Origin of the sequence: Martinezella lusitana (assembly GCF_016901135.1) — a bacterium.
In the GTDB taxonomy this organism is placed as follows: Bacteria; Pseudomonadota; Alphaproteobacteria; order Rhizobiales; family Rhizobiaceae; genus Rhizobium; species Rhizobium lusitanum_D.
Window position 1 is genome coordinate 1 of sequence record NZ_JAFEVL010000051.1, and the last position, 56,834, is coordinate 56,834.

Sequence of the window (56,834 nt, forward strand, 5' to 3'; positions counted from 1 at the left end):
CCAATCACCATCGCCAACTGCGAGCAGCAGCCTTGGATACTTGGCACCAAATCGCACGTCTTCACACCGCATGAACCAAAGCCTCACTCCCAGAACTTGTTTTCAGAGCGTTAAGTTTACAGTGCCCTCCACATTGCCTTCTTGATGGCGTCGCCATAATCACCGCCGGCCGTGGTAATAGTCACGTCCTGGGCAAACGCCGGAATGGCTGCGACTAGCGCGATCGTCGCGACGGAATTACGGATAAAGTGCATCATTGACTTATCTCCCTGAGTTCACCTCTGAATGACGACTCTTGACGGAACCGCTTCTTAGATCGTCCGTTAAAGTCTGAACCTTAACGTTAAAGTTCGAACCTTAACGTTAAGATGCCTTATAAGGAAACTGTGTCAAGCGTTTTGTTTTTCAGTTGACGTCTTGCTTGCCATAATCGAAACGCCGACTTACAACGTGCGAAATCAGAATGATCGGAGGCTGATATGACGACGAAGGGACGGCCAAACCTTCGAAGGCTAGCAGACGAACTTGGCCTCTCCATGACCACGGTGTCGCGGGCGCTCAGGGATCGGTCAGATGTTCATCCCGACACGATCAGGCGCGTGAAGGCCGCGGCGGACGCGGCCGGGTACGTGCCCAATCTGCATGGGCGGGCACTTCGTACCGGCTTGACTCGTAACCTGACGGCGATCCTGCCGATGGAGACGAGGGACTACCTATCCGACATCATCAAGCTTCCCTTGATTGAGGGAATGACGCTGGCGGCGAGGGAACTCGGCTACAGCCTGACCATCTTTTCGACCACCCCTGAGGAGAGTCCTCAGGAGAACCTCGACACGGTTCTCCATTCCGGCGCCGCCGACGGAGTGGTCATTACTCGCATGCTGGCGGAGGATCCCCGAATCCCCTTCTTGCTAAAGCGGCGCGTTCCGTTCATCGCGTTCGGCCGCAGCAATATCGACCGAGACTTCGCCTATATCGACATCGACAATGAACGCATCGCTTGTGAAGCGACGTCTCTCCTAATCGAGCGAGGGCGCCACCGCATCGCGCTGCAGTTGCTAACCCGAGAGGATCAGCACAGCGCCATGCGATTGGCGGGCTATCGTGCCGCGATCGAAGATCACGGGCTAACCCTCGACCCCGACCTGATTGGGCACGAGGATTTTACTATGGGGGCCAGCGAGATGTGGATCGAGCGACTGCTCGATAGCGCCGATCCCCCGACCGGGCTCGTCTGCGCCAACGAATTGGGGTTGCTGGGGACGCTCAGCGCCTTGCGCAAGCGCGGGATCGCGCCCGGTCGAGACTTTAGCATCGCGACCCGCGACAATACGCGGATTGCTCGCTATCTCTCCACGCCGCTCGTGACGCACTCAGTGGACATGGTCAGTGTCGGCCGCGCCTTGGTCGAGGGGCTCGTCCGCCAGATCGAGCATCCCCATGATCCGCTGACACAGGAAGTTTTCACGGGTGAAATGTCTGTAATCGGAGACGAATGATTAGTGGGTTACGGGTTCGTTTCCCTTCAAGACCTTTGGTATCTCGTTTGGACCTCTCACGCCCTACCGGGTCTAGGTGTTGGACCGTAAATATCTGTGCCACCCGTTAGACTTGACCCACAGCGCTGCGTTGCCGTCCGTTCCGATGATCTGGGCCGCTCTTCGAAGCAAATTTCCTCTCTGCCCAACAAATAATTACGAAAATCGGGGAGTGAGGTGCGCGCTGCCCTAAAGGACGCCCTCGATTTCCGTCACCTCGACGGTGACCTCCATGGACAGGAACGCATCCGCTCTGCCCGTGTAGCTTCCCGAAACGGAAACGGCATGCGCGATATCGCGGGTCACGGCCACCGGGATCAGGTTGGCACCGCCCAAGTTAACTTGAAACGGAAGAGAAATTGCCCGATCAGCGTTTATCTGTTCGCGACCATTGCAGGACGGCAAGCTGTCGACCGCGCAAGCGCCTGAGCGGAGCGCTCCATGGAAATTGTAGAGCCCTAAACAAGTAGGCTGGGTGTCGAGTCGGTTGTTCATCAGGCTTTTTCGGGTGACCCCAGTCAGCAATGCAAGATCGTCATCGTTGGGCCGAATTATTTCACGAGCCGTGGCTCGCCGACATCCGCCAAGGTCTTGTCAAAGCCGGCCGCCTCCAGAGCTTTGACGATGGCTCCGTCCTCGCGTTGAAGGACGATGCTGCTATCGATTGCCACACCGAGACTGTCGTTTCCTTTGGTATAAGCCGGTTTGCGGGGGGTAGAACAGAAGCCTGGATGCGGTCGTCGGATTGCGCCTTGTTTGTTACGATCCCTTTACATCCGCCTGAATTCCTCTGAATGTAGGTGCCGGCATTATAGCCGTTGACAGCGACATCGATACGGCCAACCTGCAGATCCTGCGCCATCGCGACGGCGGTGGGATAGAGCTTGAGATGCGCGCCGAGCAATTTTTGCAGGTCTGGAACCCAGAAGTAGCCCGTCACGGTGCCGACGTTCTTCCCGACCAGCGCGTCAATAGTATCGACACCGTCCTTTGAATAAAGGCCCATGAAGTCGAGATAGATTGGCGCCGACATATTGAGCACGGCAGCACGCTTCGCGGTTCGGTTCCAACTGCCGATCGCCACATCGGCCTTGCCAGACACAACCGCCTGGATCGTTGCGGCCGGATCCGTCACCAACGTTACGACTTCGAGGCAGTTTTCCGAGGCCACACGCATTAAGATCTTAGGGTCAATGCCGCTGAAGGTGCCGTCGGCAGAGGTGATCGTGAACGGCGGATAGTCATAGGCTGCGACTGTCAGCTTGCCTTTTTCGACGGTTTGCACCGTGCCGCTGCATTCGGCGGCTGAGGCCTGGCAAAGCTACCCGCTAGGAACATGGTTGTGGCAAGGAAGAAGGATTTCATCGTCTAAACTCTGACTTGGGGAGAAGGAAGGAAACTATGCGATGTGACGGCTGAGCCGCCTTTCCAATCCGCCGACAGCAAGGGTCGCTGGAATGCAGATTGCGGCGTAGAGGATGGCCGCCAGCCCAAGAATGGACATGTACTCGAAGGTCGACGTGCCAATCATGTAGGCCTGAGACAGCAACTCCGGCAGCGCGATCGTGAAGCATAGGGATGTCGCCTGAAGCATGGTCGTGGCAAATCCGAGCAAGGCGGGCAGCGCGATGCGCATTCCCTGCGGAATGATCACATACCGCAGGCCGTCGAGGTAGGAGAAGCCAACCGCGATGGCGGCTTCCTTTTGGCCATGCGGAACGGCCTGCAGGCCGGCACGAATGATTTCGCTGGTGTATGCGCTCGTCGTCCGGGCAAGCGCAAGGCTGGCAGCCGTGAACGAGGACAGGCTCAATCCCGCAGAGGGAAGACCAAAATAGGCAAACTGCAGAAGAATGAGAGCGGGGGCTCCGCGGCCGATTTCGACGCAAGCAAGCGACAGCCACTGTATCGCCCAGGACCTCGACTGGACCCCCAACGCAAAGCTGAGGCCAAGCGGCAAACCGATGAGCAGCGCGACAGCTGTCACTTCGAGGCTAACAAATAAGCCATCGATCATCGCGGGCAGGTTTTCCAACCAGAATTGAAGCAGATCGCTCATCACGCCACCTTTGCTCTGACGACGTCGTCGACGTAGCGCGATAGTCCCGCAATCGGCAGGCTGATCGCGATATAGACAAGTCCTGCGAAGGCAAAGACTTCGAGGCCTTCTTGTTCTTGGAGACGTTCATCACGAGTCCAAACCATTTGTTGTCGTCGGAATGTCGAAGGACCGCGTAGTGGGGAAAATTTTTAAAAGGGTAGTCCGGTTTCACCCTCAACTCTTTTTGCGCGTACTCGAAGATTTCTGAACGATTGACCATTACCGAGATCCTATTTCAAATTCGTGTTTCTGCTTCAAGAGACGAAAGGCCCGGTCAGTTAACGCAAGCCGAGGATTTGTTTCTCGCCATCGCGCGAACGAGTGAGCAGCCTAGCCGACTGTTTCCTAGTTTAGCAAAAGGGGCCAGTTATTCTTGTTTCTGAGACCGCCTCCTCAAAATCCCGATCGGGTCCTACTGGAACTATACCGCTTGGGTTGAGATTTGCATGGCTACCGTAGTAGTGCCCCTTTATGTGGTGAAAATCTACCGTCGGGAGAACGTCTGGATGCTGGTATAGTTTGCGCGTGTAGGCCCACAGAGCAGGGTAGTCGGCAAGTGCGCGCACGTTGCATTTGAAGTGCCCAAAATAAACGGGATCAAAGCGCAGCAAGGTGGGCAGCAGTCGGATGTCGGCCTCGGTGAGCTGGCCGCCAACGAGATAAGGGGCCGTTTCAAGCCGCGCTTCCAGCCAATCGAGTGTGCCAAAGACGGCCGCTACTTCGCGTTCGTAGGCTTCTTGAGTGCTGGCAAAGCCACTTTTGTACACACCGTTATTCAGGTGGTCGTAGACACGGTCGTTAATTGCGTCGATTTCGTCACGCAAGCCAATAGGGTAGTAATCCCCCTCACGGGCACCGAGATGATCGAATGCCGAATTGAACATGCGGATGATCTCGGAGGATTCGTTCGAGACGATTTTTCGTTCCTCTTTATCCCAGAGAACAGGAACAGTGACCCGCGAGGTACAAGTTGGGTCAGCAAGCGTGTAAAGCTCGTGAAGCTTCGTAACACCGTTTACATTATCGGGGACAACGCCAGGGCCAGGTTCGAATGTCCAACCGTTCTCGAGCATAAGCCAATGGACGACCGATACGCCAATCAAATCGCCCAGACCCTTGAGGTTGCGCATGATCAGTGTGCGATGTGCCCAAGGGCAGGCGAGCGACACGTAGAGATGATAGCGTCCCGGCTCAGCCTTAAAGCTCCGCTCACCTTGAGCGGACACTCCGTCAGGGGTAATTCGATTTCGGAAAATCGACGGTCGGCGTTTGAACGTCCCTTCGTCAACTTTGGCATTGGAGATATCTTCGGCCAAAGTGGCCTCTTGCCAAAGGCCATTGATAAGTTCGCCCACAATTTTACTCCTTTGCGCTCACCGCATGTCGGACCAACGGTGCAACCGTGGTGCCAAGCAATTCGATCGAACGCCGCATCGCTTCTATCTCGAGTGCTGCGGTGCTCATCTGGAAAGTTATGCGGGATAGTCCGCTCAACGCCGAGCTAGCAGCCAACATCTTGGCGGCTACCGTCTGCGGACTTCCTATCAGGAAGGCGCCCTTGGGGCCGCACATCGTCTCGAATTGAGCCCGCGACGGCGGCGGCCAGCCTCGCTCCTTCGCGCCTGCTGTAAACATCTGGAACCAACCCGGAAAAAAGGCCTCTTTGGCTGCTTCGTCGGTTTCTGCCACAAAACCCATAGCATGAATGCCGACCCTCTGTTTTTCGGGCAGGTGTCCGGCGACCTGCCATGCACGCCTGTAGAGATCCACAAGAGGCCGGAAGCGCTCGAAACTCCCGCCGATGATCGCCACCATCAGGGGCATACCGAGGGTCCCAGCGCGAGCGAAGGATTCAGGCGTCCCGCCGACGCCAAGCCACACCGGCAGTCGATCCTGATGCGGGCGCGGATAAACACGCTGGCCATTCAGCGACGGGCGGAAACGTCCCTGCCACGTGATATGGGGCGCTTCGTTGAGCTTCAAAAGCAGATCGAGCTTCTCCACAAACAAGGCGTCGTAATCACGAAGATCGTAGCCGAACAACGGATAGGCTTCGATGAACGAGCCCCGCCCAACCACCAATTCTGCACGACCCCTTGATATAAGATCCAGCGTTGCGAAGTCCTGGAAAACACGCACTGGATCCGCCGCGCTGATAACGGCGACGGCGCTCGTCAGCCTAATGGCTTTCGTTCGAGCCGCCGCTGCGGCCAGTATGACTGCCGGCGACGAGTCCAGTGCATTCTCGCGATGGTGTTCTCCCATGCCAAAGACATCAAGGCCGACCTTGTCTGCCAGTTCCACCTCGGCAAGCACGCCTTCCATACGGTCGACGGCAGACTGCAGACGACCCGTACCCGGCTCCGGCGCGAGCATGGCAAAACTATCAATTCCGATTTCCAATGCCTCTCCCTTTCTTAGATAACGAGTGCTTCCGCGGTCGTTACGAATTTGGCGAATAGCCTTGTGAAGGCTCGGGCCAGCCAAGAGACTGGCCCATCTTCGTTGTGTGGCATCCAGCGAGTGTGAGCGAGATCAAGATGAGAATGATAAATTGTGCCATCAGAATCTCCAGTTCGGTGTAGCCGTGGTGCCGCGCATCATCAGGCAGGGGCGATAGAGCTACAGCGGCAGCCGGTCGGTGCTCTAACTTACCTCAAGGCGTTCAAAAGCCCGACGAATCTGCTGCGGTTAAGCCATGTGACAGTCGCCGTGACGACCAGCAGGACGATTGCGGGAACGGGACTGCCGCCGATGATGAAAATATGCGTCAGGATCGCGCACACCATCGTGGCCGAAAGCAGCAATGCTCCAAATGCCGCGGTGGCCGAAATCAGCAAAGCGATACCGCCGCTGACTTCAACAATGCCTGTGAGGATTCGGAACCACTGACCCGCCCCGATCTGGTCGAAGATTGCCACCACCATTGGAACGCCGGCAAGCTTCGCGCCGCCAGCAGCGAGGAAGGCAGCTGCCGCGAGTATACGGAGCGTCCAGGAGATAATGGTGACAGTTTTGCTTGGTGCGACTTGGGCTGATGCGGAATGCAGGGGCATGAGTAAACCTCTGATGTTTGTGTGCGCCACGGGAGCCAGTTTTCGTAACTTTATCGGCTCTGGCTATTATTGGACGACATTCGGTTTCAATGACTGGAGATCATAAATGCCATACGTTCCATTCATCTGAGTAGCCGTTAATTCCAGTCATTATCCATCGGAAAAATAGATATGTCGTCTTCGAACGTTACTGCTGAAGAAATCGAAAGCCAGATCTGTGATTTAGGCGATGCTTCCTAGGCTGGGGTCAGGTGGTCTGCTGCTTAAGCTGCATGTTCTCGCGGTACAGGCCGAGATGCCGATTGAAGATACCGCTAGCAAAATCCTGGAAGGTCGGCAGCGTCTCGATATCGATGCCCGCACCCTCAGCGAACCAGGCGATGATGTCGTCGGATTCCGCCATATACTGGCCAGGTGTTAGTTCGACGGTAGGAAAGCCGACCTTGGGCAAATACACGGCGAGCTTCTCTTTGACATGACGCAATTCGTCGCTATCGCTTTTGACCAACAGGATGTCGACCTGATCTATCAGTTTCGCCTCAAGCAGGAACAAACGGAGCTTCATGCAGAAAGGGCAGCCATGCAGCAGATAGACGGAGGGTTTGAACACGGTGTCGCTCATAACAAAGGCCTTTCATTGAGATTGTATCACGCCGGTCGAGATCGAACGCCAGCGTGGCGATAATGGGAAAAACATGCGTGAAGGTTTCGACAGCGATGTGGAAAACGCGGCGCAACGACCGCGTGCGTCTTACCGCCTTATGGAATGCGATTGGTCCACGAGGCGATCCATTCTCCTGCGCTGCTGAAATCACCTTCCGGTGGTCGATCCGGCCCCCGCGGGCCAGATTCCCAACCGCCATTAAGTCGACCGTGGTGATCAGCGGGTGAAATCTGCGACGATCTTGCCGGGCGCGTGACCCGTGCGACTGCGCTCGATGGCCGCCGGCAGATCATCGAGCGCGACCACTTCGCCGACTGTCGATTGCAAAGAGCCGGCGGCGACCTGCTGAACAATAGCAGCCAGACGTAAGGTGTCGGGCTTGTTTGATAAAAAGACCCCGCGGCGACCCTCTGGTGCGCGCGACACCACATCTGGAGCCGCGATGCTCAGCAACAGGCCGTCAGGGGACAAAACCGGCCAGCACTGGTCCAAGGCCTTACCGCCAACCGTGTCGACGACGAAGTCGATCTGGCCTGTAAGGTGCCCCAGGGTTTGATTACGATAATCTATGACCTCGTCGGCACCCAGCGCCCGTACGTGCTGAAGGCTCGTGGTCGAGGCCGTGGCATAGACGAACGCTCCGGCTGCCTTGGCGAACTGAACGGCAAAGCCGCCCACGCCACCGGCCGCGCCCTGGATCAACACCCGCCGTCCAGACAGGTCGAAACCCGCGGCCTGAATAACGTGCCAGGCTGTCATGGAGGCCACCGGGATAGCCGCAGCCTGGACGTCAGTCAGGGCCTCTGGGGTATGGACCAGTTTCCCGGCATCGATGACAATGTGGTCGGCGTAGGCTCCGACACCACCAAGGGCTTCCAAAACCCGATCTCCAGGCCTCACGTTCGTGACGCCGGGGCCGGTCCGAAGCACCACGCCGGCTATCTCAATGCCAAGCGTCGCTGGTAGCACCAGCTTGAAGCGCTCGCGGAGGTGGCCTTCACGGATTTTCCAGTCAATGCCGTTTACAGCGGCAGCCTTGACCGACACTAGGACCTCGCCTGGGCCCCGCTCGGGCGCGGATACGCTGTCGACTGTCAGGAATTCTGGGCCGCCGTAGGCTTGAAGACGTAAGGCCCGGCCGGTGGCAAGCGGTCCAGATGTGGAATTGGTGTTCTTATCAACCGAATGGCTCATGGGGATCTCCTTCTGGGCTTGGAAGGTATGCGTCTAGAATACCGGCCACAAGTCGTCGAGATGAGACAGTCCGTCTCACTGGAGAGACGGCATAGCTGCGCTTCCTTGTCTCGGCTCCTTGTTTTTGAGATTGGAACGGTCGGTCGGAAAGGACGTCTCTAGGGATTTGAAACCGAGACACTAACGGAATTTCATACCATTTGTCGTCCATCGGAAATTATGTAACGACTGCGCAATATATATCTGAATCCCATATGGAGATGTTTTTGATATGCTAACCGGCTTTTCGTTCGAGCAAGTCGGTACTTTCATTGAGACTGTCGACGAAGGCAGCTTTTCTGCAGCGGCGCGAAAGCTTGGACGCGCTCAATCCGCCGTCAGCGAATTGGTGCGCACCTTTGAAATCCAGCTCGGTGTTGAACTGTTTGACCGCAGCGGCCGGTATCCGCAGTTGACAGCAGCCGGCGAAACGCTGTTGGCAAACGCTCGTGAGATCCTTGCCAAGGTGGAAGCTTTCAGATCACAGGCAAAGGGCATGGCGGTGGGCCTGGAGCCCGAACTCTCGGTCGTCATTGATGTATTCTTCCCGATCGACGTGATTGCTGAAATCGCGAAAGAATTTCGGCAGCAATTTCCAACCGTGCCGCTGCGGCTGTTCGTCGAGGCACTTGGTGGTACCGTCCAGCCAATCCTCGACAAACGAGCAAATCTTGGGATTGTGGGTACGCTGCCGCTGATGCCTCCTGGCATCACTACGGAGCAGCTTGGAGGCATCATGTTTCAGGTCGTTGCGTCCGTAGATCATCCCCTGGCTGCAATCAAAAGATTGATTTCCAAAAGCGAACTCGGCCACCACGTTCAACTCGTCCTCACCGACCGTACGGAACTGTCCAAAGGGCGGGAGTTTGGCGTGATGTCGCCGCATACATGGCGGCTCGCAGATCTATTCGCCAAGCATAGTTTCTTGGTCCATGGCCTCGGATGGGGCGGTATGCCGGCCCATGCCGTCAAGGCTGATATTGAGGGCGGTCGCCTCGCCGAATTGTTCGTAGAGGACGTGCCTGCAGGGGGCCTAAAACTGCCGATGTCTGTTGCCTATCGATCGGACGATCCGCCCGGACCGGCAGGAAGATGGTTGATTGAACGTTTGATGACCTGTTCTCTTGATAGATCCCTTTAGAGCGCTACCAGATTGAAACAATCTGATGAACGATTGAGGTCAGCGGGAAAGGTCACCCCCGTTTCCGCAGCGCGTCCCGTTATGTCAGTTTTCAGCAGGCGTAATTATCGTTCAAGCGTTTTGGCCTGAATGCGCCTCCGCCCATCATCTACCGATATAGGCGGCAAGTTCGTCAGGTGTTCCATTTGGAAAAGCGTGTTTCAGAAAATCCAGGAATGCAGAGACACGCGCGCTGAGTAATCGGCGAGATGGATATAACGTCCACAAAGCGATTTCAGGACCGTCAATCTCACCCCATTGCACCAGCGTGCCGTCAGCCAAGTCGTGGGCCACCAGTGAAATGGGAAGGCGTCCTGCACCCACGCCGGCCCGCACCGCATCCCGAACCATGATAAGCGTTGACAGGGTGAGGACAGGTTCGATCTTGATCGTTGACCGGCCAGAGGGGGTCTTCACGTGCCATGTTTGCCATTCGCCAGCCCCACGAGCAACACCAGGGGCGGCGAGCTCACTGGTCGGGCGAGGAAGGTCAGGGCTTGCCACAACAACAAGCCGGTCGTGGAGAAACGCGCGTCCGACCAGACTTTCGTCGGGATCTGGATTGACCCGGATGACCAGATCGTAGCCTTCCTCAATCATGTCCACAGTCCGATCTTCAGTCGTGACCTCCAGCCTCACCTCCGGATATTTGAGGGCAAAGCCCGCGGCGATCCTTCCCATTGCGGTCTGGGAAAAATGCAAGGGTGCGCTGATCCGCAATCTTCCCTTGGGGTTGTGGCCCCCCGAAGCAATCGCCGAAGCCGTCTCGTCCAGTTCGGCGAGCAACCTACCTGTCCGCTCGTTTAGCGCTCGTCCTTCTTCGGTGAGCTTGAGGTTCCGCGCACCTCGTTCAAACAGCCGGAGGTCGAGGCTGCTTTCCAACTCCGCGACACGCCGAGACAGTGTTGCCTTCGGCCTACCGGTCGCTCTTGAGGCTTTGCCGAAACCACCGTGGCGAGCGACAATATTGAAATCGGCGAGAGCAAGAAGATCCATGTGTGTTCCACCTATGAGACGCCGCGTCTAAAATATCTGTCTATTGGACTGTCAGTGAACCATACATATTGGGCCTGTCAACCAACCCAGCAGGAGAAACCTCATGACTATTCTCGTTACCGGTGCCACAGGCAATATTGGGAGCCAAGTCGTTGAACACCTCGTCAGGCGCGGCGCTGACGTGCGTGCTCTCGCCCGGGATCCATCGAAAGCCACCTTCCCGGACGGTGTATCCGTCGTGCAAGGCGACTTTCTCGATGTCGATTCGCTGCGCAACGCCATGTCCGGCGTTTCCACTCTGTTCCTTTTGAACGCAGTAGTACCGGATGAATTCACTCAAGCTTTAATCGCGCTCAACGTCGCGCGATCGGCTGGCATCGAACGGATCGTCTATCTCTCTGTAATCCACGCCGACGTCTACGTGAATGTGCCGCATTTCGCGGGAAAATTCAGCGTCGAGCGAATGATCGAGCAGATGGATTTCAAGGCCACGATATTGCGTCCGGCCTACTTCATGCAGAACGATCTGATGGTCAAAGACGTCATTGCCGGCTACGGCGCCTACACAATGCCGATCGGCGCCAAGGGCCTCGCCATGGTCGACGTTCGTGATATCGCCGAGATCGCCGCCCTTGAGCTGCTGCGCCGTGAAAACGCTTCAGAGCCGCTTGCAATCAACCGAATCAACCTCGTCGGCCCAGAGGTTCTGACCGGAACGGATATTGCCACCATCTGGTCGGATGTGCTTGCCCGCCCGATCAACTACGGCGGCGACAACACAGAAGGCTTCGAGCAGAATCTGAAGCAGTTCGTGCCCGCCTGGATGGCCTACGACATGCGCCTGATGGGCGAACGCTTCTTGACCGACGGGATGCTGCCTGGGGCCGGCGACGTCGAGCGCCTGACTCAGCTACTTGGTCGCCCACTCCGCCAATATCGCGACTTCGCCTCGGAAACTGTCGCTTCTGCCTAACGGAAGCAACAGCTATCTCGAAAGGACTTCCATCGTGATTTATTCGACCGCTATTGTCCCGGTAAACCCGGAAGGCGAAACGCGGTTGACGCGGGCTCAGGCGTGGAAGGGTCTTGAACTCAAAGCACGCGACGCGCGCTTGTTCCTTGCCCCAGGGCTTTGCACCCGTTGTGAGGTTGTCGAGGAAAGCGCGACCCACTTCGTGCGTGAAGCCACGATCGGAGGCAATGACCTGCGAGAAATCGTAACGCTCGAACATGAGAGCAAAGTCACTTTCTTTCAGGCGGCCGGGCCCCGCGAGGGCGCGATCATCAACGAACTGTTCGAAGATGAAGACGGCGCACTGCAGCTTCGCTTCTATTGCTACATGGGCCTGCGTGGCAAAGAGCCGAATACTCTTGAAGAGCAAGCCCAGCAGACCCGGCTCGCCAGCGAAAACGGCTACAAGGCCGCCCTGCTGGCGACGCTGAAGCGGACCCGCGCACTTGTTGCAGAGGGAAACCTCTGATCATCCTAAATGCAAATCAATAGGGTGGCCCCTGCAGAGGGCCGCCCTGAGAGCGCTGTATAAAATCTTCGAATGGAGAAACCAATGAATTCGCTATTCTCGCCGGCTCGCAAAGGCCGCTACACGCTTTCCAACCGTCTTGTCATGGCGCCTATGACCCGCAGCCGCGCAGCCTTAGACGGCACGCCGGGCGATTTGGCTTCCGTATATTACGCGCAGCGGGCAGGCGTTGGCCTGATCGTAACCGAGGGTACGCAGCCCTCAGATGATGGGCAGGGCTATCTCAGCACCCCCGGCATCTACACGCCTGCACACATCGCTGGCTGGAAGAAGATCACATCAGCCGTGCATGATAAAGGTGGCCACATCTTCATCCAGCTGATGCACGCAGGGCGCATGTCGCATCCTGACAACACGCCGCATCACCGTCCAGGCGTTGCGCCTTCAGCGATCGCGCCAGGGACGGACATGTTCACGGCAATCGGGATGCAGGATATTCCTGTGCCTCGCGCGCTTACCACCGAAGAAGTGCGCAAGACCGTGGCCGATTTCCGCCAAGCAGCCCGCTCAGCCATTGACGCCGGCGCCGACGGCGTCGAGATTCATGGCGCGAACGCTTATCTCGTCCATCAGTTCTTTGCGCCGAGTGCCAACACACGCACGGACGAATATGGCGGCTCTCTGGAAAACCGCGCCCGCTTTGCGATCGAAGTTGCCACGGCGATTGCCGAGGAGATCGGCGCTGACCGGACCTCGATCCGACTGTCTCCCGGCGCGACGATATGGGGGATTGACGAAGGCCCGGAAGGCCCGGATCTCTACCGTTATCTGGTGGCCGAACTCGACAAGCTTGGACTCGCTTATGTGCATATCATGCACCAGGGCAACGAGGTGTTGCTGGCAGATATTCGCAAACTTTGGCACCAATCGCTGATCCTCAACCGCCCGGGTCATCCACGCGATAAGATCGGTTCCGATGTAGCGTCGGGGATAGCCGATTTCGAAGCCTTCGGACAAATGGTCCTTGCCAATCCGGACTTCGTCGCGAGGCTGAAGGCCAATGCAGCAATGAACCTGGCAGACCACAACACGTACTTTGGCGGCGATGCTAAAGGATACATCGATTACCCCTTTATAGAGCAGACATCAGCATCGACCGTCACTTCTTCCGCGACAGCGAAGAAAAAAATCCTGGTCGTCGGCGCCACAGGATTCCTGGGAGCAAAAGTTCTCGGCCAACTGGCGCGTGACAGGACGTTTACTGTTGCTGCGATGTCACGGAAGGGGACGTTGTTGCAAGGATCCCGAGGCTACTGATATCAGGCGACCGCTTTTGGTCGCAGGATCTTTTTGATGCCGCATAAGTTCAATGAAGACAGACGGCACAAGATAGCCAGGCAGAAATTCAAGGTCACGAATTGGTCGGCGTATAATGAAAGCCTGAGACGACGCGGTGATTTGACGGTCTGGGTGAGTGATGAGGCGCTTTCTCAGTGGTCAGCGTCGCGGCGGACGTCGCGTGGTGGCCAGCCGAAATATTCGGACCTGGCAATTACGATGTGTCTGACCCTGCGTGTTGTTTACGATCTGCCTTTGCGCCAAACCCAAGGCCTGATGCGCAGTATCGCGAAGCTGATGAGCGTTGAGATTGCCGTGCCGGATTTCTCCACCCTGTCGCGCCGGGGCAAAGGACTAGCTTTGCCGTCAATCCGGCACCGAACAGCAAGCCGGGCTCCAGTTCACCTTGTGGTCGACAGCACGGGCCTGAAGGAGGCCGGTCGTCAGGTCGGAGAGCAATATGCCGATACGGCCGGATTCACCGATCACCTGTTCGGGACCAGCGGCATGCTCGGATACCGCCTTGTGCTGCGCATCCGCGATTTGCCTTCGAAGCGCCTTTACGTATTCAATCCCGCAGGGACGCCTAAGGATTTGCGCAAACTGGTCGGTGGCAAGATCCGCGAGGAATTGATCATCGCGAACTGGCCCGACCTATTCCGCTGCGCGGCGACCATGGCTTCCGGCAAGATCAAGCCGAGCCAGTTACTCCGCAAGCTTTCCTCCTATCCACGCCAGAACGATCTGGCGGTTGCGCTGCGCGAGGTTGGCCGCGTGGAACGGACACTCTTTATTATAGAATGGATCCTCGACACGGACATGCAGCGGCGTGCCCAGATCGGCCTCAACAAGGGCGAGGCCCACCATGCTCTCAAGAATGCGCTGCGTATCGGTCGCCAGGGTGAAATCCGTGACCGCACCACCGAGGGCCAACATTACCGCATCGCTGGGCTGAACCTGCTCACCGCAATCATCATCTACTGGAACACCCTCCATATCGGCCAAGCGGTTGCCGAACGGAGAAACGAAGGACTTGATGTGCCGCCCGAACTTCTGGCGCATATCTCTCCGCTGGGTTGGGCACATATATTACTGACCGGCGAATATCTCTGGCCCAACGCCGCAAGCGCTTAGAGTGTCATTTCGCCCCCAGCCGGAACCGACCCCTAGAACGGTGATGCGATCGGCTGCCGCCAGCCAGCGTCTCGCCGCGACGACGGCGCGCTGCACATGATCGTGCGGCTTCCAGCCAATCACGACATGGCCCATGAGATGCCGGCGTATTGGCCGGGTGGCGGCACCAGCACCAGCTTGTGTTCGTTGAAAAGGATGTCGTGGAACGTGTCACGGGCATCCATGTTGCCATGGCACGGGGCGATGACGAGCGCCGTCTCATGACATTCGGTCGTCACGCAGCGATCGAGATCGCCGCGGCAATCGTCCAGGAGCAGGCCGTTTCGGCCGGGACTTTCCTGCTTCCAATCCTCGAAAGCCCGCATCACCCGTTCCAGTCGCTCACGCGGCGAGCCTTCGTCGTGCTCCCTCAGCATCTGAAGATCGATCTCCTCGGCGGCATCGAGACGATCGTGACACCTGCCGCGCGGCTGGCGTCCGATCATTTACCTTTGCTGGTCTCCTTCGGATTGGTTGCTGCAGGATCGCGTTTGCCTGCGTAGGAAAGAAGTCTGCACGTCTCAGTCCGCCTCCAGCCGTTGCTCGTTACGTTGCGCCACAAACTCTTCCCGCGCCAGCGCCTGCCGGCTCAGCAACCCGGCATCTTCGAGATTTTCGATATCGGGTAGATCACGCAGCGTCTCCAAACCGAAGGCGGACAGGAAGAACCAGCCATCATTTATATTTGGCCTGGGACCATCGCGCCGCGATTACCCCATGTTCAAGGCGGCCAATCGGCCCGTGCCTGACTCGAATACATAGGTAACAGTTTGTCCCTGAGACAGGAGTGATAACCTCGTGCTTAACGGGTTGTCGATGGTTTGCAGTTTCTGTGTTCCAGGTCGATATATCCGAGATCATAGCGCCTAAAGCTGACAATCGACACATTTGCTTTTTACCCGTCCTTGGCCCAGCGTCGACGGGCGCGCCAGAAGACAGTCGAATCCGCATATCCCAGCGCATCGGCGATCTGCACTTTCTTGAGTTTCGCATCGAGCTGTTTCTGCGCAAGTTCACTGCGGTAAATCTCGATCATTTCTCGTAGTGAGGTTCCGTCTTCCTGCAGACGGCGTTGCAGTGTCCGCGGTGCAAGTCCGAGATCGTCAGCGACAGTGGTGATCGTGATTTTTCCGTAGCCGAGATTGGTTCCGATCAAGGATCGGACGCGGTCACGCAGGGACTGTGGCTCGCCTTGCTTTTCGGCGAGCTCCGCGATGTGGTGCTCGAGAACGGCAACCAAAGCGGAATCCTCGGACCTGTAGGTTCGTTGGGCATCCGCCCGTGTAATGAACAGGCGGTTGCTTGGTTGGCCAAATTTCAGCGGTGCCCTGAAAATCTTTTCAAGAGGAGCTGGGTTGAGTGGCTCAGGATGCTCGAAATGAATCTCTATCGGTCGCCAACTACGCGAAAAGCCGAGCCGAATAAGCTGGCAGCATGCCGAGAGCGTGAATTCGCTGTCCTGGCGTCGTGGCCAGAGTTTAGACGAGGACAGTTGATAGCTCCAAACGTAGTTGTCCTCGACGACTTGAAGCCCGCTCGACGTCGCCCTCTGAATGGCCGAGATGTAGAGTTTGAGACGATTGATGGCATCTAAAATGGTGGGTGAGATCGAAAAGAGAACGCCAGTAGGCCCAAGATCACCCGGCGTGACTTTGGTGCCAAGCAGAGCACCGAGATGAGGGGTGGCGCTTAACTTTGCCGCATCTTCGAACAATGAAACGTAACGAGCGAGTGAAACCATCGCATAAGGATCCGAAATTTGGGAGCGCAGGATACCGTGCCGTGCGAGCAGAGTATCCACGCTTAAACCTGTGTTCTCGATCTGCGCCAGGATAGGCAGGAGCACAGAAGCTCGGATTGTCGCCGCTTCGGACAAAACACCCCTCCAAAGAAGCTTTGCGAAATAATGCCCAAAATGTAGGCATATATGGCGTGGTTTATCGACATTATGGCGTAGTAAGTAATTTCATTTGATCTATGTCAAGCATACATTTCTTAGAATTTATCAAAATAAAAGGGGTTCAACATGACAATAAGCGAAAATGCCAGTCCACCATCCGGCCGCTTGGCGAAGAATTCAGTGGGCGTCATGCACATTGTCTTTTTCGTGGTGGCAGCAGCGGCACCTCTGACGGCGGTGGTCGGCGCGACGCCGCCTGCATTTGCATTTGGCAATGGTGCGGGGGTTCCGGGCGCTTTTGTCCTGGCCGGACTGCTTTATCTGACATTTGCAGTCGGATTTACCGCGATGAGCCGCCATGTCGGCGACGCTGGGGCGTTTTATACCTACATCACCCACGGCATCGGCAAGCCCTTCGGTGTTGGCGGCGCCTTTGTTGCGCTTTTGACCTACAGCGCCGTCCAGATCGCCATTTACGGCCTAATCGGTGTTTTTGCGCAGGGCGCAATGGCCGGGCTCGGAGTGAACTTTCCCTGGTGGGTCTGGTCTTTCGCCGTCTTGTTGATTGTGCATTTCGCCGGTCAGCGGAATATCGCATTTTCCGGTGCCATTCTGGGTGTATGCATGCTGGCCGAAATCGGCATATTGTTGCTGCTCGATGTCGGCATCGTCTTACATGGAGGCGGACCGGAAGGCATGAGTTTGTCCACCTTCGCGCCGTCAACGATTTTTGCGCCTGGTCTCGGTGTAGCCTTGGTTTTCGTGCTTGCCTCATTCATCGGGTTTGAGGCTACGGCCATTTTCGGTGAAGAAGCGGAAAACCCGGAAAAGACCATTCCGCGGGCGACCTATATCTCGGTGCTTCTGATTGCCGTCTTCTACGCCTTGTCGACCTGGGCCATCACTCAATATTACGGTCCCAGCAAGGTGCAGGCTGCAGCAAGCGCCGCTCTGGAAACCTTCTACTTTGATGCCGCGACAAACATTCTCGGTGCATGGTCGGCGCAGGTCATGAATATCCTGCTGATTTCAAGCCTGTTCGCCTGTATCCTGTCATTCCATAACACGTTGAACCGTTATTTCTTCGCGCTCGGCCGCGAAGGAATAGCCTTCAAGATGCTCGGAAAAGTGCATACTGTTCACGGATCGCCTTACGTCGCAGGCTGGCTGCAATCGATTTCGGCTGCGGTCATCCTGGCAGCGTTCATCATTGCCGGTCAGGATCCCTATGCCGTGGTCTTCTCCTACATGTCGGCACTTGCCGTGCTTGGCATCCTCGCCGTGCAAGTTCTCGTTTCCGTCGCCGTCATCATGTTCTTCCGTCGTGACAACAAGGGTTACAGTATCTGGACCACGACACTTGCTCCTGCCATCTCTTTGGTAGGCCTTGCGGGCGGGATTATTCTTGTCACGGCCAATCTGTCTTTGCTGGCTGGCACCTCGAACATCGTTGTTAGCTCCTTCCCGTTCCTGGTTCTGGCGGTTGGTCTTTTGGGGATCGGCTTTGCCCTGAAGGTCAAGTCGTCTGATCTGGAGCGCTATGCAGCACTTGGAAAGGCCTTCGAATGACCGCGCTCCGGACGTTCCGACCCACCGACCGCGTGCTGGCCTGCCTGCTCGCAGTGCTGACCGCAGCGACCGTCCTGATGGCCACCGAGGCCCATGCATTCTGCTCGATCTTCTGCATCCATGGCGATCGGATGATCGAGACCGAAATCTGCGCCAGCCGGCGCTGACGCTTTCGGGTGGCGCCAGCTCCAGCGCCACCCCCACCAACCAACCTGATTGCTGAAGGACCGTTCCATGGACGCCGTCGTCGACACCATCATCCACCCTCTCGATCCCTTGAGCCTTTCCGAAATCGCCGAGGCGGTCGCGATCCTCAAGGACGAGAAGCAACTGTCAGACACCATCCGCTTCCCGATCATCCGGCTTGAAGAGCCGATCAAGACCGACCTCGCGGCCTTCCGTGCCGGCAAGCCGCTTCCTCGCCTCGCCTTCATCCTGTCGCTCGACATATCGACGGGCACAACCTTCGAGAGCATCGTCGACCTGACGGCGAAGCACGTCGACGATCACAAGCGGCTGCCGCATGACGAACTGCCCTATGGCCAGCCGCCGGTCATGCTCTGCGAATTCGAGACCGTCGAGGCGACGGTGAAATCCGACCCGCGCTGGATCGCGGCGGTGAAGAAGCGCGGCATTACCGACGAGGACATTCCGCTCGTCCAGATCGACCCCTTCTCCTCCGGCTATTTCGGCCTTGAATTCGAGAAGGGCCAGCGCATCGTCCGTGCCGTAACCTACTGGCGCGAGGATATCCGCGACAACGGCTATTCCCACCCGATCGAAGGCGTGGTTGCCGTGGTCGACCTGGTCAAGAACCAGGTGGTCGATCTCGTCGACGACGGCCGCATCATCCCGGTGCCGAAGAAGAAGCGCAACTATGGTCAGGAGGCCTTCCCCGAGACGCGGCAGGGACTGAAGCCGCTCGACATCGTCCAGCCGGAGGGCCCGAGCTTCACGGTCGATGGCTGGAAGGTCGAATGGCAGAACTGGTCTTTCCGCGTCGGCTTCACCCCGCGCGAAGGCCTCGTGCTGCATGAACTGGGCATCAAGGACGGCGGCAAGCTGCGGCCGATCGTCTTTCGCGCCTCGGTGACGGAAATGGTCGTGCCTTACGCCGACCCGACCGCCAACCACTTCTGGAAGAGCGCCTTCGACGCCGGCGAATACGGCCTCGGCCGCCTCGCCAACTGCCTGGAGCTCGGCTGCGATTGCTTGGGTCACATCCACTATTTCGACGTGCCCTCGGCCGACGACTTCGGCCAGCCCGTGGTGATGACGAATGCCATCTGCATGCATGAGGAGGACTACGGCATCCTCTGGAAGCACTACGAGTTCCGCAACGGCATCTTCGAGGTTCGTCGCTCGCGCCGTCTCGTCATCTCCTTCTTCGCTACCGTCGGGAACTATGACTACGGCTTCTACTGGCATCTCTACCAGGACGGCACGATCCAGCTCGAGGCCAAGCTGACCGGCATTATCCAGACGGCCGCCGTCGCCCCCGGTGAGACCTATCAATGGGGGGGCATGGTCGACGACAACCTCGGCGGCCCGACCCACCAGCACTTCTTCAACGCCCGCCTGCACATGGATGTCGATGGCGGCGACAACACCGTGACCGAGCACGAATTCGTGCCCCGCCCCTGGGGCGACGACAACCCCTATGGCAATGTCTTCGATACGAAGACGAAGGTGCTGAAGCGCGAGTTGGATAGCCCCGCCGTCGCCAATGGCGAGACGGGCCGCTACTGGAAGGTTCAGAATCCGAACGTCAAGAACTCCGTCGGCAAGGCGCCGGGCTACAAGCTGGTTGTGATGCCGAGCCCGCTGATGCTGGCGCAGGAGGGATCGACGGTCGCCCAGCGCGGCGGTTTCGCCAAGAAGCATATCTGGATAACGGCCTTCGACCCAGCGGAGAAATACGCCTCGGGCGACTATCCGAACGTGCATGCCGGCGGCGACGGCCTGCCGAAATATGTCGCCCAGAACCGCAACATCGAGAATGCCGACCTGGTGCTTTGGCATTCTTTCGGCCACACCCATGTCTGCAAGCCGGAGGATTTTCCGATCATGCCGGTCGAGTATGCCGGCTTCACCCTGAAGCCGAACGGCTTCTTCGCCGGCAATATCGCCATGGACCTGCCGGCCGGAAAGAATCCGCATAGTAGGGACAATCGAGAAGCTTCGGGAGCCTCGTGCTGCCACTCATGATGAAGCGCTGCATTGCCGCTGGAATCTCAACCCACCTCCTTCGCGGGGGTGGGTTTTGTGCGCGTTTTGGCGGAGCATTCGGTGGTTAGGCAAGCCTGCCTCATGCGTACGGAACGCAGCTGCATCTCCCGACGGGACGTGGACTCTTGGAGAGCCTCGGGCACGCCTTTTCTACATTTTCAAAGGGGACCAGGATGAAAAATATCAAACGCGTCGAAGATCAAATCGAAGCATGGACACCCCAACAACGATTGGTTGGCGAGGAGGTGTTCGACCTTGTTGAAAAGAAGCTGCGTGACATCCTGAACAAGACCTATAGCGCGACGGTGCATCGGTGATTTCCGGCAGGCTGGTGGCGAAGACTTCCATAGCCACACTGCAGGTGATTGGCCGCTCAAAAGCTGCTGTTGGTTGGTCCCAGACGAAAAGCGGTTTAATGGTGCCGCACCACCCAGCAATGCTGCACAGACTTGAAAGCTCCGCTTCGCAAGATCGATCTCAGGGATCTGCGCCGTTGTCATTTGCCCTCCCCGTGTAAGCGCTGCCACGGCGCTAAGGAAGCGTCGATAAATTACGACTCTGTTTTTTCCGGTCTTGGACTAATTGTATAGTTCCATTCGCCGTGGAAGGTGTGGCGGAGGATATTGATCGCGGCCATTTCGGCGTCGGAGATTTTGATTCCGGCGGGATAGAGATTTTCATCGAGTTCGCAGCGAACGGTGACGCCAGCGGTCGAGGTGGTCGCGGCGATCAGTTCGACAATGGTGCGATAGTCGGTGAGCGGTCGCCCCCTCCAGTTGCGCGAGATGAATGAGAAGAGGCGATGTTCGATCTTGTTCCATTTGCTGGTGCCGGGCGGCAAGTGCAGGACGACTATGGTCAGGGCCAGTTCGTCGGCGAGCTTTTGAAGTTCGATCTTCCAAAGGCGGACGCGCGAGCCGTTGCTCCCCCCGCCATCGGCGGTGATCGTCAAGGTATGGGCGTGCGGGTAGCGGTCGCGTCCCATCGTCATCCACCAGGAGCGTATCGCATTGACAGCGAAGGCCGCCGTGTCGTGGTCGATCCCGACGCTGACCCATCCTTTGTCGTCGGCGATATCGTAGATGCCGTAGGGCGCGGCGCGACCGAGCTTGGGATCAATGAAGTCATGGACCCGGACTTGCTCGGGTGATCCGGCCGGCCGATATTCACGTCCGCCATTCTTGAAGTCGCCGACGAGTTCTTTCTTCTTAGTGTCGACGGAGATCGCCGGCTGGTCTGCGGCGATGGCCGCCTTGACCGTTTCGGCGATATGCTGGAACTGCGCGTCGCGATCGACGTGGCCTGATCCCTCGATCGTCTTTCGATTGGCTTGAAGAGAGTAGCCAAGTCTTTTCAACAGGGTGCCGACGACATCGTAGCCGACCCGATGACCCATGGCGCAAAGGGCGCCCGCCAGGTTGCGCAGGCTTTTCGAGGTCCACTTCAACGGCGACATCGGATCGCCGCACGTCGCCGGATCAACAAGATTTTCCAGGTCGGACAGAAGCGTCGGGTCCGTCTCGGTCAGGGGCTTGCGGCCCGCGCCCTTGCGACGGATGCCGCCAAGCGCTGAATCCGGCGCTTGGCCGCGCAGTTCCCGCAACCCATAGCCGATGGTGCTGCGCGCGATCCCCGTCGCCTCGCACACCGCCGCGATCCCGCCCCAACCGGCCGCGAGCGCTTCCGCCGCAGCAAAACGCCGACGACCCCGCTCGTCCAGCATCGGACTAAGCGCCTCATAACGCAGCTTTATCGCGGCAACATCGATCACCGACACTGTCTACAAACAAACAACGAAAATGGGAATCCACCAAATGCGATTTCTCGATTCAGAAATTTATCGATGCTTCCTAAGCGGGTATGGGCTTGATTGAGTGGGGTCTCCTACCCCGGCATCTGTGATGCCATAGTGCGGTTGTTGGAAGCCGCAAAAAGGAGAGCCGTTCACTCAATCAAGCCCCGAGGACGCCGGCAAGCCGCTGTCGCACCTTCTCATCACGGTGGTATTTTAGATGCGGTCGCTGCCGGCAATCCGTATCCAGGATACTGCCGGCGTGCAGCCAGATCCGGTGCGCTACGTAAAGAATGCCTTGAAAAAGGAAGCGGCAATTCGCCTGTGGTTGGATACTGCGTTTCCCTCGCAGCTTTATGCACGGCGAAGGCGTTAAGCGCATATCCGGACGACGAAACCCGTCAGCGGCCCGATGTCATGATTGCGTCGATCAAATCATGGATCGCATCGGCGAGCGGTTCCTGGCGAGAAGGGTCTTTCGCGACGGCCGTTGCCGATTCCCGCAGGGCGCCGCTGATCAGGACGGCGTAGTTGGCCGCCTGCACCGGGGCCTTTCCGGCGTTGATCAGGTCGCTTGTGATCATCTCCTTGAACCGGGCGGAGGCTTCGCCCACGACGGGTTCCAGCAACGGGCTGAGCGCAGGGCTCAGCATCATGTAGAACCGCCCGACCTTTGGTTCCGAGGAGATAACCAGAAGCGCCTGCGCGAGAGCGAAAATGCGCGCCTCCGGGCGTTCCTGGGCGTTTCTCCGCCGCGTGGCCTGTTCCAGCACGCGCTGCGCGATCAGGCGGTAGATGTCGCGCAGCATCTCGTCCAGCCCCTCCGGGAAATAGGAATAAGCAGTCGTCTTGGAGGCGCCTGCGCGCTTGGCCGCCGCCTCGACCGAACACACGCTGAGGCCACCTTCGGCAAATAGGTCGAGCACGGCATCCAGCAGTTCCTGGCGCGTTCTCAGGCGATTCTTGTGGCGCAGACTTAAGGGGCGGAGCTCTGTCATCAGGCTTATATAGCGCGCTTGGGAAGCGGCGAAAAGGGGAGGTTTCTCCAACAAGTGAACAAAAAGTTCAATCTGTGAATTAAAGTTCTTGTAATGGACAAAAAGTTCGAATATTTTGCATTCATCATAGAAGCCGGCACACCGGCTCGAATCTTAGGGGAACTGCAAATGATCGAACTGTCTCTGGCGGGAAAGACCGCCTTTATCACCGGCTCGGGCCAAGGCATCGGAGCGTCCATCGCCAGGATTTTCGCACGCGCGGGCGCGGATGTCGTCGTCGCCACGCGAACCGAAAGCTCCGGCCGTGCCGTCGTCGACGACATCGTTGCGGCAGGCGGCAAGGCGGTCCTTGAAGTCATGGATGTCGGCCATGCAGATCAGATCGATGTAGCCATTGCTGCGACTGCCGCGCGGACCGGCCGTCTCGATATCGTCGTCCACAATGCGGCTTCCTTTGCCGGCGGCATGGTTGAGGACCTCGACGAGGGGCAGTTGGAGGAGTCGCTGAGTGTCAACCTGAAGGCTGCGTTCCGGCTTTCTAAAGCGGCGATCCCGCATCTGCGGCGGCAGGGTGGCGGCCGGCTGCTTTTCACCTCGTCCGTTACCGGGCCGCGGGTCGCAATGCCGGGCTCGTCCTATTATGCGGCGGGCAAGAGCGGGCTCAACGGATTCATTCGCACGGCCGCCATCGAGCTTGCCCATGACCGGATCACCGTCAACGGTGTCGAGCCGGGCTTCATCAAAACACCGGCCATGGACCTTCTTGCCGATGAGGCGGGGCAGAAATTCATGGCGAAATACATTCCGATGCGGCGGCTCGGGGCGCCGGAAGACATCGCCCACGCCATGCTTTTCCTGGCCAGCGATGTCGCGGGCTACATCACCGGCCAGACGATCGTCGTCGATGGGGGCAGCACGCTTCCCGAAAGCCCGATCTTCGCGGCCGACGACGCGGTGGGCGCGAAGGGCCTCGACAAGGCGTAAGGACGCACGGGCTGCTGTACTGACGCGCAGGCTGCGGTCTGCGAGCGTCCGCCGATCCAGGCGAATTCACCTTTATCACGGGGCATGGCGTGTGGATGGCGCCTGCTCATGGAGGAAATCTATGACAACTCAGAGCACCCCTCTCGTGGGGACATCTCCGGCGGCGGCCTCTGCTGACGAGGCCGCGTCGCTTCGCCCGACATTGGGCGCCGTTCGCCTGATCTTCTTGATCGTCGCCGCTGCCGCGCCGATGGCAGGCGTTCTGGGCGTCGTTCCGGTCGCCTTTGCCTTCGGCAATGGCATGGGCTTGCCGCTGACCTTCCTGGCGGCGGCCGTCATTCTCGGCCTTTTCACGGTCGGCTATAACGCCATGAGCAAGGAAGTCGTCAATGTCGGTGCGTTCTATGCCTATATCGCCCGCGGTTTCGGGGGCGTCGTCGGGCTGGGAGCGGCCTTTCTGGCGCTGCTTGCTTATCTGGTCTTCGTTTGCGGCGTGGTCGGCTATTTCTCGTTCTTCGCGAAGGTCGCGCTGGCCGATGTTTTCGGCATAGAGGTGCATTGGGTTGTGCCGGCAGCCTTCGCCCTGGTCGTCGCAGCTTTCCTCGGATATCGCCGGATCGATTTCAGCTCGCGGATGCTCGCGGTACTGCTTTCGGTCGAGTTTGCCGTGCTGCTGGCGCTCAATGTCAGCATCGTCGGCACGAAGGGGATCGCCGCCTTTCCGTCCGGCGTGCTGAGCCTCGATGCCGTCTGGAGCGGCGCGCCGGGCATCGCCATAATGCTCGCCTTCACCTGTTTCATCGGCGTGGAATCGGCCGCCCTCTATGCGGAGGAAACCCATTCGCCCTCGCGCACGATCGGCATCGCCACCTTCGGCGCGGTTCTGCTGACGTCGGTCTTCTATTTCATGACCACATGGATCACCATCGGCGCGGTCGGCCCGGATGTGCAGGCCGTGGCGCAGCAGCAGGTTGCGGAACTCTACTTCAACCTCGGCAACCAATATGTCGGCGGCTTCGCCACGAAGATCATGATGGTGTTCCTTGCGACAAGCATGTTCGCCACCCATCTGGCGATTCACAATGTTTGCAGCCGCTATATATTCGCACTCGGCCGGCAGGCCTGCCTGCCCGCCTTCCTGGGGCGTCCTCACCCGGTCTATGCCTCCCCGCATGCCGCGAGCGTGGTGGTGACCCTGGTCACCGTCGCCGTTGTCGGCATCGCCGTTCTCCTCGGTCTCGATCCGCTTCTCCAGCTCGGGGCGGTCGGCATCGGCTTCGGTACGGTCGGAGTCATCGCGCTTCAGGCTATCACCAGCGTTGCCGTCATCGCCTATTTTCGCCGCAAGGGACGCTCGCACTGGTGGACGACGGTCCTCGCACCGCTTGCAAGCTTTTTCGGCCTTGCGGCCACGGTTATCCTGGCGGTCAAGAATTTCGATCTCCTGACCGGGTTCCAGAACGCCGTCGTCCTGTCGCTGCCCGCGCTGCTGGTCATAGCCTTCCTGGCGGGCGGCGCTTATGCCGGCTGGCTCAAGCGCAATCGCCCGTCCGCTTATGCGGCCATCACCGACGAATTCCACTCCGGCGCCTAACGGGCGCCGGAAGCCCCCGAACGCAGAAAGTCAACAACCATGCTCAACCAGAAAGATCTCCTTGAGAGACGGTATTCGGTGCTCGGCCGGCATTCGCCGCTGTTTTACGATGAACCTCTGCATCTCGTGCGCGGCAATGGCGTCTGGGTCGAGGATGCCAGCGGGCGCCGTTATCTCGACGTTTACAACAATGTTCCGCATGTCGGCCATTGCCATCCCGACGTCGTCGAGGCCCTGTGCCGGCAGGCCGGGATGATCAACATCCACACGCGCTATCTGCATGAAAACGTGGTGGCCTATGCCGAGCGCCTGACCGCGACGTTGCACGCGGACCTGTCCGTGGCGATGCTGACCTGCACCGGTACTGAGGCGAACGAGCTGGCGTTGCGCATCGCCCGCTTTATCACTGGTGGCGAAGGCATCATCGTCAGCGATTTCAGCTATCACGGAAATTCGGCGAGCCTCGCGGCCGCCACGACCGGCCTGCCCGCGCCCGAGGCGCTGGGGCCGCATGTCCGCGCGGTGCCGATCCCCGATCTCCACCATGCCGACGCGGATTCGGAAGCGCTGGCGCGGGACTACGCGACCCGCGTCGACGAGGCGGTGCGTTCGTTGCAGGCCGCGGGCTACAAGCCCGCGGCGATCCTCCTCGACACGATTTTTTCGACCGAGGGCCTGCCGCTCTTGCCGAAGACCTATCTCGAACAAGCCGTCGCCCATGTCCGCGCCGCCGGCGGGCTGTTCATCGCCGACGAGGTGCAGCCGGGCCTCGGCCGCATGGGGGATCACATGTGGGGGCATCAGGCTTTCGATGTCGTTCCCGACTTCGTGACGATGGGAAAGTCGCTCGGCAACGGCCACCCGCTGGCCGCGCTGGTCACACGGCCGGATTATCTCGACTCCTTTGCCGCCGAAGCGCTCTACTTCAACACCTTTGCCGGCAATCCCGTGTCTGCCGCCGTCGGAAGCGCGGTGCTTGACGTCATTGAGCAGGAAGACCTCATGGGCAATGCGCGCCGGGTCGGCGCCTATCTCCAGAAGGGTCTTCGCGCGCTTCCGGAGCGTCATGGCCGAATCGCCAGCGTGCGGGGCAGGGGGCTGTTCTTCGGGTTGGAATTCCTGACCGAGACAAAGGCTCCGGCTGCCGCCGAAACCCGGCGCCTGATCGATCTCATGCGCGAGCGCGGGGTGCTGATCAGCAAGATTGGCCCGCACGACAACATTCTGAAGATGCGGCCGCCGCTGCCCTTCTCATTGGAAAATGCCGATCTGCTGCTTTCGACACTTGATGACGCCATCGCCAGGATCTGAGGCCGACAATGACTGAAACCAACACACCTGTTCTCGACAAACAACTGGCCGCCATGAACGAGGCCGCCGAGCGCGCTCTTGCCAGCTGGCCCGGCCGATTCCGGGATATGACGTTGGTCAAATATCGCGAAAACGCGGTTTACAGCCTTTATGACGATGCTGGACAGCGTTTTGCCCTGCGCGTTCACCGCCCCGGCTATCATTCGGATGCGGAATTGCGGTCGGAACTGCTATGGATGTCCGCGCTCGCGACGGCCGGTGTTCCAGTTCCGGGCATCGTTCCGACGCGCGATGGCGCGCTGTTCGTGAAGGTCAAGCTGCCGGAGAGGCCGGTCATGCAGATAGACATGCTGGTGTGGCTTGCCGGCCAGCCGATCGGCAGCATTGAGGATATCGGCGCCTCGAATACAGAGGCGCTTCGCGACCACTATGTCAAGGCCGGCGTGCTCGCTGCACAGCTGCACAATTTCGGCGAAGGCTGGCAGATGCCGGACGGCTTTGCCCGCCACGCCTGGGATGCCGGCGGATTGATCGGCGAGGACCCGTTCTGGGGAAAATTCCGGGAACTTCCGGCGCTCGCCGAACACCGCGGTCTCATCGAGACCGCCTGCCGCAAAGCAGAAACTGAGTTGGCGGCACTCGGCCGTCGGGCTTCGGTTTACGGGCTGATCCACGCCGATTTCGTGCCCGAAAACCTGCTGCACGCCGACGGGTCGCTGCTACTGATCGATTTCGACGATGCCGGCTTCGGCTGGCATATGTTCGAGTTGGCGACGGCGCTCTATTTCTATCTCGATACGCCCCATTATGATGCGGTCCGCGATGCGCTGGTCGCCGGCTATCGCTCGGAGCGCGCGCTTTCGGATGCCCATTGGGCGCAATTGCCGCTCTTCCTCCTGCTGCGCAGCATCACCTATCTCAGCTGGGTGCACACGCGCAGGGAAACGGAAACCGCGCAGGAACTCACGCCGATGTTCGTCGAGCGAACGGTGGAGCTTGCCCGGCGCTACCTGATGTAAAGCGCTGCGTGCGGCAGGGACGATAAGGCCTGCGGGACATTGCTACCCGCCGGCCTTTGTTATTTGCGTGGGGCGGCCGCGGCTCAGGTCTTCAGCTTCAGGACGCTGGCGATCTGGCCCTTGTCGTGCATGCCGAGCTTCTTGTAGGCGCAGCGCAGATAGTGGCGCACGGTAGTGGGCGATATGCTCATGCGCCGCGCGACTTCCTTGTAGGAGATGCCTTCCCCGAAATACCGAACCGTCGTCAGTTCCTGCGGACTCAGCCGATCCAGCAGCGAGCGTGGGCGCGACTCGACGAGATAAAGGCCGGCCACCTTGGACAGGCGGATATGGATGGTGTTTCCGACGAAGGGGATGGAGCTGCGGTGCCGAAGCTGGTCGATCAGCGCGTCCGGCAGCTTTGCACCCATCCAATCCGGCCACTCGCTGGCGAGCGTATGGGCGAAGCTGTCGTCCATCTGATGCAGAACCCCGTAGCTGTCGCAGATGGCGCGGGCGGTGGTGTTCATCGTCTCGGCCTGAAGCCCCGCAAGGTGGCTTGAGCGATTGATCTCGCGGGCCGCCGCCAAATGGGGAATGATCTCTTCTATCCTCTGCTTTTCCTCCGCCGAGAACGGCCGGTTGAGCGCATGCCGATAGATCGAGAGGAAGGTGCTGAGGCCGAACCGGTTGTCCAGCGTGCAGATGCGCAGCATGTAGGCGAGCCCATATCTCCCCGCCCAATCGCGAAAGCGCAGGTCGATATTTGCATCTAGGACGGAGGCAACTGCCGCCTTGCCCTGGATAAGCGCGTTGAAATCGCCGAGCGGGTCGCAATGGCGAACCTGCTTCCAGTCGGTGAAGAACTGATCGGGCAGGCCGAAGAGGAAGCTGTTGTGGGTGATCGGCCCTGCCGGCGTCAGGGTGGCGACGCCGGTCCAGGCGGTATCGAAAGGCACATAGGCGGTGAGCAGCCGCAGGAACGTTTTTTCAAACTCGCTGATCTCGGATCGGAGGGCGGCGCCATAGAGATCGAGCAACAGCAGGCTGAGCCCGCTTGCGGCCGCATCCGTCGCGGAAAGCGCGCCATAGAAATCAAGGCGGCGCGGAGGACGTTCGACCCACATGGCATCCTCGAGCACGACCGGGTCCGGCAGCTCCTTTAGAACCTCCTCATTGCGCCGCCCAACATCCCCGATATTCAACATCCGCCTCCCCGCGCTGGACCAGCGTTTATCGTAAATCACCGACCCGAAGCCAGGTTTGGCTGCCGATCTTGCGCTCGCTTCCGTCCCCAGACAAGCCGCATTCCGCGGAAAAGCGGCCCGCCGGCGCGATGTTGCGCTACGGGCCGGCTGGGCCACGTCGCTGGCCTCTGGGTAGACTGCGGCCAGACGGGTTTAGAGCTCGAACGAGTTGGCAAGCTCATCGATGAGCTGGCGCTGGAAGGCAACGAGCCGTTCCTCCGGTTGCCAGGCGATGGCCATGTCGAGCATCGGGTCTTCCACCGCCGTCCGGATGCCGGACAAGGCCTCCACGACGGCATGGCCGCAGAACGGCACATAGGCCTCCGCGTATCCGCCCTCATGCACGATCGTCAGCCGGCCGCTGCAATGCCGATCCGCCGCATCGAGAACGAGTTCGGTCATCGCACGGTAGCTTTCGCTGTAAAGCAGCATGCGGGCCAGCGGATCGACGGCATTGGCGTCGAGGCCGCTTGCGACCACGATCAGCTCCGGGCGGAAGGCGTCGAGCGCCGGCATGACGATGCGCTTGAAGGCATGGAGATAGGCCTCGTGACCGCCGCCGGAGAGAAGCGGAATGTTGATGTTGGCGCCGAGGCCCTTGCCGCTGCCGCGTTCGTCGGAGCCGCTGTAGCCCGGCGGAAAGCAACGGTCCTGGTGCAGGGAAATCGTCAGCGTGTTCGGGTCTTCGTAATAGATCGACTGTGTGCCGTTGCCATGATGCACGTCCCAGTCGATGACGGCGACGCGCTCGATGCCATGCCGGGCGCGTGCGGCCTCGATGGCGATCGGAATATTGGCCAACAGGCAGAAGCCCATCGGGCGATCCCGCAGGCAGTGGTGTCCCGGCGGGCGCGAAAGCGAAAAGGCATTGCGCACCTCGCCTTTCAGCACCGCGTCGAGCGCGCCGATGGCAAGCCCCGCCGAGAGGGCCGCGATTTCGTAGCTGCCCTTGCCGAAGGGGGCGAGATTGCCGAGATCGCCGCCGGTCGTATCGCTCAGCGCCTTGAACTGCCTGATGTAGTTGATGGGGTGGATGCGCAGGAGATCGTCTTCCGATGCGGGCGGTGCCGAGCGCACGTCGAGCGCTGCCGCAAGGCCGGAAAACTGGATCAACGACAGCAGCCTGCGCTTTGAGTCGGGGGATTCCGCGTAGCCGCTGGCCGAGGGAGGCTGCACCCAGCCTCCGATCGGGAAGAAGAGGGCGTGGCTGCCGCCGCTGTGCCAGAAGGTGCGTTCGTCGGTAAAGAGGGCTGTCTTGAGCATGGATTTTCTCTCTGATGTCTCTGTGGGTCGGTGGAGGGGGCAAACGATCGAATCAGGCTCTGTCCGGCTGCCCCTTGCGCTCGACATGGAATAGGAAGGCGAGGGAGATCAGGCAGGCGACCGTCGCGGCGACGAAGACTGAGCCAAGCCCCCATCCGGTATCGAGCATCACCCCGGCGATCAGCGGACCGACGGCCAGTCCTAGGCCAATGACCAGCGTCAGGGACGCAACCAGCCGGCCGGTTCCGTCGCTCTTGGCGACGACCGCGAGGATCAAGGGCAGCACGAAGGTCCATGCGAACTTGAAGGCAAAGACGGCGATGGAATAGCCGGTCGCGGTGGGGTGGGTGGCAAGGACGATCAGGGAAACCGCGAGGATTGCGTAGCCGGCGATCAGCATCGCCTTGCGCTCCACCCGGCTGCCGATGAACGAGGCAATCAGCGCACCGACAATGCCCATGATGGTAGCGACGCTCAGAACCTTGCCCGTGTCGGCGTCGTTCAGGCCGGCATTGGTTGCTGCCGCGCTGGCGAATGTCCACACGCCGCCGATGGCAATATAGAAGGCGAGCACGCCGGCAATAGCGAGGATGGCGATGCTGATCGACTGGGATTGCGGGATGGCCGCCCCGCGCGCCGCATCCGGCCGGGTGGTGTCGAACCCACGGCAGAGCGGCGCGGCGATCGCCCCCAGCGCGGCAAGCGCGACGTAGAACGACCGCAGGCCATAGGCCGAAAACAAATAGGGCAAGAGGAAAAGCCCGACCGCACCGGCGACAAGCTGCCCGACTACCCACAGGCCGAACGTCCTGTCATGGTTTTTGCTGGTGGCGGCGCTGGTCATGCACAGCACCATCAAGGTGCCGCCGCCAAGGGCGGTGACGGCCCGCAGGGCGAGCAGGGCGGCAAAGCCGGGCATCAACAGGGCGGTCAGCAGGTTGCCGAGGCAGAAGATGGCAAGCGAAAACGCGGCGACGCGGCGGGCGTCCATGCGCCCGAGCCAGAGATAGGAGGGCAGCGTCGCGCAGCTGAACGCTCCGAGTTCGACGAAGAAATACGTGCCGATCTCTGATGCGCTGAGGCCGAGCTGGACGCCGAGCTGCGCGGCAACGGCCGGTGCGACAAGAAGCACAAGCGGCGTGATGGCGGCAAATGTCACCAGCGCCGCGAGGGTGGATTTACCGAAGACGGGCGCGGCCGTTGAGGTGAAGGACGGCGAGGTCATGGTCTTGCCTCCCCGGGGATAGGCGCATGTGGCGGGCATGGTTTGAAGCGCGGCTGCGCGAGTCGTGTCGGACTGGTGTTCATCTTCTTTAACCCCCTTGGTGTTCTTGTCGTTGTCCCCGGAGCCATTGGCGCCCAGGGTCGGCCTGTCATTGTCCGGGTCGCCGGACCGACGGCCAGACGTTCAGATGAACGAGGTCGAATCGGCCCTGTGCCAATGCGGGAAGCGAAATTTATTGCTTTCTAAAAGAGGAATGCGGCAGGGACGGCCGATTCGATTGCTCGAGGTGTTTCCGGTCCCCTCCATTTGAACGGGGAGGGCGTCTTGCGGTGGCGGGGTCAGCCGGAGAGGCGTTGCCTCGGCGATCGCGACCTTGCAACCATGCTTTCATGGTCGAGATTGTGAAATCGGAGTATCGCAGCCTGGCTCTTTGGCTTATTCAGTCCGTCGAGCCCGATGGCACGATCATGAGCGAGGTCCCTTTTTGCCGGGAAATGACAGGAACGGAACATCGTTTGCGGCGGAGCTGCAGGCAATCCTCGAGGAATGCCCGTTGAAGGCGGCCGGCTTTATCGTCACCATCTATGGCGACGTGGTGGAGCCGCGCGGGGGAGTGGTCTGGACCGGCAATCTCGTCGACATCTGTGCCGACGTCGGCATCAGCGAAACTCTGGTGCGGACGGCGGTTTCCCGTCTTGTCGCCGCCGGCCAGTTGTCCGGCGAGCGGGAAGGCCGCCGTAGTTTCTATCGGCTGGCCGCGCCGGCGCGGGCGGAATTTGCCGCGGCCGCCCGGCTGCTGTTCGGACCGCCGGAGCCGGCGGACTGGCATTTCGTGCAGTTGACGGGTGCGAAGCCGGACGAGGCGATGCAGGTGCTGGAGCGCGCCGGCCATGCGCGGCTGGGGCCGAGGCTCGCGGTCGGGGCACGTGCGATGCCGCCCTTCACGCAATCGTCCGTCGTCTTCCGCGCTGAGGTGGTCAGCGGGGAAGGGGAACTCTGCGCGTTTGCCGCCGATCACTGGAACCTCGAACACCATGCCGAAGCCTATCGCGGCTTCCTCTCCCGCTTGGGGCGCCTCGGTGATCTCTTGTCGGGCAGTTTACGGCTGAGCCCGTCGGAAAGCCTTGTGGCCCGGTTGTTGCTCGTGCACCAGTTTCGTCTGGTCGTGCTGCGCGATCCGCGCCTGCCGCAGGCGGCGCTGCCGGCCACCTGGCCCGGCGAGGAGGCGAGGGCGCTGTTCGCCCGTCTCTATCTGCGGCTCTCTCCCGATGCGGACCTGCATGTCGCGCGCAATTTCGTAACCGCGGACGGCGCATTGCCCGAGGCGAGCGAGGCGACGTTGCGTCGCTTGTCGCTGCTGGCTGATGTGGCCTAGCGCGCATTTAACGCGGAAAATCCGGCTCTTGTGCTATGCTAAAATGCTGGCGCGATAAAACATCACAAAAATCTGAGAAATTACCATTGATTTGTGACGCATTGAGTGCTAAATGGTGACCGATCGGTCGGTTAATCCTTCGATGAGGGGATGATCGGCCCGCGCATAGGGAGGAAGCCTGCGTGTCTGAAGCCTTTATCTGCGATGCTGTCCGCACACCCATCGGCCGTTACGGCGGGGCCTTGTCCTCGGTCCGCGCCGATGATCTCGCCGCCGTGCCGCTGAGCGCCCTGATGGCCCGCAATCCCGATATGGACTGGGCCAAGGTCGACGACCTCATCTATGGCTGCGCCAATCAGGCCGGCGAGGACAACCGCAATGTCGGCCGCATGGCCGTGCTTCTCTCCGGCATGCCCGTCACCGTTCCCGCAACCACCGTCAACCGCCTCTGTGGTTCCGGCATGGATGCCGTCGGCATGGCCGCCCGCGCCATTCGTGCCGGGGATTGCGATATCGTCGTGGCCGGCGGTGTCGAGAGCATGAGCCGCGCCCCCTTTGTCATGCCGAAGGCCGAGAGCGCCTTTTCCCGTTCCAACGCCGTCTATGACACGACCATCGGCTGGCGCTTCGTCAATGCGAAGCTGAAAGCTACCTTCGGCGTCGATTCCATGCCGGAAACGGCCGATAATGTGGCCGGCGATTTCGGCGTCAGCCGCGCCGATCAGGATGCCTTTGCCGCACGCAGCCAGGCCCGCTGGGCCGCGGCGCAGGAGGCCGGTGTCTTCGCCGACGAGATCGTGCCGGTGCATGTCGCCCAGAAGAAGGGCGATGCCATCGTTGTTGGTTGCGACGAGCATCCGCGTCCCGGCACCACGGCCGAACAACTCGGAAAGCTCAAGGGCGTCAACGGCCCGGATCGTACCGTCACCGCCGGCAATGCCTCGGGCGTCAATGATGGTGCCGCCGCCTTGCTGATTGCCGGTGAAAAGGCGATCAAGGAGCAGGGGCTTGCCCCCAAAGCCCGCATCGTTGCCATGGCTGCTGCCGGCGTCGAGCCGCGCATCATGGGCATCGGTCCCGCGCCGGCTGCCCGCCGCGTGCTGGAACGTGCTAAACTCTCCATCGGTCAGATGGATGTCATCGAACTCAACGAGGCTTTTGCCTCGCAGGCGCTCGCCGTGCTGCGCGACCTCGGATTGCCGGACGACGCTGCGCATGTGAACCCGAATGGCGGTGCGATCGCGATGGGCCATCCGCTCGGCATGAGCGGCGCCCGTCTCGTGACAACAGCCGCTTATCAGCTTCACCGCCAGGGCGGCCGCTATGCGCTGTGCACCATGTGCATCGGCGTCGGCCAGGGCATCGCACTTATTCTCGAACGCGTCTGACGCGTAATCAAGAGGAACGACCATGTATGCACAGATGGTAAAGACCGACGCCGCCCGCGTCCGGAGCCTCGACGAGATGGATCCGGTCGAGCGCGCCTTTCAGGAGCGCATCGACGCCGGCCAGAAGATCGAACCGAAGGAATGGATGCCGGAAGGCTACCGCAAGACGCTGGTGCGCCAGATCAGCCAGCACGCCCATTCCGAAATCGTCGGCCAGCTGCCGGAAGGCAACTGGATCACCCGCGCGCCGACCCTGGAGCGCAAGGCGATCCTGCTCGCCAAGGTGCAGGACGAAGCGGGGCACGGCCTCTATCTCTACTGTGCCGCCGAAACACTCGGCATCAGCCGCGACGAAATGTATGAGCAGCTGCATTCCGGCAAGGCGAAATACTCGTCGATCTTCAACTATCCGACGCTGAGCTGGGCCGATATCGGTGCAGTCGGCTGGCTGGTCGATGGTGCGGCGATCATGAATCAGGTGCCGCTACAGCGCTGTTCCTACGGGCCTTATGCCCGCGCGCTGGTTCGTATCTGCAAGGAAGAAAGCTTCCACCAGCGCCAGGGCTTCGACATCCTGATGAAGATGGTGAAGGGGACGCCTGCGCAGAAGGCGCTGGTTCAGGACGCGCTGAACCGCTGGTGGTGGCCGTCGCTGATGATGTTCGGCCCCTCCGACGACGCCTCCGTGCATTCGGCCCAGTCGATGGCCTGGAAGATCAAGCAGAACTCGAACGACGAGCTGCGCCAGAAATTCGTCGACCAGACTGTGCCGCAGGCCGAATATCTGGACCTGACCGTTCCCGATCCGGACCTCAAGTGGAACGAGGAAAAGGGCGGCTACGATTTCGGCGAGCCGGATTGGAGCGAGTTCTTCGCTGTTATCGCCGGAAACGGCCCCTGCAACGCAGAGCGCCTCGACGCCCGCAAGAAGGCCTGGGACGACGGCGAATGGTTCCGTGACGGTCTCGTCGCGCATGCCGAGAAGGCGCAGTCGCGCCGTCAGGCAGCCCGTATCGCCGCCGAATAGGCGTTTTCCGGATCGCGCGTCCCAAGTCGCGCGATCCCACAGTCCCGATACCAGCCAATACGCTCGCAAGGCGGTCCGCCGCAGATGAGCGCGAACCAGGGAGAGAAATCATGTCCAGCGAATGGCCCCTCTGGGAGGTCTTCATCCGCGGCCAGCATGGCCTCAATCATCGCCACGTCGGCAGCCTGCATGCGCCGGATGCGGAGATGGCCGTAAACAATGCCCGCGACGTCTACACTCGCCGCAACGAGGGCGTGAGCATCTGGGTGGTGCGCTCCAGCGACATCACCGCCAGCGCGCCGTCCGACAAGGGTCCCCTGTTCGAGCCGTCGAATTCCAAGGTCTATCGTCATCCGACCTTCTTCGACGTGCCGGAAGAAGTGGGGCATATGTGATGGGTGCGGCTCAACAGACGGCCACGATCGACAACGCCGCCCTCTTCGAGTTCCTGCTGCGGATGGGCGACAACACCCTCATCCTCGGTCACCGCCTCTCGGAATGGTGCGGCCATTCGCCGGCGCTGGAAGAGGATATCGCGCTTTCCAATACAGCGCTCGACATGATCGGCCAGACACAGCTGTGGCTCGGCCTTGCCGGCGAAGTCGAGGGCAAGGGGCGCAACGCCGATGCTCTCGCCTATCTGCGCGATGGTCTGGATTTCCGCAACGTGCTGCTCGTCGAGCGCCCAAACGGTGATTTCGGTAAGACGCTGATGCGGCAGTTCCTCTTCGATGCGTGGCACTACGTGCTGCTGAAAGCGCTCAAAAGCTCCAGCGAAAAGCGCGTCGCCGAGATAGCCGAAAAGGCATTGAAGGAAGTCTCCTACCATCTCGATCGGAGCCGCGATCTGGTAATCCGGCTTGGCGACGGCACGGCTGAGAGCCATCGCCGCATGCAGGACGCGCTCGACGACCTCTGGCCCTATACCGGTGAGCTGTTCGTGGGCGATGCGTCAGATGCTGCGGTTGCCGTTGATGGCGTGGCTCCCGAGCCCGCATCGTTGAAGGCATCCTGGGACGAGCTGGTGGCCGAGACGCTGGATGAGGCGACGCTAAAGACGCCGGCCGACGGCTATATGCAGAAGGGCGGCAAGCGCGGCATCCACACCGAACATCTCGGCTTCATCCTCTCGGATCTACAGTTCCTGCAGCGCGCCTATCCCGGCGGGACCTGGTAGGAGGCGGCGATGATGACCGCCCGGAATCTTTCGATTGAGCATCCGTCGACGCAGCAGGTCTGGACATGGCTTGCCGACGTGCCGGACCCGGAAATCCCGGTGATCTCGCTGGTCGATCTCGGCATCATCCGCGATGTCGCCTGGGAGGATGAGGCGCTTGTCGTCACGGTCACACCGACCTATTCCGGCTGTCCGGCAACGACGGTAATCAACATCGACATCGAGCGCGCGCTGAACGAGCGCGGCATCGGGAAGGTCAAGTTGAAGCGTCAGCTTTCACCCGCCTGGACCACCGACTGGATCAGCCAGGAAGGCCGCGAGAAGCTAATGGCCTACGGCATCGCGCCGCCGATCGATGGCACGGCTGCCGACGGCGTGTTGATGAAACGCATCGACCGGCTTTCGGGTCGATCCAACCTGTCGATCGCCTGTCCGCGCTGCGGATCGGCCAACACCGAGAAGATCAGCCAGTTCGGCTCGACGCCGTGCAAGGCCAGCTATCGCTGCACCGACTGCCTGGAACCCTTCGATTATTTCAAGTGCATCTGACCCGAAGCAAAGGATGAGGGCCGCCCATGGCACGTTTCCATTCCCTGAATGTTACTGAAGTGCGCCGCGAGACCCGCGATGCCGTCGTGGTGACGCTGGTTCCCTCCGAGGAAGACCGTGCCGCTTTCGATTTCACGCAAGGCCAGTATCTGACCTTCCGCCGCAAGTTCGATGGCGACGAGCTAAGGCGCTCCTATTCGATCTGTGCGGGACGCGACGAGGGCGTGCTGCGTGTCGGCATCAAGCGGGTGGATGGCGGCTGTTTCTCCAGCTGGGCCAACGAGCTTCTGAAGCCGGGCGATACGCTGGAAGCCATGCCGCCGATGGGCGCCTTCTTCACCGATATCGAGCCGGATGTGTCCAAGCATTATCTCGGCTTTGCCGGCGGCAGCGGCATCACGCCGGTCCTGTCGATCATCAAGACCACGCTGCAGCGCGAGCCGCGCTCCCGCTTCACGCTGGTCTATGCCAACCGCCAGATTTCCTCGATCATGTTCCGCGAGGAGTTGGAGGACCTGAAGAACAGCTATCTCGGCCGCCTCTCTATCCTGCATGTGCTCGAAAGCGAGGCGCAGGACATTGATCTCTTCACTGGCCGCGTCAATGCGGAAAAATGCGCGGCCCTGTTCAAGAGCTGGATCGACCTGAAGTCGGTGACGACGGCCTTCATCTGCGGACCCGAGCCGATGATGCTGGCGATCGCCGGCGCGTTGCGCGAACACGGGCTGCGCGACGACCAGATCAAGTTCGAGCTTTTCGCCTCCTCGCAGCCCGGCCGGGCGCGGGCGAGGGCTGAGAGTGCCAATGGCGCGGATGCGAATGCCAGCTGCCAAGCCACCGTGACGCTCGACGGCGCGACCCGCGTCTTCAGCATGCCCAAGCAGGGCCAGAGCCTGCTCGACGCTGCACTCCAAAATAACATCGACGCGCCCTATGCCTGCAAGGCCGGCGTCTGCTCCACCTGTCGCGCCAAGGTCATCGAGGGCGAGACGGAGATGGAGGTCAACCATGCGCTCGAGGACTACGAGGTCCGGCAGGGCTACGTGCTCACCTGCCAGTGCTACCCGCTGACCGACAAGGTCGTCGTCAGCTACGACCAGTGAGAGCGGAGGACGAACGCATGACCGACACCGAAACCATGCCGATCGAAGACTACCTCGCGCAAGGCGGCGTCCTGACTTCGCCGGACAACGTGCCGGCGCGCTATCGCGGCGAACTGCTGCGCCTGATGGCAAGCTTCGTCGACAGCGAGCTGGCGGGTTCCGCCGGTTTTGCCGATACCATCAACGACGCGCCGGGTATCCTGGAGCGAATTTCTGCTGCCCGTATCGTGCTCGAGAAAACCGACCATGCCGGTCAGGTGTTGAAGCTCATGGAGAGCTTCGGCGCCGATGGCAGGCGTTATGCCGTCCATCACCCGTGGGCTGAGCGTCTTTCGCGCGACGCCGATATCGGTGCCGTGCGTCAGGATGGCGACATGCGCCTTTCGGTCTTCCATTATCCGCTTGAGGGATGGGTCGATGCCGTCGTCATGAACGTGCTGATGGGCAAGGCAGGTGTCATCCAGCTGCGCGAACTTTCGCACGTCTCCTACCAGCCGCTGGCCGAGGTTTTCCGCCGCATCCTGCCGCGCGAAACCCGCCATCTCGAACTTGGCATCGCTGGCCTCACGCGCATCGCGGCAAACCCGACGGAACGCGATGCCGCCCTGGCATCCATCGCCTACTGGCGCCCGCGGGTTGCCGCGAGCTTCGGGCTTTCCGGCTCGGCGCGCTACGGCACGCTTTCCCGGTTCGGCCTTCGCCATACTCCCAATGAAACCCTCCTTGCCGAATGGCAGGCGGATGTCGAGGCGCAGCTTTCTGCGCTGAAACTGATCTGACAGGAAGGAAACGAGCATGAACATTCTGGCGTCCCGGCCTCGCCGGCTTGAAAGCTATGTCTGCGGCAGCTGGACCGCAGGGGCGAAAGAAGGCGTTCCGCTTCTCGACGCCTCGACCGGCGCGCCCGTCGCTTTCATCGATTCCAGTGGTATCGATTTCGCAAGCGCTCTCGCCTATGGCCGCGAAAAGGCCGGCCCGGCGCTGCGCCGGATGTCCTTCCATGAGCGCGCTGCGATGCTGAAGGCGCTTGGTCTGGCGCTGATGGACCGGAAGGAGGAGTTCTACGCACTCTCCACCGCCACCGGCGCCACCCGCGCCGACAGCTGGGTCGATATAGACGGCGGCATCGGCACGCTGCTCTCCTACGCCTCGAAAGGCCGGCGCGAACTGCCGAACACCCGCGTATTGCTCGACGGCGATGTCGAGGCGCTTTCAAAGGACGGCAGTTTCTCTGCCCAGCATATTCTCAGCCCGCTTCAGGGCGTGGCCGTCCACATCAATGCCTTCAACTTTCCCTGCTGGGGCATGCTCGAAAAACTCGCTCCCACGCTGCTCGCCGGCATGCCGGCCATCGTCAAACCCGCCAGCCAGACGGCCTATCTGACGGAGCTGATGGTGCGCCGCATGGTCGAAACCGGCCTTTTGCCGGAAGGCGCGGTGCAGCTGATCGCTGGTTCGGTCGGCGACCTTCTCGACCATGTCGAGGGCCAAGACGTCGTTACCTTCACCGGCTCTGCCTCGACCGGCCGCAAGCTGAAGAGCCATCCGGCCGTTATCGGCAATTCCGTGCGCTTTACCATGGAGGCCGACAGCCTCAACGCCTCCGTGCTCGGCATCGACGCCGGCCCCGGAACCGAGGAATTCGATCTCTTCGTAAAGGAGGTTGCCCGCGAAATGACGTCGAAGGCCGGGCAGAAATGCACCGCCATCCGCCGCGTCATCGTCCCGCGCGCCCATTGCGATTCGCTCGTCGCGGCACTGGGTGACCGGCTCAGCAAGACGGTGCTCGGCAATCCCACCGATGAGAACGTCCGCATGGGGCCGCTTGCGAGCCTCGACCAGCGCGACGAAGTCCGTGCCCGCATCCGCGATCTGCTCGGCGATGCCGAAATCGTCGCTGGCGATCCCGACATGCCGCGCGTCGTTTCGGGCGATGCCGAAGCCGGCGCCTTCCTCAATCCTGTGCTGCTGTACTGCGACCGGCCCTGGGAAGCCAAGGCCGTACATGATGTCGAGGCCTTCGGTCCGGTCAGCACCGTCATGCCCTATGATTCCGCCGAAGAAGCCGTCGACCTCGCTCGCCGCGGCAAGGGCAGCCTCGTCACGTCGGTCTTCACCAACGATCCAGAATTCGCGAAAGAAGTCGTGCTCGGCATGGCGCCGTATCACGGACGTGTCTTGATCGGCAACCGCGTCAGCGCAAAGACCTCGACCGGCCATGGTTCGCCTCTGCCGGGCCTCGTCCATGGTGGTCCCGGCCGCGCCGGCGGCGGCGAGGAACTCGGCGGCATGCGCGGCGTCAAGCACTACATGCAGCGTACAGCTATCCAGGGTTCGCCGACGCTGCTCTCGGCCGTCACGGGCCGCTGGGTTGCCGGCGCCGAGGTGCACGTCGGCGGCGAACATCCTTTCCGCAAGTCGCTGGCCGAGCTTTGCATCGGCGACCAGCTCGTCACCGCCACCCGCACGGTGACATTGGAAGACATCGAACATTTCGCTGGCTTTACCGGCGACACTTTCTACGCTCATATGGACGAGGCGGCGGCCAAGGCCAATCCGTTCTTCGACGGTCGCGTCGCCCACGGCTATCTGATCGTCTCCTTCGCGGCCGGGCTGTTTGTTGATCCAGCGCCGGGGCCGGTGCTTGCCAACTTTGGTGTCGACAACCTGCGCTTTCTCACTCCGGTGAATCCGGATGACACATTGCAGGTGAAATTGACTTGCAAAGAAATCAACCCGCGTGTCGATGCCGACCATGGCGAAGTCCGCTGGGATTGCAACGTGACAAACCAGTTGGGTGCGACCGTGGCACAGTACGACGTTTTGACGATGGTGGCTAAAACCAGGGTGTGACCGCATGACACCGATCGAGCAGGATCCACGTCGCTTGGACATGACCGTTCTGATGACGCCCGACATGGCAAATTTTTCGGGAAAGGTTCATGGTGGTGCGCTGCTCAACCTGCTCGATCGCGTCGCGTTTTCCTGTGCCTTTCGCTATTCACAGCAATATGCCGTGACGCTTTCGGTCGATCAGGTGATGTTTAAGGAGCCGATCCATGTCGGCGAACTCGTCACTTTCCGCGCTTGCGTTAACTATACAGGCCGAACCTCCATGGAAATCGGCATTCGCGTAGAGGCGGAGCAGATTCGCTCGGGCGTCCGGCGTCACACCAATTCTTGCTATTTTACAATGGTGGCGGTGGATGAAATAGGCAAGCCGGTCCGCGTGCGGGAAATGCGGCCGACGGACCCGGTGGATATCAGGCGATACAACGCGGCCTAGCTACGCCGAACACTCCGGCGCGAATTCGCTGAGCGGCTGGAAAGCGTTGCTGAGACCGGGTGCGATGTCGATAAGAAGGGAGAGGACTGGTGGCGCAAATATATGCTTACGACGGCGTGGTTCCGGTAATCGATCCAGCCGCCTTTGTGCACCCTGCAGCAGTGGTCATCGGCGATGTCTTCGTGGGGCCGGCGTGTTACGTGGGGCCTGGGGCGGTTCTTCGTGGGGACTTCGGGCGTATTGTCCTTGAACGCGGATCCAACGTGCAGGAGACCTGCGTCGTGCACAGTTTCCCCAATCTCGAAGTGGTCGTTGCGGAAGGGGGACATATCGGTCACGGGGCGGTGCTGCACGGATGCCGGATCGGCCGCAACGCCATGGTGGGCATGAATGCTGTCGTTATGGACGAGGCCGTTATTGAAGAAAATTGCATCGTCGCCGCCATGGCATTCGTCAAAGCCGGCGCTAAGATCCCTCCAAATAGCCTTGTGGTCGGCGCTCCAGCACGGGTGGTTCGCGAACTAACATCAGAGGAAATTGCCTGGAAACGCCAAGGCACGGCGGTCTATCAACGGCTCGCGCTGGAAGCGAAGCACAAACTCGTGCTGACATCGCCGCTGACAGAACCCGAGCCCGGAAGGCGTCGTATCGTCGCGCCGGAATATGACCCGCTCATTCTCGAAAGGCTGAAACTAGGCGATTGATCAGCGAACAGCTTTCAATCCTTCGAGGATAAGCGTCGTGGCTATATCCGCATATTCATCCCGTGTAATTGGCCCGTTCGGGCGGAACCACATATAAACCCAGTTCATCATGCCGAAGAGCGACATGGTGACAGGCATCAGCAGTGGACGATCCCTGTTGAGATCGGGGTTGATATCGAGAATGGCACCCGAGAAACGCTTGACTATTTGTCGCTCGATCGTCTGCAATTCGGCAAGTTGTTCTTGGGACAGGGCGCTCGTGCCGTTGAGCTGGACCTTGTGTTCATTGTCCCGACCCTCGTAGTTCGCTAGCACGGCCTTTACCAGAAGGCGCAGCCGCTCCTGCGGCGGCACATCGGTGCGATCCGCCGCTTCGATCGCCTCCTCCAACTCCGCCAGATGGGTGCGCACGATGTCGAAGATCAACGCGTCCTTGCTCGGATAGTAGTGGTAGAGTAGGGCCTTCGAGACGCTACTGCGCGAGGCGATCATCGACATAGAAGCCTTCTCCATGCCGATCTCGGCAAACACCGCTGCGGCGCTCGCCAGAATGCTCCTCTGCTTTTCCTCGAAGTCTACTGCGCGCGTGCGTGCCATAGTTCCTGCTCTGCTTGTTCGGCCGTGGCTGCGGAAGGGCGGCCACCCTCCCTATACACAGCCAACCCCGCGCCCCGCTATACCGGCGCTGCGTTCATTCACTCTTTTGGACGGTTATCGACCACGCGCTTTGCCTTGCCCTCGGAGCGCGCTACGCCACCTGGCTCATGCACCGTAATTTTGGTAGACACACCCACGATGCTCTTGATGTGATGGGCAAGTTCCTTCGCCGATCCGGCGCGCGCGTCCTCATCGGTCGCCTCCAGCGTACATTCGACATGAACTGTCATGTTGTCCATACGGCCGGCGCGGCTCAGCTCAATCTGGAAATGGGGGGCAAGACCGCGACATTTCAGGATTTGCTCTTCGATCTGGGTCGGGAAGACGTTGACGCCGCGCAGGATCATCATGTCGTCGGAGCGGCCGGTAATCTTCTCCATGCGGCGCATAGCACGTGCGGTGCCAGGAAGCAGCCGCGTCAGATCGCGCGTGCGGTAGCGGACGATGGGCAGACCTTCTTTCGTTAGTGTCGTGAAGACGAGTTCACCAAGTTCACCGTCCGGCAAGACCGCGCCCGTCACAGGGTCGATGATTTCGGGGTAGAAATGGTCTTCCCAAATGTGCAGACCATCCTTCGTCTCGACGCACTCATTGGCGACGCCAGGCCCCATGACTTCCGAGAGGCCGTAGATGTCGACGGCGTGCATGTCGAAGGTCTGTTCGATTTCCTCGCGCATGGCGTTCGTCCAGGGCTCGGCACCAAAAATGCCAACGGCGAGCGAGCTTTCGCGTGGATCGATGCCATGGCGGCGGAATTCGTCGAGGATGGACAGCATGTAGGAGGGCGTGACCATGATGATGCGCGGCTTGAAATCCTGCATCAGCGTGACCTGGCGTTCGGTCATCCCGCCAGAAATCGGCACGACCGTGCAGCCGAGCTTTTCGGCACCGTAATGCGCGCCGAGGCCGCCGGTGAACAGGCCGTAACCATATGCGACGTGCACGATATCCCCGGCGCGGCCGCCGGATGCGCGGATCGAGCGGGCGACAACGCTTGCCCAGGTGTCGATGTCCTTAGCTGTGTAGCCGACGACAGTTGGTTTGCCAGTCGTGCCGGAGGAGGCATGGATTCGCGAGAGCTTTTCACGCGGCACGGCGAACATGCCGAACGGATAGGTGTCGCGCAGGTCCTTCTTGGTAGTGAAGGGGAATTTCGCGAGGTCTGAAAGCGTCTTCAGGTCGGAGGGGTGCACGCCCGCCTCGTCGAAGCGCTGGCGATAGAAGGGAGAGTTTTCGTAAGCGTGGGTCAGCGACCACTTCATGCGCTCGAGCTGCAGCGCTGAAATTTCGTCGCGCGAAGCAGTTTCGATTGCCTCGAGGTCGCCGGGGCGGGGGGAAAGGTCTTCCATAAAAAATCTCCTCCGAGAATGCGGGATGGTACCGAAACGGGGTTTATTCCGGCAGGTATGTGCCTTTGACTGTTCGCGAATGACCGCGGAATTCTGCGATCACCTCGCCCTCCTGATTGGTAATACCTATATCGTAGATACCGCCCCGACCGCGACGCGACACCTCCCGTGCCGTCGCCGTCAGCCGGTCGCCCCGGAACGCCGGTGCGATGAAGGTCACCGAACCGTGTTGGGCGACGGTGCGCTGGTTGTAGGTGTTGCAGGCAAACGCAAAGGCCGAATCCGCCAGTGTGAACATGTAGCCGCCGTGACAGGTGCCGTGGCCGTTCGTCATGCTGTCTGCTATCGTCATGGTGATCGTCGCCTCGCCTGGGGCAACGGAGACAAGCTCCATGCCGAGATGGCGGGTGGCATTGTCGTCGTCCCACAAGGCTTTGGCGCAGGCTTCGGCCAGCGCCTGCGGGGAGAGGCTGGCGGCGCTCATTTGCCCTTGAACTCGGCCTTGCGCTTTTCGAGGAAGGCGGAGACGCCTTCGGCATAGTCGGCGCTGCGGCCGGCCTCGCGCTGCAGGTCGCGTTCAAGGTCGAGCTGCTGGTCCAGCGAATTGGTGGCGGCGGCCTGAATGGCGCGCTTCGTCATGCCGAGCCCGCGGGTCGGGCCGGCGGCGAGGCGGGTGGCGAGTGCGACTGCCTCGTCCATCAGCGTGTCGTCGTCGACGGCGCGCCAGATCAGGCCCCACTCGGCGGCGGTTTCTCCGCCGAGTGGTTCGGCGGTCAGCGTCAGTGCCTTGGCGCGCGCTTCGCCGATGAGGCGCGGCAGGCTCCAGGTGCCGCCGGAATCCGGCACGAGACCGATCTTGGCAAAAGCCTGGATGAAGCGGGCCGAGCGGGCGGCAAGCGTGATGTCGCAGGCAAAGGCGATGTTGGCGCCGGCGCCGGCGGCAACGCCGTTGACGGCGCAGATCACCGGCTTTTCGAGGCTGCGAATGAGGCGGAGCAGCGGGTTATAGTAGGTCTCGATCGTGTGGCCGAGATCGGGAACGCCTTTGCTAGGATCGCGGTCGCCGAGGTCCTGACCAGCGCAAAAGCCGCGGCCGGCGCCTGTCAGAAGCACCGCACGAACATCTGCGTCGGCGTGAGCGCGTTCGAACCCGGTTCGTAGCGCAACGTGCATTTCTTCGTTGAACGCGTTCAGTTTATCCGGACGGTTCAGCGTCAGGCTGAGAACGCCATCGGCGAGCGCCGACAGAATGGTGTCGGAATTTGTCATATTTCCTCCCTGTCGCCCTTCCCAACGGCGACCGTAAAAAAGTTCTTGCATAAACCGGCCGGTCAGTCAATTATAAATGCGCGGATTGGGAGGAGTAAAACATGAGCGGACTATTCGAGCGCCATCGTCCGACGGTGGAGGCTGCTTTGCAAGCCACTGTTACACGTGACTTCTGGTCTGCTTATCCGGAAGTACCGAGCGGCAAGATCTACGGCGAGACTGCTAAGGATGACGGCCTCGCTGCCTATACGGCCCGGCTCGGCAAGACCTTCGTGCTAGCCGATCATCCGGCGGAAGGCTCTGTGGGTGCGGAAGTGTCGCCTTTCGGGCCGCCGCTTGGCGTCACCTATCCAGCAGCATCGGTCGATATGTTGATCATGGCCTCCCGTGCCGCCGCTCCGCAGTGGGCCGCAGCCTCGCCACAGGTGCGCACCGGCGTCTGCCTCGAAGTCCTAGCCCGCCTCAACGCCCGCAGTTTCGAAATGGCCAATGCCGTCATGCACACCACGGGCCAGGCTTTCGGCATGGCCTTCCAGGCCGGCGGCCCGCATGCGCAGGATCGCGGCCTCGAAGCCGTCACTTACGCCTATGCCGAAATGACCCGCACGCCCGCGCAGGCGACCTGGACGAAGCCGCAGGGCAAGGGTGCGCCGATCGTCATGGAAAAGCACTGGTGCGTCGTGCCGCGCGGCGTTTCACTGGTCATCGGCTGCAACACCTTCCCGACTTGGAACAGCTACCCTGGCCTCTTCGCCAGCCTTGCCACCGGCAACACTATAATCGTCAAGCCGCATCCGGCCGCCATCCTACCGCTTGCCATTACTGTCGAGATTATCAGGCAGGTGCTGGTGGAAGAGGGTTTTGCCGCCGATATCGTGCTTCTCGCTGCCGATGCGCCCGGTTCCGAAATCACCAAAGACCTTGTGCAGCATCCGGCGGTCGCCATCGTTGACTACACCGGCTCCAACAGTTTTGGGACTTGGGTTCGTGGAAATGCAGGCACCGCCGACGTTTATACCGAAGAGGCCGGTGTCAATTCCATCGTCATCGGCAGTACCGACGATTTCGCCGGCATGTGCAGCAATATCGCTTTCTCGCTCTCGCTTTATTCTGGCCAAATGTGCACGGCCCCGCAGAATATCTTTGTCCCGCGCGGCGGCGTCGACACGAATGAGGGGCACAAGAGCTTTGACGAGATCGCGATCGGCATCGCCAAGGCTGTCGATGGCCTGCTTGCCGATCCGGCGCGCGGCGCCGGCGTCTGCGGCGCCATTGCCAATCCCGCTACGCTCTCTCGCATTGCCGAAGCCCGATCGCTTGGCCACATTGTGCGCGAATCCGCGCCGATCGAAGGGCTGGATGACGCACGCACCGCCACACCCTTGATCCTCGCCGTCGATGCAGCCGATACGGATGCATTTGATGAAGAACGTTTTGGCCCGATTGCCTTTGTCGTCGCGGTCGATGACGTCACCGATGGCGTAGACCGCGCCGCCGACCTTGCCGAGCGCAAGGGGGCGATTACGGCCGCACTCTACGAAACAGACGAGGGGAAAATTCTCGCTGCAGCCGATCGCTTCGCGACGGCTGGTGTCAACCTTTCGGTCAACCTGACCGGCGGCATCTACGTCAATCAGAGCGCCGCCTTTAGCGATTTCCACGTTACCGGCGCCAACCCTGCGGGCAATGCCAGCCTGACGGATGCGGCTTTCGTTGCAAACCGGTTCCGCGTGGTGATGTGGCGCCGCCCTGTGGCGGCGTGAGAGGAACTTCGAATTAAACCTTTTTCTTTGGGAGGAGAAACCAACATGAAATTTCTGACGACACCTGCGCTCGCAGGTTCACTGGCGCTTGCCCTCGGCTTTGCCGCGCCCTCGACGTGGCGTCCGGCGAGATCGTCACGGTGGTCGGCGCGAACGGCGCCGGCAAGACGACGCTGCTCAAATGCCTCGCCGGCATCCAGCCGGTTTCGTCCGGCTCGATCGTCTTCCGCGGCGAGACGCTGACCTCCGTGCGGGCGCACGCCCGTGTAAAACGGGGCCTTGCGCAGTCGCCGGAAGGCCGCCAGATTTTTACCAACCTGACGGTCGAGGAAGCCCGCGCGCTGATGGCCCGTCCCTCCTGCCTGCTGCTCGATGAGCCGAGCATGGGCCTCGCGCCCATCCTTGTCGCCCAGATCTTCGACGTGGTGAAAGGCATGAAGGCGCTCGGTGTTACCGTGCTCCTCGTCGAGCAAAACGCCTTTAGCGCGCTTTCCGTTGCCGATCGCGGCTATGTCATGGAAACCGGGCGCATAACGCTGTCCGGCTCGGCCGCCGAATTGATTGCAGACGAGCGTATCCGCTCCGCTTACCTGGGAATATAAAGCAATGACAATTACCATCGCGCGCCAAACAGCTATCGCCGTTGTCACTATCGACAACCCGCCCGTCAACGCGCTGTCGCAGGCGCTGCGTCAGGAACTGGTCGAGGCGGTGGCGGAACTCGATGCGGACGCTGCGGTAAAGGCCGTCGTCCTGATCTGCGCCGGCCGCACCTTCATTGCCGGGGCGGATGTCAGCGAGTTCGGCAAGCCGCCGCAACCGCCGCATCTGCCGGATGTGGTAGCGATCATCGAGAATGCGAAAAAGCCTTGGGTCGCGGCTATCCATGGCAGCGCGCTCGGTGGCGGCCTCGAAGTCGCACTCGGCTGCGCCTATCGCGTGGCCATTGCCTCCGCCAGCCTCGGCTTGCCGGAAGTGAAACTCGGCATCATCCCCGGTGCCGGCGGCACGGTGCGCCTGCCGCGCCTGATCGGCCCTGCTGCGGCCGTTGATCTCGTGACGAGCGGAAGCCCGGTCGGGGCGATGAAGGCACAAGCACTGGGCCTCATCGATACGGTGATCGACGGTGACCTGCGTGCCGGTGCGATTGACTTTGCGAACGACATTGCCGAAAAACCAGTGCTGCAGCCGATTTCCGCCCGCGCTGTCCCCGAGGTCGATGCCGGATTCTGGGAAGGCGCGGAAACGGCCGTCGCTGCCAAGGTAAAACGCGAAGTCGCGCCGCTCAGGGCACTCGCCTCCGTCCGCAACGCCAGCGAAACGGATTTCGCCAGTGCCATGGCCTTCGAGCGCGAGACCTTCCTGCACCTGCGAGGTTCCGAGCAGGCAGCAGCGTTGCGGCATGTCTTCTTCGCAGAGCGTGCCGCACCCCGTCCACTAGAGCTTGCCGGGGTGACGCCGCACGATATCCGTTCGGCCGCGGTCATCGGTGGTGGCACGATGGGGGCGGGCATTGCCGCGGCGTTGCGTGATGCCGGACTGCCGATCGTGCTCGTCGAGCGAGACAAGGCAGCAGTCGAGCGCGGGCTTGCCAATGTTCGGGCCATATACGACGCTTCGATGAAGCGTGGCCGCATTACGCAGGCCGTTGCGGATGAACGGATGTCCGGCGTCACAGGCATTGATGACTACGAAATGCTTGCCGATACGGACCTCGTCATCGAAGCCGTCTTCGAGGATCTTGCCGTCAAGCGCGCAGTCTTCGAAAAATTGTCGGCGGTCTGCCGGAGGGATGCAGTGCTGGCCACCAACACATCCTACCTTGATCCGGAGGCGATCAGCGAAGGCGTCAGACATCCCGAACGTTTCCTCGGCCTGCATTTCTTCAGCCCGGCTCATGTAATGAAACTGCTGGAGATCGTGCCGACGGAGGAGACGGCGCCGGAGGTCCTGGCGACCGGCTTCGCGCTTGCCCGATTGCTCGGCAAGATTCCAGTTCGCGCCGGTATTTGCGATGGCTTCATCGGCAACCGTATCTTGAAGGTGACCCGTGCGCAGGCCGAACGGTTGCTGCTTTCGGGCGCGACGCCGGCGGCTGTCGATGCCACCATGCGCGCTTTCGGCCTGCCGATGGGGCCGTTCGAGGCGCAGGATCTCGGCGGTCTCGACATCGCTGCCTTCCAGCGTAGGGCGGCCCGCGAGCATGGCGAAACTCCCTTCGCGCCTGTCGCCGACCGGCTTTGTGCCATCGAGCGTTTCGGCCAGAAATCCGGTGGGGGCTGGTACGACTACCAGCCGGGCGACCGGGCGCCAAAACCGTCCGAAGCTGTCGCGGCGATCATCGCCGAAGAGGCAGCAGGCCGGCTGCAACGTGTTTGGGACGAGGGGTCGATTGCCGATGCCATCATCCTGCCCATGGTCAATGAGGCAACGCGCATTCTAGAGGAGCGGATAGCGCTCCGCGTCGCCGACATCGACCTCGTGAAGATTCATGGCTACGGTTTTCCGCGCTGGCGGGGCGGACCGATGCACTATGCGGATGCGCGAGGTCTTAGCGATGTCGTGGCAGTGCTTGACAGACTTGCTGCGGAAGGCCTTGCCGAGCCACCGTGCGATGGCCTCCGCCGCGCGGCCGGAGAGGACGGTTTTTGGGACTTGACGGACGGTAGGTAAGCATTGCTGACACTGGTGAGATGATTTGCAAGTTTGGCAAACGGTTTGGGGCCGGGGAGGGCGCGATGCGGTCGCTGATGACGCCGGTGCATAAGCCGGTACAAGTGGAAATTCTAGAGGCCGATATCCGCAGGGTTTGCGGCTCATTCGATCTGGAACCCCTGCGCCGTACCGGTGTCGTCAACGGCAACGTAGCAACGCAACGCATTGGTCCGTTCGACACTGCGATTGTGGGCCTCGATGCCTCAGAGGTTGCCCGCAGCAGCCGTTTGATAAGGCAGGACCCCGGCGAGTATTTCTTCCTGCTTGTGCAGGATGCCGGCCAGTGTCGGGTTGAGCAGGGGGACCAGACGGCCGAACTTTTGGCCGGTGACATGTTCCTCGTCGATTCTGTCAAGCCGTCGAGCTTTCTCTACTGCGGCGAACGCTCCAACCAAGTCTCGCTGCACATCCCTCGCGAGGAGGTGGTGCACCGGTTCGGCAATACCCTTGCCGGCGGCCTTTCCATTTCGCGCGCCGACCCGCTCTGGCTTGCCATGCGCGCCGTGCTCGCGAAAATGCTGCAGGAAGATGGCACGCAGGCACAACTTGGCGAAGCCTTTCTCTGCCTGATAGGCGCCTACTTGCATTCGCGCAGCGCGACTGGCGCGGCGACACAAACCGAGACACTGCTGTCTCGCGCCTTGGCGATGATCGACTGCCATCGGGCTAACCCGTCATTTGGTCCGCGAGAACTGGCCACCCGCCTCAATGTTTCGGAACGGATGCTGCAGCGGCATTTTAGGCCGCTAGGCGAAACACCAGGCCGTCGGCTGCTCAACAGGCGTCTTGAACTGGCGCACGCGCTGCTCACAGCGCACCGACAACAGCCGGCGGAGGGCGTGACTGCGGTGGCATATAGTTGCGGCTTCAACGATGTTTCTTACTTTTATCGCGAGTTCCGTAAAAAGTACGGCGTGCCGCCGGGCGCAGTTGCGCGTTGTCATTGACGCTTTTGTCCAACCTGCGGGACGGCGTCGTCCAAGACTAACGTCGCTTTAGAGGCTATTTTGTTGCTAGGTCTGTCCGCCAGAGGAGCGGTTGGGCCGTGGAGGATCGAGATCATGGAATTCAATGCAATTATCGGCGGCAAGCCGGCACGAGCTGGCTCGGAGTTTGCGGTTGTTAACCCGGCAACGGGCGGAGAAGTCGGACGCGCGCCCAATATGGGTGGCGCCGAGTTGAATGCTGCGGTGGCGGCGGCCAAGGCGGCCTTCATCTCCTGGTCGGCACAGAGTGACGATGCGTTGCAAGCCGCCTGTGCGGCGGTCACGGCCAAGATCGAGGAACACGCCGCGGAACTCGCTGAGCTCATCACGCTGGAGCAAGGCAAACCGTTAAATGGCATGGGTTCACGCTGGGAAATCGGTGGCGCCGTTGCCTGGGCGGGTTATACGACGAGCCTCTCGGTCCCGGTAAAGGTCTTGCAAGACAACGAGCAGGGCAGGGTGGAACTGCACCGCAAGCCGCTTGGCGTTGTCGGCTCGATTACGCCTTGGAATTTCCCGGTGATGATTGCCGTCTGGCATATTCTTCCAGCTTTGCGCACGGGCAACACCGTCGTTGTCAAGCCTTCGCCTTACACGCCACTGTCGACGTTGCGTCTTGTCGAGATCATGAACGAGGTGCTGCCGCCAGGTGTCGTCAATGTGGTGACGGGCGATGACAAGGCGTTCAATCTGGGTGGCGCGATGTCGGCGCATCCGGATATCCGCAAGATCGTCTTCACCGGATCCTGCGCGACCGGTCAAAAGGTCATGCAGTCCGCCGCCGAAACCATGAAGCGGCTGACGCTGGAACTGGGCGGCAATGATGCCGGTATCGTGCTCCCGGATGCTGATCCGGAAAAGATCGCCGAGGGTTTGTTCTGGGGGGCCTTCCTCAACAACGGCCAGACCTGCGCGGCGATGAAGCGGCTTTATGTTCATGAGTCGATTCATGATGCGGTCTGCGATGCACTCGTCGCCTATGCGAGGAACATTCCGGTCGGTAACGGCATGGAGGAGGCGAGCATCCTCGGGCCGATACAAAACCGCATGCAGTTCGACAAGGTCTCGCGGCTTGTGGCGGACGCCAAGGTTCATGGCGAGGTGCTGCTTGGTGGTGAGCCTGGCGAAGGCCTGTTTTTCCCGCCGACCATCGTGTCCGGACTGAGCAACGGTGATGCGCTGGTCGACGAGGAGCAGTTCGGCCCGGCCCTGCCGATCATCCGCTATTCCGACATTGAGGAGGCAATCCGGCTTGCCAATGATAGCCCCAACGGGCTCGGGGGCTCCGTCTGGTCGTCCGATATCGCAGCGGCGAGACAGATTGCGAGCCGGCTGGCCTGTGGCTCCGTCTGGATCAACAAACATGGCGCTATCCAGCCGAATGCGCCCTTCGGAGGCGTGAAGGCTTCTGGCATCGGCGTCGAATTCGCCGACGAGGGCCTTGCAGAATACACCGATATCCAGGTCGTGTTCGCGTGAAAATGAAAGCAAGAGAGGAGAGGAGCTTGGCACGGCTCTGTTGCAAATTTTGGACAAGGCTGAGAAGGCGGCGTTTCGGAGCCGTCGTCAGAAGGCAACCGCCAGAATGTGGAATTGCTCGGCAAGCGATGGGCTCGGGTTGTAGGAATATTTGCCCTGTCGTTTGCGCATCATTTGAACCATCTCGATGCCTGCAAGCGTCACGGCCGCGCTCGTGAATGCCTTGAAACCCAACATCGGTCCGACACGTCGCTTGATCCGGCGATGATCCTGCTCGATGCGATTGTTTAGATATCGGCTCTGCCGAATTCTGATCGGCTTCAGGCATTTGTGCGGCTGTTGCTGCAAGCGACTGATCATATCGCAAGAGATGATGGTTTCCCTGTTGGTCTGGCTGCCGTCGATAACAATGCGCTCGGGACGACCATGCCGCTCAATGGCTTTTCTGAAGAAGCGCCTGGCGGCCAGCAGGTCCCGATGTTGGCTAAACCAGAATTCGACCGTGTCTCCGACGCTGTCGATGGCACGATAAAGATACATCCATTGACCCCGGACTTTGATATAGGTTTCGTCGGCATGCCATTTGCCGGTTACCGTACGCTTCCTTCGATTGAAGCGCTCTAATATCAAAGGCGAAAAGTGCACAACCCAGCGATGGATCGTCGAATGATCGACGCTGATGCCGCGTTCGGCCATCATTTCCTTCAGATCGCGCAGGCTCAGGCTGTAAGCCAGATACCAGCGCACGCAGAGCATAATTACCGACTGGTCGAAGTGGCGCCCTTTGAACATTGTAATCCCCGAATATATCGAGTGCTGAATACCGTTCCGAGGTTAGCAATAAGTTTGCAACAGAACCGGATGGAGCGCAGGCCGAAGCGGTTCGATTGGGTCGCAGCGAAGCTTCTTTCTCACCATTCTCCCAAGCGAGCGGCAAGAGAAAATTTGTTCCCTCGATTAGTATATTAAAAACATAGATTATCTGTGAAGTGGATCGTTATCAACTATCCTGCCCTCTGTTCAATTGGGTCGGCCTCGATAGGCCGCGTTGAAACCAGGGCACTTCCAGATGGGTCGGCACATCCGCTTCAATGCGTTCGAAATGAATTGCGTGGGCCATCAGTCGCCCGGCCTGTGGGCGCACCCGAAGGATCAGTCCTGGCGCTACAAGGATGTTCATTACTGGTCAGAACTCGCGCAAACTCTGGAACGCGGGATATTCGACAGCATCTTTATTGCCGACGTCATCGGTTATTACGACGTCTATCAGAACGGCATGGATCACACGATCCGGCAGGCTGCGCAGATCCCGGTGAATGACCCCCTGCAACTCGCGGTCCCGATCACCATCAACACAAAGCATATTGGCGTCGGCATTACCGCATCGACCTCTTTCGAGCATCCCTATACATTTGCCCGTCGCCTTTCGACCGCCGACCACCTGACGGGTGGGCGGGTCGCCTGGAACATCGTCACGTCCTACCTCGAGAGCGGCGCGCGCAACGTCGGGCAGGACGGCCTGAAAAAGCATGACGACCGCTATGAGGTCGCCTCCGAATATCTCGAGGTTCTCTACAAGCTGTTCGAGGGAAGCTGGGAAGAGGGGGCCGTACTTCGCGACCGCGACAGGCGGATTTTCGCCGACCCGTCGAAGGTCCACGCGATTGCCCATGCCGGCCGGCATTTTCGCGTGCCCGGCTATCATCTCTGCGAGCCATCGCCACAGCGAACCCCTCTTCTGTTTCAGGCGGGGCAGTCGGAAGCCGGAAAACGCTTTGCCGCGGAGAACGCGGAATGCGCTTTCGTCGGTGCCCTGACCAAGCCGGTGTTGAAGGCCTATGTCGACGACATGCGCGGCCGGCTGAGCGCCAATGGCCGCGATCCGGAAAAACTTCTCATCTACAATCTGACCACGGTGATCGTCGATGAGACCGACGAAAAGGCCCAGGCGAAGTTTCAGGACCTCCTCAGCTACGGATCCTACGACGGGTCTCTGGTTTTCATGTCCGGATGGACGGGCGTCGATTTCGGCAGGTTCGCCCCGACGGACCTTGTGCGCAAGGCGGCGCCGACGGAATTGCGCTCCCTTCTCGACAGGCTCGAGAGCTCCGGCCACCCGTGGACCGTCGAGGAACTCGCCCGCTGGGGCGCGATCGGCGGCGCCGGCCCGATCCTCGTCGGCAGCGCGGCGACCGTCGCCGACCTTCTGGAGGAATGGGTCGATGAGACGGGGGTCGATGGTTTCAACCTCTGCTACGCCATCGAGCCCGGTACGTTCGAGGACGTCGTCGACCTGCTGGTTCCCGAACTGCAGAAACGTGGCCGCTATCCTACCGCCTATCGCGAAGGAACCCTGCGGGAGAAGCTTTTCGGTGATGGACCTTACCTCCCCGATACCCATCGCGGCGCCCGGTACCGCGATATCGAGGCCGTGAAGCGATTGGAACAATCCGCACCGAGCCTTACTGGCGAATGATGACGCTCCATCCCCCCTTCACGCGGTTTGAGAAAGAACGAGCATGACGACGACATTCCATGGCCTGACGAAGATCACATCCTCCAGTATCGCCCTGCTGCTCGGCGCTGGCCTCTTGACGGTGGCCGGTACCGCAATGGCGGCTGACGTACCTGCCAAGGGCGGCACGCTGATCTACGCGACGGATCGGGAGCCGACGTGCCTCGATCCGCATGTCGATGGAGACATGCCGCAGGTTTTCGTGGCGCAGCAATATACGGACTCTCTCGTCTCCCAAGACAAGGATGGCCGCATCCAGCCCTGGCTGGCCAAGAGCTGGACGATCTCCGCGGACGGCAAAACCTATACGTTCAAGCTGCGCGAAGACGTGACATTCACCAATGGCGAAAAATTCAATGCGGCGGCGCTGAAGGCCAACCTTGATCATATCGTCAACCCGGCCACGCAATCCTCGACGGCGGGCGGCTACATTCAGCAATATGTTGATACCCAGATACCCGATGAATTCACCGCTGTCGTCCACCTCAAGAAACCCTATGCGGCGTTTCTGGAAGTGCTTGCGCAGGGGTTTCTCGGAATTCAGGCGCCCGCGGCCCTTGCGCGTAGCCGTGACGAGAATTGCCAGCGCCCGATCGGCTCCGGGCCATTCAAGATCGTGAAATGGGATCGCAAGAGCCAGATCACCTTCGAGCGAAACGAAAACTACAACTGGGCTCCTCCGACCGCCGGGCACAAGGGGCCGGCCTATCTCGACAAGGTCATCTGGAAATTCATTCCGGAACCCTCGGTGCGCTTCGCTTCACTGACCAATGGCGATGTCGACGTGATCGAGAGCGTGCCGCCGGAATCGGAGGAGGCCGCAGGCAGCGACCCGAATCTCGCGCTGATCATCAAGGACCGCCCCGGCAATCCCACCAATTCGGCGCTCAATATCAAGCGCGCGCCGTTCGACGATATCCGTGTCCGCGAAGCTTTCGTCCGTTCGGCCGACCTTCTGAGCGCCCTCGATAGCGTTTATTTCGGTCGCTACAAGCGAGCACCCGGCCCCTTGAGCGCCGTGACGCCCTTCGCGTCGCCGGATTTCCAGAGCGCCTACGACTACGACGTCGAACGTGCGGATAAACTGCTGGACGACGCAGGCTGGACCGAGCGCGACGACAATGGGGTTCGGACAAAGAACGGCAAACCCTTGACCGTCGTCGTGCTGATCGGCGATTTCCAGGGCGCAGCCGAGCGCTCGTTGTGGGAGCAGATCCAGGCGACGGCTGCCGAGGTGGGCTTCGACGTGCAGCTTCAGAATCTCGGCTTTTCGGAATGGCTCGACCGGATGGGAAAGTGGGACTACGACGCTGTCGGCGAATACTGGAATACCAACACGGCCGACGTCCTGCGCATCGTCTTTTCGTCGGAATTCCTCGGGGCCGTAGGCTCCGGCGGATATCACCAGAATGCGACGGGGTTCAACAATCCCGAGTTCGATGCGATCGTCAACAAGGCGCTGGAAACCACGGATGAAGCCACCCGCCGCGAACTCTACCATCAGGCACAGAAGATCGTCGCGGAAAACTACCTGCAGATACTGACCTTCCCGCAAAGCACACGGCTCGGTGTTTACAAGACGGCGCAGGGCGTGCGGCTTGAACCGTCTCTCTCCGTCACCA

At 60.4% G+C, this 56,834-nt stretch carries 54 protein-coding genes and 2 pseudogenes (1 of these 56 running past the window's edge); 32 read left to right on the plus strand and 24 right to left on the minus strand.

Annotated features, from left to right (window positions below):
- Window positions 1-116: 116 nt before the first annotated feature.
- Window positions 117-257: a hypothetical protein gene (locus tag JTP94_RS24885; protein ID WP_204853106.1), complete on the minus strand. Its 141-nt coding sequence runs from the start codon at window positions 255-257 to the stop codon at window positions 117-119.
- Window positions 258-479: 222 nt separating this feature from the next.
- On the opposite strand from JTP94_RS24885, the gene JTP94_RS24890 reads away from it, so the two are divergent.
- Complete coding sequence (locus tag JTP94_RS24890) at window positions 480-1,499, plus strand: LacI family DNA-binding transcriptional regulator (protein WP_204853107.1); 1,020 nt, start codon at window positions 480-482, stop codon at window positions 1,497-1,499.
- Window positions 1,500-1,727: 228 nt separating this feature from the next.
- On the opposite strand, the gene JTP94_RS24895 is transcribed toward JTP94_RS24890, so the two are convergent.
- The 9 genes from JTP94_RS24895 to JTP94_RS24935 form a co-directional block, all read right to left on the minus strand.
- The gene (locus JTP94_RS24895; protein WP_204853109.1) at window positions 1,728-1,874 is read right to left on the minus strand and encodes a hypothetical protein; all 147 of its coding nucleotides are present in this window, start codon (window positions 1,872-1,874) and stop codon (window positions 1,728-1,730) included.
- 220 nt (window positions 1,875-2,094) lie between these two features.
- Entirely contained in the window at window positions 2,095-2,823 is a 729-nt protein-coding gene (locus tag JTP94_RS24900; RefSeq protein ID WP_204853110.1) for an ABC transporter substrate-binding protein, read from the minus strand.
- 114 nt (window positions 2,824-2,937) lie between these two features.
- Entirely contained in the window at window positions 2,938-3,597 is a 660-nt protein-coding gene (locus tag JTP94_RS24905; RefSeq protein ID WP_204853112.1) for an amino acid ABC transporter permease, read from the minus strand.
- Window positions 3,597-3,743: a hypothetical protein gene (locus tag JTP94_RS24910; RefSeq protein ID WP_204853113.1), complete on the minus strand. Its 147-nt coding sequence runs from the start codon at window positions 3,741-3,743 to the stop codon at window positions 3,597-3,599. Before JTP94_RS24910 ends, JTP94_RS24905 begins: the two co-directional genes overlap by 1 nt.
- A gap of 246 nt (window positions 3,744-3,989) precedes the next feature.
- Window positions 3,990-4,994 (minus strand): glutathione S-transferase family protein, encoded by a 1,005-nt coding sequence (locus JTP94_RS24915; RefSeq protein ID WP_409456630.1) that lies wholly within the window; start codon window positions 4,992-4,994, stop codon window positions 3,990-3,992.
- 4 nt (window positions 4,995-4,998) lie between these two features.
- Window positions 4,999-6,042: an LLM class flavin-dependent oxidoreductase gene (locus JTP94_RS24920; protein WP_204853163.1), complete on the minus strand. Its 1,044-nt coding sequence runs from the start codon at window positions 6,040-6,042 to the stop codon at window positions 4,999-5,001.
- A 248-nt stretch (window positions 6,043-6,290) separates the two neighbouring features.
- Window positions 6,291-6,695 (minus strand): DoxX family protein, encoded by a 405-nt coding sequence (locus JTP94_RS24925; protein ID WP_204853115.1) that lies wholly within the window; start codon window positions 6,693-6,695, stop codon window positions 6,291-6,293.
- A 247-nt stretch (window positions 6,696-6,942) separates the two neighbouring features.
- A complete protein-coding gene (locus JTP94_RS24930) occupies window positions 6,943-7,317 on the minus strand; it encodes a glutathione S-transferase N-terminal domain-containing protein (protein ID WP_204853116.1) in 375 nt (124 codons plus the stop codon).
- A 258-nt stretch (window positions 7,318-7,575) separates the two neighbouring features.
- Complete coding sequence (locus JTP94_RS24935) at window positions 7,576-8,553, minus strand: NADP-dependent oxidoreductase (RefSeq protein WP_204853118.1); 978 nt, start codon at window positions 8,551-8,553, stop codon at window positions 7,576-7,578.
- Between the two features lie 271 nt (window positions 8,554-8,824).
- Here JTP94_RS24935 and JTP94_RS24940 point away from each other — a divergent pair, with 271 nt between their 5' ends.
- Complete coding sequence (locus JTP94_RS24940) at window positions 8,825-9,733, plus strand: LysR family transcriptional regulator (RefSeq protein ID WP_204853120.1); 909 nt, start codon at window positions 8,825-8,827, stop codon at window positions 9,731-9,733.
- Between the two features lie 144 nt (window positions 9,734-9,877).
- Here JTP94_RS24940 and JTP94_RS24945 read toward each other — a convergent pair whose 3' ends face one another.
- Window positions 9,878-10,768 (minus strand): LysR family transcriptional regulator, encoded by an 891-nt coding sequence (locus JTP94_RS24945; protein ID WP_204853121.1) that lies wholly within the window; start codon window positions 10,766-10,768, stop codon window positions 9,878-9,880.
- 103 nt (window positions 10,769-10,871) lie between these two features.
- Between JTP94_RS24945 and JTP94_RS24950 the strand changes: the two genes are divergently transcribed.
- From JTP94_RS24950 to JTP94_RS35830, 4 genes are all read left to right on the plus strand, one after another.
- The gene (locus JTP94_RS24950) at window positions 10,872-11,741 is read left to right on the plus strand and encodes an SDR family oxidoreductase (RefSeq protein WP_204853122.1); all 870 of its coding nucleotides are present in this window, start codon (window positions 10,872-10,874) and stop codon (window positions 11,739-11,741) included.
- A gap of 34 nt (window positions 11,742-11,775) precedes the next feature.
- A complete protein-coding gene (locus JTP94_RS24955; protein ID WP_204853123.1) occupies window positions 11,776-12,249 on the plus strand; it encodes an AtaL-like protein in 474 nt (157 codons plus the stop codon).
- A 72-nt stretch (window positions 12,250-12,321) separates the two neighbouring features.
- Window positions 12,322-13,566, plus strand: coding sequence for an alkene reductase (locus JTP94_RS24960; RefSeq protein ID WP_204853124.1), 1,245 nt, complete (start codon window positions 12,322-12,324; stop codon window positions 13,564-13,566).
- A 36-nt stretch (window positions 13,567-13,602) separates the two neighbouring features.
- Window positions 13,603-14,721, plus strand: a complete 1,119-nt coding sequence (locus JTP94_RS35830) for a Tn3 family transposase (protein ID WP_281434834.1) — start codon at window positions 13,603-13,605, stop codon at window positions 14,719-14,721.
- Window positions 14,722-14,840: 119 nt separating this feature from the next.
- Here the strand turns inward: JTP94_RS35830 and JTP94_RS24975 are convergent, their stop codons facing one another.
- From JTP94_RS24975 to JTP94_RS24980, 3 genes and pseudogenes are all read right to left on the minus strand, one after another.
- Window positions 14,841-15,206 carry a hypothetical protein gene (locus JTP94_RS24975; protein ID WP_409456631.1) on the minus strand — a complete coding sequence of 122 codons (366 nt, stop codon included), beginning with the start codon at window positions 15,204-15,206 and terminating at the stop codon, window positions 14,841-14,843.
- A gap of 75 nt (window positions 15,207-15,281) precedes the next feature.
- Window positions 15,282-15,425, minus strand: a pseudogene (locus JTP94_RS35625) (SMC-Scp complex subunit ScpB); the annotation flags it as partial.
- 230 nt (window positions 15,426-15,655) lie between these two features.
- Window positions 15,656-16,636: an AraC family transcriptional regulator gene (locus JTP94_RS24980; protein ID WP_204853125.1), complete on the minus strand. Its 981-nt coding sequence runs from the start codon at window positions 16,634-16,636 to the stop codon at window positions 15,656-15,658.
- 150 nt (window positions 16,637-16,786) lie between these two features.
- Between JTP94_RS24980 and JTP94_RS24985 the strand changes: the two genes are divergently transcribed.
- The 4 genes from JTP94_RS24985 to JTP94_RS25000 all read left to right on the plus strand — a co-directional run bounded on the left by JTP94_RS24985 (window position 16,787) and on the right by JTP94_RS25000 (window position 20,775).
- Window positions 16,787-18,229 (plus strand): APC family permease, encoded by a 1,443-nt coding sequence (locus tag JTP94_RS24985; RefSeq protein WP_204853126.1) that lies wholly within the window; start codon window positions 16,787-16,789, stop codon window positions 18,227-18,229.
- Window positions 18,226-18,396, plus strand: a complete 171-nt coding sequence (locus JTP94_RS24990; protein ID WP_204853127.1) for a hypothetical protein — start codon at window positions 18,226-18,228, stop codon at window positions 18,394-18,396. The genes JTP94_RS24985 and JTP94_RS24990 overlap by 4 nt, the downstream gene beginning before the upstream one ends.
- 67 nt (window positions 18,397-18,463) lie before the next feature.
- The gene (locus JTP94_RS24995; protein ID WP_204853128.1) at window positions 18,464-20,437 is read left to right on the plus strand and encodes a primary-amine oxidase; all 1,974 of its coding nucleotides are present in this window, start codon (window positions 18,464-18,466) and stop codon (window positions 20,435-20,437) included.
- Window positions 20,438-20,631: 194 nt separating this feature from the next.
- Entirely contained in the window at window positions 20,632-20,775 is a 144-nt protein-coding gene (locus JTP94_RS25000) for a hypothetical protein (protein WP_204853129.1), read from the plus strand.
- Between the two features lie 233 nt (window positions 20,776-21,008).
- On the opposite strand, the gene JTP94_RS25005 is transcribed toward JTP94_RS25000, so the two are convergent.
- Entirely contained in the window at window positions 21,009-22,181 is a 1,173-nt protein-coding gene (locus JTP94_RS25005) for an ISAzo13 family transposase (RefSeq protein ID WP_204853164.1), read from the minus strand.
- Window positions 22,182-22,651: 470 nt separating this feature from the next.
- On the minus strand, window positions 22,652-23,248 hold the full coding sequence (locus JTP94_RS25010; protein ID WP_204853130.1) for a TetR/AcrR family transcriptional regulator: 597 nt from the start codon (window positions 23,246-23,248) through the stop codon (window positions 22,652-22,654).
- Window positions 23,249-23,416: 168 nt separating this feature from the next.
- On the opposite strand from JTP94_RS25010, the gene JTP94_RS25015 reads away from it, so the two are divergent.
- The 4 genes from JTP94_RS25015 to JTP94_RS25030 all read left to right on the plus strand — a co-directional run bounded on the left by JTP94_RS25015 (window position 23,417) and on the right by JTP94_RS25030 (window position 28,156).
- Window positions 23,417-24,232, plus strand: a complete 816-nt coding sequence (locus tag JTP94_RS25015; RefSeq protein WP_204853131.1) for an SDR family oxidoreductase — start codon at window positions 23,417-23,419, stop codon at window positions 24,230-24,232.
- 121 nt (window positions 24,233-24,353) lie between these two features.
- A complete protein-coding gene (locus JTP94_RS25020) occupies window positions 24,354-25,826 on the plus strand; it encodes an APC family permease (RefSeq protein ID WP_204853132.1) in 1,473 nt (490 codons plus the stop codon).
- A gap of 39 nt (window positions 25,827-25,865) precedes the next feature.
- Entirely contained in the window at window positions 25,866-27,137 is a 1,272-nt protein-coding gene (locus JTP94_RS25025; protein WP_204853133.1) for an aspartate aminotransferase family protein, read from the plus strand.
- An 8-nt stretch (window positions 27,138-27,145) separates the two neighbouring features.
- Entirely contained in the window at window positions 27,146-28,156 is a 1,011-nt protein-coding gene (locus JTP94_RS25030; RefSeq protein WP_204853134.1) for a phosphotransferase enzyme family protein, read from the plus strand.
- An 83-nt stretch (window positions 28,157-28,239) separates the two neighbouring features.
- Here the strand turns inward: JTP94_RS25030 and JTP94_RS25035 are convergent, their stop codons facing one another.
- From JTP94_RS25035 to JTP94_RS25045, 3 genes are all read right to left on the minus strand, one after another.
- A complete protein-coding gene (locus tag JTP94_RS25035) occupies window positions 28,240-29,340 on the minus strand; it encodes a helix-turn-helix transcriptional regulator (RefSeq protein ID WP_204853135.1) in 1,101 nt (366 codons plus the stop codon).
- Between the two features lie 195 nt (window positions 29,341-29,535).
- A complete protein-coding gene (locus JTP94_RS25040) occupies window positions 29,536-30,645 on the minus strand; it encodes a class II histone deacetylase (protein ID WP_204853136.1) in 1,110 nt (369 codons plus the stop codon).
- A 52-nt stretch (window positions 30,646-30,697) separates the two neighbouring features.
- The gene (locus JTP94_RS25045; protein WP_204853137.1) at window positions 30,698-31,870 is read right to left on the minus strand and encodes an MFS transporter; all 1,173 of its coding nucleotides are present in this window, start codon (window positions 31,868-31,870) and stop codon (window positions 30,698-30,700) included.
- 484 nt (window positions 31,871-32,354) lie between these two features.
- Between JTP94_RS25045 and paaX the strand changes: the two genes are divergently transcribed.
- From paaX to JTP94_RS25100, 11 genes and pseudogenes are all read left to right on the plus strand, one after another.
- A complete protein-coding gene (gene paaX, locus JTP94_RS25050) occupies window positions 32,355-33,245 on the plus strand; it encodes a phenylacetic acid degradation operon negative regulatory protein PaaX (protein WP_204853165.1) in 891 nt (296 codons plus the stop codon).
- A 182-nt stretch (window positions 33,246-33,427) separates the two neighbouring features.
- Window positions 33,428-34,633, plus strand: a complete 1,206-nt coding sequence (gene pcaF / locus JTP94_RS25055) for a 3-oxoadipyl-CoA thiolase (RefSeq protein ID WP_204853138.1) — start codon at window positions 33,428-33,430, stop codon at window positions 34,631-34,633.
- A 22-nt stretch (window positions 34,634-34,655) separates the two neighbouring features.
- Complete coding sequence (gene paaA / locus JTP94_RS25060; RefSeq protein ID WP_204853139.1) at window positions 34,656-35,660, plus strand: 1,2-phenylacetyl-CoA epoxidase subunit PaaA; 1,005 nt, start codon at window positions 34,656-34,658, stop codon at window positions 35,658-35,660.
- A 110-nt stretch (window positions 35,661-35,770) separates the two neighbouring features.
- Complete coding sequence (gene paaB, locus JTP94_RS25065) at window positions 35,771-36,055, plus strand: 1,2-phenylacetyl-CoA epoxidase subunit PaaB (RefSeq protein ID WP_204853140.1); 285 nt, start codon at window positions 35,771-35,773, stop codon at window positions 36,053-36,055.
- Entirely contained in the window at window positions 36,055-36,837 is a 783-nt protein-coding gene (paaC, locus tag JTP94_RS25070) for a 1,2-phenylacetyl-CoA epoxidase subunit PaaC (protein WP_204853141.1), read from the plus strand. The genes paaB and paaC overlap by 1 nt, the downstream gene beginning before the upstream one ends.
- Window positions 36,838-36,849: 12 nt before the next feature.
- Complete coding sequence (gene paaD / locus JTP94_RS25075) at window positions 36,850-37,386, plus strand: 1,2-phenylacetyl-CoA epoxidase subunit PaaD (RefSeq protein ID WP_204853166.1); 537 nt, start codon at window positions 36,850-36,852, stop codon at window positions 37,384-37,386.
- Window positions 37,387-37,412: 26 nt separating this feature from the next.
- A complete protein-coding gene (paaE, locus tag JTP94_RS25080) occupies window positions 37,413-38,489 on the plus strand; it encodes a 1,2-phenylacetyl-CoA epoxidase subunit PaaE (protein WP_204853142.1) in 1,077 nt (358 codons plus the stop codon).
- Window positions 38,490-38,506: 17 nt separating this feature from the next.
- Complete coding sequence (locus JTP94_RS25085) at window positions 38,507-39,268, plus strand: Phenylacetic acid catabolic protein (RefSeq protein ID WP_204853143.1); 762 nt, start codon at window positions 38,507-38,509, stop codon at window positions 39,266-39,268.
- A gap of 16 nt (window positions 39,269-39,284) precedes the next feature.
- On the plus strand, window positions 39,285-41,342 hold the full coding sequence (paaZ, locus tag JTP94_RS25090) for a phenylacetic acid degradation bifunctional protein PaaZ (RefSeq protein ID WP_204853144.1): 2,058 nt from the start codon (window positions 39,285-39,287) through the stop codon (window positions 41,340-41,342).
- Between the two features lie 4 nt (window positions 41,343-41,346).
- Window positions 41,347-41,904 (plus strand): annotated as a pseudogene (locus tag JTP94_RS25095) (acyl-CoA thioesterase).
- The gene (locus JTP94_RS25100) at window positions 41,865-42,479 is read left to right on the plus strand and encodes a phenylacetic acid degradation protein PaaY (protein ID WP_204853146.1); all 615 of its coding nucleotides are present in this window, start codon (window positions 41,865-41,867) and stop codon (window positions 42,477-42,479) included. Before JTP94_RS25095 ends, JTP94_RS25100 begins: the two are co-directional and overlap by 40 nt.
- Here the strand turns inward: JTP94_RS25100 and JTP94_RS25105 are convergent, their stop codons facing one another.
- From JTP94_RS25105 to paaG, 4 genes are all read right to left on the minus strand, one after another.
- A complete protein-coding gene (locus JTP94_RS25105; RefSeq protein ID WP_204853147.1) occupies window positions 42,480-43,076 on the minus strand; it encodes a TetR/AcrR family transcriptional regulator in 597 nt (198 codons plus the stop codon).
- A gap of 98 nt (window positions 43,077-43,174) precedes the next feature.
- Window positions 43,175-44,485: a phenylacetate--CoA ligase PaaK gene (paaK, locus tag JTP94_RS25110; protein WP_204853148.1), complete on the minus strand. Its 1,311-nt coding sequence runs from the start codon at window positions 44,483-44,485 to the stop codon at window positions 43,175-43,177.
- 43 nt (window positions 44,486-44,528) lie between these two features.
- The gene (gene paaI, locus JTP94_RS25115; RefSeq protein WP_204853149.1) at window positions 44,529-44,969 is read right to left on the minus strand and encodes a hydroxyphenylacetyl-CoA thioesterase PaaI; all 441 of its coding nucleotides are present in this window, start codon (window positions 44,967-44,969) and stop codon (window positions 44,529-44,531) included.
- Entirely contained in the window at window positions 44,966-45,754 is a 789-nt protein-coding gene (paaG, locus tag JTP94_RS25120; protein ID WP_204853150.1) for a 2-(1,2-epoxy-1,2-dihydrophenyl)acetyl-CoA isomerase PaaG, read from the minus strand. The genes paaI and paaG overlap by 4 nt, the downstream gene beginning before the upstream one ends.
- Window positions 45,755-45,855: 101 nt before the next feature.
- Between paaG and paaN the strand changes: the two genes are divergently transcribed.
- The 5 genes from paaN to JTP94_RS25145 all read left to right on the plus strand — a co-directional run bounded on the left by paaN (window position 45,856) and on the right by JTP94_RS25145 (window position 52,697).
- On the plus strand, window positions 45,856-47,517 hold the full coding sequence (paaN, locus tag JTP94_RS25125) for a phenylacetic acid degradation protein PaaN (protein WP_204853151.1): 1,662 nt from the start codon (window positions 45,856-45,858) through the stop codon (window positions 47,515-47,517).
- 50 nt (window positions 47,518-47,567) lie between these two features.
- Window positions 47,568-48,119: an ABC transporter ATP-binding protein gene (locus tag JTP94_RS25130; protein WP_204853167.1), complete on the plus strand. Its 552-nt coding sequence runs from the start codon at window positions 47,568-47,570 to the stop codon at window positions 48,117-48,119.
- A gap of 4 nt (window positions 48,120-48,123) precedes the next feature.
- Window positions 48,124-50,190 carry a 3-hydroxyacyl-CoA dehydrogenase NAD-binding domain-containing protein gene (locus tag JTP94_RS25135; protein ID WP_204853152.1) on the plus strand — a complete coding sequence of 689 codons (2,067 nt, stop codon included), beginning with the start codon at window positions 48,124-48,126 and terminating at the stop codon, window positions 50,188-50,190.
- A gap of 65 nt (window positions 50,191-50,255) precedes the next feature.
- Entirely contained in the window at window positions 50,256-51,179 is a 924-nt protein-coding gene (locus JTP94_RS25140; RefSeq protein WP_204853153.1) for a helix-turn-helix domain-containing protein, read from the plus strand.
- 111 nt (window positions 51,180-51,290) lie between these two features.
- Window positions 51,291-52,697: an aldehyde dehydrogenase family protein gene (locus tag JTP94_RS25145; protein WP_409456632.1), complete on the plus strand. Its 1,407-nt coding sequence runs from the start codon at window positions 51,291-51,293 to the stop codon at window positions 52,695-52,697.
- Between the two features lie 87 nt (window positions 52,698-52,784).
- Here JTP94_RS25145 and JTP94_RS25150 read toward each other — a convergent pair whose 3' ends face one another.
- Window positions 52,785-53,489 carry an IS6 family transposase gene (locus tag JTP94_RS25150; RefSeq protein ID WP_204853155.1) on the minus strand — a complete coding sequence of 235 codons (705 nt, stop codon included), beginning with the start codon at window positions 53,487-53,489 and terminating at the stop codon, window positions 52,785-52,787.
- Window positions 53,490-53,766: 277 nt separating this feature from the next.
- On the opposite strand from JTP94_RS25150, the gene JTP94_RS25155 reads away from it, so the two are divergent.
- Together JTP94_RS25155 and JTP94_RS25160 are read left to right on the plus strand one after the other, a co-directional pair.
- The gene (locus JTP94_RS25155; RefSeq protein WP_204853156.1) at window positions 53,767-55,173 is read left to right on the plus strand and encodes an LLM class flavin-dependent oxidoreductase; all 1,407 of its coding nucleotides are present in this window, start codon (window positions 53,767-53,769) and stop codon (window positions 55,171-55,173) included.
- 43 nt (window positions 55,174-55,216) lie between these two features.
- Window positions 55,217-56,834: the 5' portion of an ABC transporter substrate-binding protein gene (locus JTP94_RS25160; RefSeq protein ID WP_204853157.1), read on the plus strand. Its footprint extends 29 nt past the window's final position; 1,618 of the gene's 1,647 nt are visible here — the first part of the coding sequence; the start codon lies at window positions 55,217-55,219; the stop codon falls past the right edge of the window.

Coding starts and splice junctions, on each gene's coding strand:
- paaC (WP_204853141.1), top strand. CDS start 36,055: ATGGGTGCGGCTCAACAGACGGCCACGATCGACAACGCCGCCCTCTTC.
- JTP94_RS24995 (WP_204853128.1), top strand. CDS start 18,464: ATGGACGCCGTCGTCGACACCATCATCCACCCTCTCGATCCCTTGAGC.
- JTP94_RS25045 (WP_204853137.1), bottom strand. CDS start 31,870: ATGACCTCGCCGTCCTTCACCTCAACGGCCGCGCCCGTCTTCGGTAAA.
- JTP94_RS24990 (WP_204853127.1), top strand. CDS start 18,226: ATGACCGCGCTCCGGACGTTCCGACCCACCGACCGCGTGCTGGCCTGC.
- JTP94_RS25150 (WP_204853155.1), bottom strand. CDS start 53,489: ATGTTCAAAGGGCGCCACTTCGACCAGTCGGTAATTATGCTCTGCGTG.
- JTP94_RS24925 (WP_204853115.1), bottom strand. CDS start 6,695: ATGCCCCTGCATTCCGCATCAGCCCAAGTCGCACCAAGCAAAACTGTC.
- paaZ (WP_204853144.1), top strand. CDS start 39,285: ATGAACATTCTGGCGTCCCGGCCTCGCCGGCTTGAAAGCTATGTCTGC.
- JTP94_RS24950 (WP_204853122.1), top strand. CDS start 10,872: ATGACTATTCTCGTTACCGGTGCCACAGGCAATATTGGGAGCCAAGTC.
- JTP94_RS25085 (WP_204853143.1), top strand. CDS start 38,507: ATGACCGACACCGAAACCATGCCGATCGAAGACTACCTCGCGCAAGGC.
- JTP94_RS24885 (WP_204853106.1), bottom strand. CDS start 257: ATGATGCACTTTATCCGTAATTCCGTCGCGACGATCGCGCTAGTCGCA.
- JTP94_RS25015 (WP_204853131.1), top strand. CDS start 23,417: ATGATCGAACTGTCTCTGGCGGGAAAGACCGCCTTTATCACCGGCTCG.
- JTP94_RS25020 (WP_204853132.1), top strand. CDS start 24,354: ATGACAACTCAGAGCACCCCTCTCGTGGGGACATCTCCGGCGGCGGCC.
- JTP94_RS24910 (WP_204853113.1), bottom strand. CDS start 3,743: ATGGTTTGGACTCGTGATGAACGTCTCCAAGAACAAGAAGGCCTCGAA.
- JTP94_RS25010 (WP_204853130.1), bottom strand. CDS start 23,248: ATGACAGAGCTCCGCCCCTTAAGTCTGCGCCACAAGAATCGCCTGAGA.
- JTP94_RS24985 (WP_204853126.1), top strand. CDS start 16,787: ATGACAATAAGCGAAAATGCCAGTCCACCATCCGGCCGCTTGGCGAAG.
- JTP94_RS24905 (WP_204853112.1), bottom strand. CDS start 3,597: ATGAGCGATCTGCTTCAATTCTGGTTGGAAAACCTGCCCGCGATGATC.
- JTP94_RS25135 (WP_204853152.1), top strand. CDS start 48,124: ATGACAATTACCATCGCGCGCCAAACAGCTATCGCCGTTGTCACTATC.
- paaA (WP_204853139.1), top strand. CDS start 34,656: ATGTATGCACAGATGGTAAAGACCGACGCCGCCCGCGTCCGGAGCCTC.
- JTP94_RS24960 (WP_204853124.1), top strand. CDS start 12,322: ATGGAGAAACCAATGAATTCGCTATTCTCGCCGGCTCGCAAAGGCCGC.
- JTP94_RS25140 (WP_204853153.1), top strand. CDS start 50,256: ATGCGGTCGCTGATGACGCCGGTGCATAAGCCGGTACAAGTGGAAATT.
- JTP94_RS25025 (WP_204853133.1), top strand. CDS start 25,866: ATGCTCAACCAGAAAGATCTCCTTGAGAGACGGTATTCGGTGCTCGGC.
- paaI (WP_204853149.1), bottom strand. CDS start 44,969: ATGAGCGCCGCCAGCCTCTCCCCGCAGGCGCTGGCCGAAGCCTGCGCC.
- JTP94_RS35830 (WP_281434834.1), top strand. CDS start 13,603: ATGCCGCATAAGTTCAATGAAGACAGACGGCACAAGATAGCCAGGCAG.
- JTP94_RS25030 (WP_204853134.1), top strand. CDS start 27,146: ATGACTGAAACCAACACACCTGTTCTCGACAAACAACTGGCCGCCATG.
- JTP94_RS25005 (WP_204853164.1), bottom strand. CDS start 22,181: ATGCTGGACGAGCGGGGTCGTCGGCGTTTTGCTGCGGCGGAAGCGCTC.
- JTP94_RS24930 (WP_204853116.1), bottom strand. CDS start 7,317: ATGAGCGACACCGTGTTCAAACCCTCCGTCTATCTGCTGCATGGCTGC.
- JTP94_RS25040 (WP_204853136.1), bottom strand. CDS start 30,645: ATGCTCAAGACAGCCCTCTTTACCGACGAACGCACCTTCTGGCACAGC.
- paaG (WP_204853150.1), bottom strand. CDS start 45,754: ATGACAAATTCCGACACCATTCTGTCGGCGCTCGCCGATGGCGTTCTC.
- paaD (WP_204853166.1), top strand. CDS start 36,850: ATGACCGCCCGGAATCTTTCGATTGAGCATCCGTCGACGCAGCAGGTC.
- paaK (WP_204853148.1), bottom strand. CDS start 44,485: ATGGAAGACCTTTCCCCCCGCCCCGGCGACCTCGAGGCAATCGAAACT.
- JTP94_RS25155 (WP_204853156.1), top strand. CDS start 53,767: ATGGGTCGGCACATCCGCTTCAATGCGTTCGAAATGAATTGCGTGGGC.
- JTP94_RS24890 (WP_204853107.1), top strand. CDS start 480: ATGACGACGAAGGGACGGCCAAACCTTCGAAGGCTAGCAGACGAACTT.
- JTP94_RS25105 (WP_204853147.1), bottom strand. CDS start 43,076: ATGGCACGCACGCGCGCAGTAGACTTCGAGGAAAAGCAGAGGAGCATT.
- JTP94_RS24975 (WP_409456631.1), bottom strand. CDS start 15,206: ATGATCGGACGCCAGCCGCGCGGCAGGTGTCACGATCGTCTCGATGCC.
- JTP94_RS24940 (WP_204853120.1), top strand. CDS start 8,825: ATGCTAACCGGCTTTTCGTTCGAGCAAGTCGGTACTTTCATTGAGACT.
- paaB (WP_204853140.1), top strand. CDS start 35,771: ATGTCCAGCGAATGGCCCCTCTGGGAGGTCTTCATCCGCGGCCAGCAT.
- JTP94_RS25000 (WP_204853129.1), top strand. CDS start 20,632: ATGAAAAATATCAAACGCGTCGAAGATCAAATCGAAGCATGGACACCC.
- JTP94_RS24935 (WP_204853118.1), bottom strand. CDS start 8,553: ATGAGCCATTCGGTTGATAAGAACACCAATTCCACATCTGGACCGCTT.
- paaN (WP_204853151.1), top strand. CDS start 45,856: ATGAGCGGACTATTCGAGCGCCATCGTCCGACGGTGGAGGCTGCTTTG.
- paaE (WP_204853142.1), top strand. CDS start 37,413: ATGGCACGTTTCCATTCCCTGAATGTTACTGAAGTGCGCCGCGAGACC.
- JTP94_RS24945 (WP_204853121.1), bottom strand. CDS start 10,768: ATGGATCTTCTTGCTCTCGCCGATTTCAATATTGTCGCTCGCCACGGT.